The sequence below is a fragment of the Glycomyces tritici genome, from assembly GCF_030403505.1.
The window spans coordinates 171,399-219,832 of sequence record NZ_JAUEMJ010000010.1 but is presented as its reverse complement, the minus strand read 5'-3'; the positions used below and the strand labels follow the sequence as shown (position 1 = coordinate 219,832).

General features: G+C 68.9%; 38 protein-coding genes and 1 rRNA gene (1 of these 39 only partly in view). 19 read left to right on the top strand and 20 right to left on the bottom strand.

Translation table 11 applies throughout. The features are described from left to right. The 4 genes from QWI33_RS25020 to QWI33_RS25005 form a co-directional block, all read right to left on the bottom strand. Positions 1–903, bottom strand: a 16S ribosomal RNA gene (locus QWI33_RS25020); the annotation flags it as partial. Between the two features lie 817 nt (positions 904–1,720). Then, a complete protein-coding gene (gene rpmA / locus QWI33_RS25015) occupies positions 1,721–1,990 on the bottom strand; it encodes a 50S ribosomal protein L27 (RefSeq protein WP_205324360.1) in 270 nt (89 codons plus the stop codon). Between the two features lie 12 nt (positions 1,991–2,002). Continuing rightward, a complete protein-coding gene (rplU, locus tag QWI33_RS25010) occupies positions 2,003–2,302 on the bottom strand; it encodes a 50S ribosomal protein L21 (RefSeq protein WP_205324359.1) in 300 nt (99 codons plus the stop codon). A gap of 284 nt (positions 2,303–2,586) precedes the next feature. Continuing rightward, entirely contained in the window at positions 2,587–5,136 is a 2,550-nt protein-coding gene (locus QWI33_RS25005; RefSeq protein WP_289959570.1) for an Rne/Rng family ribonuclease, read from the bottom strand. A 617-nt stretch (positions 5,137–5,753) separates the two neighbouring features. On the opposite strand from QWI33_RS25005, the gene QWI33_RS25000 reads away from it, so the two are divergent. Both QWI33_RS25000 and QWI33_RS24995 read left to right on the top strand, forming a co-directional pair. Further along, positions 5,754–6,458, top strand: a complete 705-nt coding sequence (locus tag QWI33_RS25000; RefSeq protein ID WP_289959569.1) for a hypothetical protein — start codon at positions 5,754–5,756, stop codon at positions 6,456–6,458. A gap of 366 nt (positions 6,459–6,824) precedes the next feature. Beyond that, positions 6,825–7,925 carry a hypothetical protein gene (locus QWI33_RS24995; RefSeq protein ID WP_289959568.1) on the top strand — a complete coding sequence of 367 codons (1,101 nt, stop codon included), beginning with the start codon at positions 6,825–6,827 and terminating at the stop codon, positions 7,923–7,925. A gap of 56 nt (positions 7,926–7,981) precedes the next feature. Here the strand turns inward: QWI33_RS24995 and QWI33_RS24990 are convergent, their stop codons facing one another. After that, on the bottom strand, positions 7,982–9,676 hold the full coding sequence (locus QWI33_RS24990) for a hypothetical protein (RefSeq protein ID WP_289959567.1): 1,695 nt from the start codon (positions 9,674–9,676) through the stop codon (positions 7,982–7,984). Further along, positions 9,673–10,929, bottom strand: coding sequence for a type VII secretion protein EccE (eccE, locus tag QWI33_RS24985; protein ID WP_289959566.1), 1,257 nt, complete (start codon positions 10,927–10,929; stop codon positions 9,673–9,675). Before eccE ends, QWI33_RS24990 begins: the two co-directional genes overlap by 4 nt. 185 nt (positions 10,930–11,114) lie before the next feature. Between eccE and QWI33_RS24980 the strand changes: the two genes are divergently transcribed. Next, positions 11,115–12,443, top strand: coding sequence for a S8 family peptidase (locus QWI33_RS24980; protein WP_289959565.1), 1,329 nt, complete (start codon positions 11,115–11,117; stop codon positions 12,441–12,443). A 195-nt stretch (positions 12,444–12,638) separates the two neighbouring features. On the opposite strand, the gene QWI33_RS24975 is transcribed toward QWI33_RS24980, so the two are convergent. Continuing rightward, positions 12,639–12,905, bottom strand: a complete 267-nt coding sequence (locus tag QWI33_RS24975) for a WXG100 family type VII secretion target (RefSeq protein ID WP_289959564.1) — start codon at positions 12,903–12,905, stop codon at positions 12,639–12,641. A gap of 52 nt (positions 12,906–12,957) precedes the next feature. Then, positions 12,958–13,248, bottom strand: a complete 291-nt coding sequence (locus QWI33_RS24970; protein ID WP_289959563.1) for a WXG100 family type VII secretion target — start codon at positions 13,246–13,248, stop codon at positions 12,958–12,960. A 326-nt stretch (positions 13,249–13,574) separates the two neighbouring features. On the opposite strand from QWI33_RS24970, the gene QWI33_RS24965 reads away from it, so the two are divergent. Both QWI33_RS24965 and QWI33_RS24960 read left to right on the top strand, forming a co-directional pair. Next, positions 13,575–14,369 carry a hypothetical protein gene (locus tag QWI33_RS24965; protein ID WP_289959562.1) on the top strand — a complete coding sequence of 265 codons (795 nt, stop codon included), beginning with the start codon at positions 13,575–13,577 and terminating at the stop codon, positions 14,367–14,369. A gap of 46 nt (positions 14,370–14,415) precedes the next feature. Continuing rightward, positions 14,416–15,675, top strand: coding sequence for a hypothetical protein (locus QWI33_RS24960; RefSeq protein ID WP_289959561.1), 1,260 nt, complete (start codon positions 14,416–14,418; stop codon positions 15,673–15,675). A 114-nt stretch (positions 15,676–15,789) separates the two neighbouring features. Here QWI33_RS24960 and QWI33_RS24955 read toward each other — a convergent pair whose 3' ends face one another. Both QWI33_RS24955 and QWI33_RS24950 read right to left on the bottom strand, forming a co-directional pair. Continuing rightward, a complete protein-coding gene (locus tag QWI33_RS24955; RefSeq protein WP_289959560.1) occupies positions 15,790–17,304 on the bottom strand; it encodes a S8 family serine peptidase in 1,515 nt (504 codons plus the stop codon). Positions 17,305–17,578: 274 nt separating this feature from the next. After that, complete coding sequence (locus QWI33_RS24950) at positions 17,579–18,736, bottom strand: hypothetical protein (protein ID WP_289959559.1); 1,158 nt, start codon at positions 18,734–18,736, stop codon at positions 17,579–17,581. Between the two features lie 94 nt (positions 18,737–18,830). Between QWI33_RS24950 and QWI33_RS24945 the strand changes: the two genes are divergently transcribed. Further along, positions 18,831–19,670 (top strand): hypothetical protein, encoded by an 840-nt coding sequence (locus tag QWI33_RS24945; protein WP_289959558.1) that lies wholly within the window; start codon positions 18,831–18,833, stop codon positions 19,668–19,670. A gap of 3 nt (positions 19,671–19,673) precedes the next feature. Here the strand turns inward: QWI33_RS24945 and QWI33_RS24940 are convergent, their stop codons facing one another. Both QWI33_RS24940 and eccCa read right to left on the bottom strand, forming a co-directional pair. Further along, positions 19,674–20,846, bottom strand: a complete 1,173-nt coding sequence (locus tag QWI33_RS24940; RefSeq protein WP_289959557.1) for a hypothetical protein — start codon at positions 20,844–20,846, stop codon at positions 19,674–19,676. 273 nt (positions 20,847–21,119) lie between these two features. Then, positions 21,120–25,157: a type VII secretion protein EccCa gene (gene eccCa / locus QWI33_RS24935; protein ID WP_289959556.1), complete on the bottom strand. Its 4,038-nt coding sequence runs from the start codon at positions 25,155–25,157 to the stop codon at positions 21,120–21,122. A 232-nt stretch (positions 25,158–25,389) separates the two neighbouring features. Between eccCa and eccD the strand changes: the two genes are divergently transcribed. The 3 genes from eccD (at position 25,390) to QWI33_RS24920 (ending at position 29,369) form a co-directional block, all read left to right on the top strand. Next, positions 25,390–26,793: a type VII secretion integral membrane protein EccD gene (gene eccD, locus QWI33_RS24930; RefSeq protein ID WP_289959554.1), complete on the top strand. Its 1,404-nt coding sequence runs from the start codon at positions 25,390–25,392 to the stop codon at positions 26,791–26,793. A gap of 39 nt (positions 26,794–26,832) precedes the next feature. Further along, positions 26,833–28,434, top strand: a complete 1,602-nt coding sequence (gene eccB, locus QWI33_RS24925) for a type VII secretion protein EccB (protein WP_289959552.1) — start codon at positions 26,833–26,835, stop codon at positions 28,432–28,434. A 137-nt stretch (positions 28,435–28,571) separates the two neighbouring features. Then, on the top strand, positions 28,572–29,369 hold the full coding sequence (locus QWI33_RS24920; RefSeq protein WP_289959551.1) for an Rv0361 family membrane protein: 798 nt from the start codon (positions 28,572–28,574) through the stop codon (positions 29,367–29,369). A gap of 61 nt (positions 29,370–29,430) precedes the next feature. On the opposite strand, the gene QWI33_RS24915 is transcribed toward QWI33_RS24920, so the two are convergent. After that, positions 29,431–30,198 (bottom strand): SGNH/GDSL hydrolase family protein, encoded by a 768-nt coding sequence (locus QWI33_RS24915; RefSeq protein WP_289959550.1) that lies wholly within the window; start codon positions 30,196–30,198, stop codon positions 29,431–29,433. A 182-nt stretch (positions 30,199–30,380) separates the two neighbouring features. After that, entirely contained in the window at positions 30,381–31,184 is an 804-nt protein-coding gene (locus QWI33_RS24910; protein WP_289959549.1) for a GntR family transcriptional regulator, read from the bottom strand. 200 nt (positions 31,185–31,384) lie between these two features. On the opposite strand from QWI33_RS24910, the gene QWI33_RS24905 reads away from it, so the two are divergent. The 10 genes from QWI33_RS24905 (at position 31,385) to QWI33_RS24860 (ending at position 42,306) form a co-directional block, all read left to right on the top strand. Beyond that, on the top strand, positions 31,385–32,293 hold the full coding sequence (locus QWI33_RS24905; RefSeq protein ID WP_289959548.1) for a transporter substrate-binding domain-containing protein: 909 nt from the start codon (positions 31,385–31,387) through the stop codon (positions 32,291–32,293). Between the two features lie 8 nt (positions 32,294–32,301). Then, entirely contained in the window at positions 32,302–33,027 is a 726-nt protein-coding gene (ehuC, locus tag QWI33_RS24900) for an ectoine/hydroxyectoine ABC transporter permease subunit EhuC (protein WP_289959547.1), read from the top strand. Next, positions 33,027–33,695, top strand: a complete 669-nt coding sequence (locus QWI33_RS24895) for an amino acid ABC transporter permease (protein ID WP_289959546.1) — start codon at positions 33,027–33,029, stop codon at positions 33,693–33,695. The genes ehuC and QWI33_RS24895 overlap by 1 nt, the downstream gene beginning before the upstream one ends. After that, positions 33,676–34,503 (top strand): ectoine/hydroxyectoine ABC transporter ATP-binding protein EhuA, encoded by an 828-nt coding sequence (ehuA, locus tag QWI33_RS24890; RefSeq protein ID WP_289959545.1) that lies wholly within the window; start codon positions 33,676–33,678, stop codon positions 34,501–34,503. The genes QWI33_RS24895 and ehuA overlap by 20 nt, the downstream gene beginning before the upstream one ends. A gap of 220 nt (positions 34,504–34,723) precedes the next feature. Then, the gene (locus tag QWI33_RS24885) at positions 34,724–35,404 is read left to right on the top strand and encodes a potassium channel family protein (RefSeq protein ID WP_289959544.1); all 681 of its coding nucleotides are present in this window, start codon (positions 34,724–34,726) and stop codon (positions 35,402–35,404) included. Between the two features lies 1 nt (position 35,405). Beyond that, positions 35,406–36,749, top strand: coding sequence for a TrkH family potassium uptake protein (locus QWI33_RS24880; RefSeq protein ID WP_289959543.1), 1,344 nt, complete (start codon positions 35,406–35,408; stop codon positions 36,747–36,749). A gap of 108 nt (positions 36,750–36,857) precedes the next feature. Then, on the top strand, positions 36,858–39,311 hold the full coding sequence (locus QWI33_RS24875; protein ID WP_289959542.1) for an ATP-binding protein: 2,454 nt from the start codon (positions 36,858–36,860) through the stop codon (positions 39,309–39,311). A gap of 11 nt (positions 39,312–39,322) precedes the next feature. Next, positions 39,323–39,727: a roadblock/LC7 domain-containing protein gene (locus QWI33_RS24870; RefSeq protein WP_205324330.1), complete on the top strand. Its 405-nt coding sequence runs from the start codon at positions 39,323–39,325 to the stop codon at positions 39,725–39,727. 225 nt (positions 39,728–39,952) lie between these two features. Next, positions 39,953–41,629 (top strand): aa3-type cytochrome oxidase subunit I, encoded by a 1,677-nt coding sequence (gene ctaD, locus QWI33_RS24865; protein ID WP_289959541.1) that lies wholly within the window; start codon positions 39,953–39,955, stop codon positions 41,627–41,629. Positions 41,630–41,751: 122 nt separating this feature from the next. Next, entirely contained in the window at positions 41,752–42,306 is a 555-nt protein-coding gene (locus QWI33_RS24860; protein ID WP_289959540.1) for an isochorismatase family protein, read from the top strand. Positions 42,307–42,364: 58 nt separating this feature from the next. On the opposite strand, the gene QWI33_RS24855 is transcribed toward QWI33_RS24860, so the two are convergent. The 6 genes from QWI33_RS24855 to QWI33_RS24830 all read right to left on the bottom strand — a co-directional run. Further along, positions 42,365–43,138, bottom strand: a complete 774-nt coding sequence (locus tag QWI33_RS24855; protein ID WP_289959539.1) for a hypothetical protein — start codon at positions 43,136–43,138, stop codon at positions 42,365–42,367. Continuing rightward, on the bottom strand, positions 43,135–43,686 hold the full coding sequence (locus QWI33_RS24850; protein ID WP_289959538.1) for an RNA polymerase sigma factor: 552 nt from the start codon (positions 43,684–43,686) through the stop codon (positions 43,135–43,137). Before QWI33_RS24850 ends, QWI33_RS24855 begins: the two co-directional genes overlap by 4 nt. A gap of 116 nt (positions 43,687–43,802) precedes the next feature. Beyond that, entirely contained in the window at positions 43,803–44,570 is a 768-nt protein-coding gene (locus tag QWI33_RS24845; protein ID WP_289959537.1) for an isoprenyl transferase, read from the bottom strand. 248 nt (positions 44,571–44,818) lie between these two features. Beyond that, positions 44,819–46,621: a phosphoenolpyruvate carboxykinase (GTP) gene (locus tag QWI33_RS24840; RefSeq protein WP_353895553.1), complete on the bottom strand. Its 1,803-nt coding sequence runs from the start codon at positions 46,619–46,621 to the stop codon at positions 44,819–44,821. Positions 46,622–47,324: 703 nt separating this feature from the next. Continuing rightward, positions 47,325–47,879, bottom strand: coding sequence for an ATP-binding transcription factor AbmR (abmR, locus tag QWI33_RS24835; protein ID WP_205324320.1), 555 nt, complete (start codon positions 47,877–47,879; stop codon positions 47,325–47,327). A gap of 103 nt (positions 47,880–47,982) precedes the next feature. After that, positions 47,983–48,434: the 3' portion of a hypothetical protein gene (locus QWI33_RS24830; RefSeq protein ID WP_289959535.1), read on the bottom strand. 217 nt of this gene lie beyond the right edge of the window; only the last 452 of its 669 coding nucleotides appear in the window; its start codon lies beyond the right edge, outside the window; the stop codon is at positions 47,983–47,985.

The window sequence follows — 48,434 nt, the reverse complement described above, 5'->3', positions numbered from 1 at the left end:
TTTGAGTTTTAGCCTTGCGGCCGTACTCCCCAGGCGGGGCGCTTAATGCGTTAGCTACGGCACAGAATCAACCAACGTGACCCCACACCTAGCGCCCACCGTTTACAGCATGGACTACCAGGGTATCTAATCCTGTTCGCTCCCCACGCTTTCGCTCCTCAGCGTCAGAACAATCCCAGAGATCCGCCTTCGCCACCGGTGTTCCTCCACATATCTGCGCATTTCACCGCTACACGTAGAATTCCGATCTCCCCTAATTGCCTCAAGTCGACCCGTATCCACCGCAAAACCCCGGTTAAGCCGAGGCCTTTCACGGCGGACGCAATCAACCGCCTACGAGCCCTTTACGCCCAATAAATCCGGACAACGCTCGCGCCCTACGTCTTACCGCGGCTGCTGGCACGTAGTTAGCCGGCGCTTATTCAACCACTACCGTCAACCCCGCGAATACGGAGCCTTCGTGGTGGATAAAAGAGGTTTACAACCCGAAAGCCGTCATCCCTCACGCGGCGTCGCTGCATCAGGCTTTCGCCCATTGTGCAAAATTCCCCACTGCTGCCTCCCGTAGGAGTCTGGGCCGTATCTCAGTCCCAATGTGACCGACCGCCCTCTCAGGCCGGCTACCCGTCAAAGCCTTGGTGCGCCACTACCGCACCAACAAGCTGATAGGCCGCGGGCCCCTCCCCAACCGCAAAAACTTTCCACCTCGAACCATGCGGATCAAGGTCGTATCCGGTATTAGCCGCCGTTTCCAACGGTTATCCCAGAGATGGGGGCAGGTTACCCACGTGTTACTCACCCGTTCGCCACTCGAGTACCCGCAAGCGGGCCTTTCCGTTCGACTTGCATGTGTGAAGCACGCCGCCAGCGTTCGTCCTGAGCCAGGATCAAACTCTCCAACAAAAACCTGTTGCGCACTGACACCTCACGGCACCAGCGACTTTGGTATGTGTCGAAGCATGTCCTGACCGATTTTCTACGGGGCACCAAGCAAGTGCCCCAAGGAAAAGACAGTCAAAAACAGTACCAACCAGAAACCACCAGCACCTAGGCCAACAATTCCCGATCAGCCCGCACGCTGACCATCCAAACACCCTGTTGAGTTCTCAAACAACACGCCAACCCAGAACGATCCTCATAAGGATTCGGCCTCAGCCGGAGCAACCTCTCAACTCTAACAGTCTCGATTCGTTCTGCAACCTTCAGGCTTGTTAACCTGAGTCACACTCGATCGAGCCTCTATTGAGTCTCAAAGATTCCCGAGATTCAGCTTCCGGACCGCGCCTAAACTCTGTGAGCTTGTCGCTGGTCTCCGGCGGCTTCCGGACCAGTCCGTTTCGGCTGTTCCGTTCCCCCTCGGGCTAGGACAACATTACACGCCTTTTCGAGGGCACGAAACAGGGGGTCCCCTTTTCGATCGCGACGGCGCTGAGCTGCGGCGATACCGCTGCGACGCAATCGGATCGGCCGAAGGCGGTCGATGCGGGCGCAAGCGGGGGCCGGCTCTTCTCGCTTCATCGCGGGGTCCCTGGTTCGAACTTAGGGGAAGGGTCCGACATTCCGGGGTCGTCGCGGTGAACAGACCGTTGCCATCGGTGCGCGTGACCGGGCCGGCGCGGAGGCGGTGGCGCCGTACGGGTCCCGGGTACGCGAAAGGGCCGGGCCCGTCTTTCGACGGGCCCGGCCCTTGTTCATGCTTTCGAGCGTTGCCGCTCCGGTCTTACGCCGCAACCTCGGTGGAGGCGGGGACGATGTTGACCAGCTTGCGGCCGCGCTTGGAGGAGAAGAGGACCTCTCCCTCGGCCAGAGCGAACAGCGTGTCGTCGCCGCCGCGGCCGACCAGGTCGCCCGGGTGGTACTTGGTGCCGCGCTGACGGATGAGGATCTCGCCCGCGCTCACGTGCTGACCGCCGAAGCGCTTGACGCCAAGTCGCTTGGAGTTGGAGTCGCGCCCGTTGCGGGAGCTGGATGCGCCCTTCTTGTGTGCCATCTGTCCAACCCCTTACTTGGTGATGCCGGTGACCCGGACGAGGGTCAGCGGCTGGCGGTGACCCTGTCGCTTGTGGTAGCCGGTCTTGTTCTTGTACTTGTGGATCTTGATCTTCGGGCCCTTGGTGTGCTCGAGAAGTTCACCGCTCACCGTGACGCCAGAGGCGTCGGTGACCACAGTGCCTTCGTCGACGAGCAACACCGCAGGCAGCGTAAGCGTGTCGCCGGGCGCGCCCTGAAGCTTCTCGACTTCGAGGACGTCTCCTTCGGCGACCTTGTACTGCTTTCCGCCAGTCTTGACGATTGCGTACATGTCGACGCGGTCTCCTTGGGTCCTCCCCGGTGCGGGGAAATGAGTTCCCCGCAGGGGAACGGTGTTTGTCAATTTCGCGGTGCCAGGCACCTGCCGGTCTTCGGTTTCGCGAACGTCACCTGGGCCGGCCCGCCGATCGAGCTCCGCGTTCATCCCCGTGAGTGCGGGGAGGAAAAGCTGAGGGCTCTATAGGCCGCTCACTAGGGTACGTCATGTACCCGCTGGTTCGGGCATCGGGATCAGCTCAGCGCCGCGGACGTCACAGTCCGCGGCGCCGGGCCGTCCTAGTGCTCGGGTGCCGTCGAACCGGCTTCGTCGCCGGATTCGGTGTCGGCTTCCGCTGCCTCGGTGGACGAGTCGGCGGAGCTCTGCTCCTCGGCCAGGACCGCGTCGGCGTCCGCGGGGACGGCCTCCTCGGTCGCGGCGGCGAGGTCCACGGGCTCGGTCTCGACGACCGTGGCCGCGTCAACCGGCTCGTCGGTCGTCTCGTCGACGATCGCGACGTCTTCGTAGTCGTCGTGGTCGTCGTGCTCGTGGTCGTGCTCGGGCAGCGCTGCCGCGATCTTCGCGGTCTCGGCCGCAGCCGACTTCACGTGCGGCTCGGCCTGCTCCTGCTCCTGCTGGCCCTGCTGGCGGCCGGACTTGTTCCGGTCCCGCTTCTTCTTGCCGCCGCCCTGGGCCTGCTGCTGCTGTTGGGGCTGGTTCGCGTTGGCGTTGCCGCCCCCGCCGCCGTTGCCCTTCTTGCGGGTGTTGCCGAGGATCTCGTCCGTGTTGACGATGACCCCGCGGCCCTTGCAGTGCTCGCAGGGCTCGGAGAAGGCCTCGATGAGGCCCTGGCCGACGCGCTTGCGGGTCATCTGGACCAGGCCGAGCGAGGTGACCTCGGTGACCTGGTGCTTGGTCCGGTCACGGCCCAGGCATTCGGTCAGGCGGCGCAGCACCAGGTCGCGGTTCGACTCGAGCACCATGTCGATGAAGTCGATCACGATGATGCCGCCGATGTCGCGCAGGCGCAGCTGCCTGACGATCTCCTCGGCCGCCTCCAGGTTGTTCCTGGTGACGGTCTCCTCAAGGTTGCCGCCCTCACCGGTGAAGCGGCCGGTGTTGACGTCGATCACGGTCATGGCCTCGGTGCGGTCGATGACGAGCGAGCCGCCGGAAGGCAGGTAGACCTTGCGGTCCAGGGCCTTGAGGAGCTGCTCGTCGACGCGCATCTCGGCGAAGACGTCCTTGGAGCCGGTGTGGCGCTTGAGCCGCGGGAGCAGCTCGGGCGAGACCGACTCGAGGTACTTGTGGATCTCGTCGTACGCCTCTTCGCCTTCGACCACGATCTCCTTGAAGTCCTCGTTGAAGACGTCGCGGACCACCCGGATCAAGACGTCGGGCTCGGAGTGCAGCACGCTGGGCGCGTTGCCCTTCTTCGACTTGGCCTGGATCTCCTCCCACTCCATCTGGAGGCGGGAGATGTCGCGGGCCAGCTCCTCGGGACCGGCGCCTTCGGCGGCGGTGCGGACGATCACGCCGGCGCCCTCGGGCACCAGCTTCTTGAGCGCCGCGCGCAGGCGGGTGCGCTCGCGGTCCGGGAGCTTGCGGGAGATCCCGGAGGCGTTGCCGCCCGGGACGTAGACCAGGTGGCGGCCCGACAGGGCGACGTGGCTGGTCAGGCGGGCGCCCTTGTGGCCGACCGGGTCCTTGGTGACCTGGACGAGCACGGCGTCGCCGGGGCGCAGGGCCTGCTCGATCGAGCGGGCCTTGCCGGCGAGGCCGGTGGCGTCCCAGTTCACTTCACCGGCGTAGAGCACGGCGTTGCGGCCGCGGCCGATGTCGACGAAGGCGGCCTCCATGCTGGGGAGCACGTTCTGGACCTTGCCGAGGTAGACGTTCCCGACCAGGCCCTGGGTGCCGGACTTCGACACGTAGTGCTCGGCGAGGATGCCGTCCTCGAGGACTGCTGCCTGGGACTTGCCCGCGCGGACGCGGACGATCATCTGGCGCTCGACGGCTTCGCGGCGGGCGAGGAACTCGGCCTCGCTCACGACGTTGACCCGGCCGCGGCCGGACTTGCGGCCGTCGCGGCGGCGCTGGCGCTTGGCCTCGAGGCGGGTGGAGCCGGAGACGCCGCGCACCTCCTCGTTGGAGGAGAGGGCCCGGCGCTGCGGGGTGCGGACCTTGACGACCACTTCGGCGTCGTCGTCGGTGTCGTCCGGACGCGAGCGGTCGGAGTCCTCCGAGCCGGCGCGGCGACGGCGGCGACGGCGGCGACGGGTGACCTCGGGGCCGTCGGCCTCGGAGTCCTCGTCCTCTTCGTCGTCGGACTCGCGGTCCTCGTCATCGTTCTCGTCGTCATCGTCCATGGCGCCGTCGACGCCCTTGCCGCGGCCGCGGCCGCGGCGGCCCCGGCGACCGCGGCGGCGACGCCCGGCCTCGGAGTCGTCATCGTCGTCGAAGTCGTCGTCGTCGAACTCGTCGACGGCGGGCGCCTCGCCCTTCGGCTCGGGCTTGTCGGAGGACCGCTCGGTCCTCTCGGGGCCCTTGTCGGCGGTCTTCTCTGCAGCCCGGTTCTCGGAGCGGTTGCGGGTGCGCTTGCGCGTCGCCTGCTGCTCCTGGGGCTGGGCCTTCTTGGCCTGCGTCTTCTTCGCCTGGCCGCGGCGCGGCTCGGGCTCTTCCTCACGCGGTTCGCGCTTGGCGGGTTCGGCCTTGGGTTCGGCAGCCTTGGGCTGGACCTTCGGCGGGGGGGCGAACATCGGCGCGACGGTCGCTGCGGCGGCGCGGGGGCGCTCGGTCCGCGGCGGATCCGCCGGAGGCTCGTCGTTCTTGGGTTTCTGAGGAGCCATGAAGGTCACCGCGACAACGGGAACCTGTTCGCGCGGCTCATTCTCGCGCATATGAATAAATCTCCATTCCAGCCGCCGCCCGGGCGCGTGATGCGATCTGCATCCGCTGCCGCACGGGCGCGGCATCAGCAGTGCGGTCCTCCCGGCGTGGCGAGGCCGGCATCCGGCTCGCTTCGCCCAAGAGGCTGGCGAGCCATGCTCCGGCGCTCAAATCATGCCGTTCGGGCCGCACTGTAAGCCTCAACTCGCGCTGGGATTTCAACCTCTGCCCCAGCCGAGTGGTCAAGTCCGTCGCCGTCGTGAGGGACGCGGACAGGACATCTCCAGGTCGCACCATACGTAGCTGTGTGCGGTACGACAAGGTCGAGTATCGCACACTCTGCGCCATTCACCGAGCCGGACGACGGACCGGTGCCGCCGCTCTCAGTCCCCGACCACGTCACAGGCCCGAAAGTAATGAGCGCCGTCACGAATGGGTGAGAAAACACGACTCCTCGTGGTTGGCACGGTTCGAGCGTGGCCCGTGTCCCATGTACTCGATAAGCTGTGGGCTGGCGCGTCGGCACCGAGCCTCTCGACCGAGCCCGGGCGCGCCCCGCAAGCTTCGGCACTGAAGGATGACGACCATCGCACTCCAGGTGATCGACTCGGACGAGTCCGAGGAACCCCGGGCGGACGGCAAACCCTCCACCTACCAGGGGCGGCATCGCGGTGCCGACCTCTTCCGCCAGCTCACGAGCGTCGGCTGGGTGCTCGCCGTCGTCGCGCTGCTGCTCGCGGGCGGGGCCACCGTCCTGTACTGGTCCTCCGGGAGCGGCGACGAGGAGCCCTTGATCGACGCCGGGCAGATCGATGACCTGTGCGCGCTCTCGGTGGACGCCGAGCTGCTGGCCCCGTGGGCCGACACCGAGCAGGCCCGCAACCCCGAGGAGTCCTCGAAGGAAGCGGTGCAGACGTTCAAGTGCACCTACTCGGCCGAGTACACCGGGGACGACGCGTACCGGCTGGTGACGCTCTTCTCAACGGTCCAGGTGTACGAGGACGCGTCGAAGGCGCGGGCAGCGCACGCCGGGGTGCTCGAGTTCGAGTCCTCCGAGGGCTTCACGACCGAGGACGTGGGCGGCATCGGCGAGCAGGCGGCGGCAGTGACCGTGGCCGAGGGCGAGGAGACACAGGTCAGGCTCCACATCCAGACCGCGAACGTGACGTTGACCATCAACCTGTTCTTCACGGGCGTGCCGCCCGAGGGCGGCGACGTGCGCCGGCTGACCGAGGATCTCGGCACGAGCCTCGTCGACGCGCTCCCCCGAGTGGCGAATTAGGCGGCTCCCCTTAAGCTGGCGGTGACTACCGCGGCGTCAAGTCGACACGCCGGGAATCATTCGCGGAGGATCATCGTGAGCGCCACACCACCCTTTGGCCCGGCATATGACGAGCAGCCCGAAGACGGGCAGCGGCCGGGCTCGGGCCAGTGGCGCCCCCGGGCGGGCAGACCGCGCGGAGCGCAGGGCGAGCCGGGCCGCAACCCCAGCGGGCAGATGCCGCAGGCAGGCGGACCGCAGGGCGGGCCGCAGTCAGGCGGCGTGCAGCCCGGTGGACCCCAGGCCGGCGGCCCTCAAGGCGGACCCCAGGGCGGACAACGCCCGATGCCGCAGGCCGGGCGGCCTTCCCAGGACCCTCGCGGCGGCGTGCCGCGCGCAGGCGGTCCCTCGGCGGGCCGCGGCCCCCAGCCCGGCCAGGGCCGACCCGGCACTTCAGGGCAGGGCCAGTCGCCGCAGCACTTCTCCCCCCAGTCCGGCGGCTACGAGTCGCGCCGTCCGCAGGGCGGGCCGGTGACCGGTTCGACGCCGCGCACCGCGCCCGGGTCGGAGCCGCGTCCGGACCAGTGGGGTGCGGGTTCGCCACCCAGGCGCGAGGCCGGGTCGCCGCCGCGCCGTGACGCGGGCGCCGCACCCGGTCGCCCGGGTGAGCCGCAGCAGCAGTTCCAGAACCAGAGCCCGCAGGGCGAGCCGATTCCGCGACGGGACCAGCCGTTCGAGGAGACCGCGTTCGCCGACGAGGCCCGCGGCGAGTGGAGCGGCGGGAACGAGACGACGACGATCGGCCGGCTCGGGTACATGCCCAAGGAGCCGCGGCGCCGTTCGGACTTCCAGAAGGTGCGCAGCCGCGCCCGCAAATCGAGCCCGATCCCGAAGATCATCATCGGTGTCGTGGCGCTGGCCCTGGTGGGTGGCGGCGTGTACTGGTTCATGAACCGGGACGGCGGTACCGAGAGCACCGGCGGCACGGCGACGAACCTGACCTACGAGGGCAGCGACGAGCCGTGCTCGCTGGTCGACACCGCACCGCTCGATCCCATCGTGGACGGGGCGGAGCCGCAGCCGGTCGCGAACGCCGAGCAGAAGAGCCGCGGGTGGGTGCAGTCCTGCTCGTTGACGTACGGCGAGGCGCAAGGGGCGACGGCGCTCCTCGAGGTCGAGAGCACGGTCTTCGACACGGACGCGAAGGCGAGCGTCAACTTCGAGCTGGGCACGAGCGACATCGGCGAGCTGGGCGAGGCCTGGACCCTGGTGGAGCCGGCGCCGTCGATCGGCGACCAGTCGGCGGCGATCGCGCGCGTCCCCGAGGGCGAGACCTCGAACTTCCACCTCCATGTGCAGGACGACAACACGTACATGGTGGTGCGGCTCTCGGTGTCGAAAGACGCCGCACTGGACCAGCAGGGCCTGACCGACATCGCACTGGCGGTCGCGAACGGGTACCTGGAGAACTGGCGCGAGGCGAGTTAGGGACATGCGAAGGAGGGGCGGGGCCTAACGGCCCCGCCCCTCCTTCTATGCCTTGATCAGTACGTTCGCATCGGCGCGCCGAACATCTGCGCTTCGATCGAGGTCGGGGAGCACCACAGGTACCGCTCCTTCTGGCCCTTGCGCAGCATGGCGATCATGTCGTCGTGCAGCATCTGGAGCCATTGCAGCACTTCCTGGTTGACGCGGATCGCCGAGCGGGCGATCTGGGCCTCTTCGGCGGTGAGCCGCTGCAGGACCGTCATGTGGGCCTCGCCGGTGAGCTCGTCCGCGTAGTTGGTGAGACGCGGGAGCACGGTGAGCTGGGTGCGCCAGGGGCCGAGGACCGGTTTGGTCTGGGAGCCGCGCTCGCCGACGTCGTAGACGTACAGCGCCGGGGAGTGCTGGCTGGCCTCGACGGTGACGGGCTGGTCGCCGTGCAGGACCGCGAGGCGGTCGTTGCGGCCGGTCGCGGTCTCGCCCAGGCCGTTCCACTCCTGCGGGCGGGTGGTGCAGACCGCGACGCGGGTGCCGATCGCCAGGGCGCGGAAGACGAGCAGGCGGGCGAGGTACACGCCGCCGATGAGGTTGATGCGCGTCTCCTCCGGGCGGAAGAACGGGGCGACGACGGGCACCTGCTCGGCGTCGCGGCCGATCACGAGGCCCGAGGGCGGGCTGGCGGAGGTCATGAGCTCCAGCGCACGCGCGGTCGGGATCTGCGGGGCGGGCTTGACGGCCTCGACGGGGCGGCCCGCGTCGCTGGCGGTCTCGACGGCGCGGTCGGTGACCGGGAGGCCGTATACGGTGCCCTCGGTGGGCCCGGCGGAGACCGACCCGACGCCGAACAGGCCGGCCGAGGTCGGCAGCGAGCTGATCGGGCCGCCGGTGATCGGCGCCGCGCCGGAATACGGCATGCCCGAGTACGGCTGGGCCGAGGCGGGCTGCGCGGAGAACGGATGGCCCGAGACGGGCTGGCCGGACACCGGCTGCGCCGAGACCGGGGAGATCGAGGGCGCGCTGACGGGCGCGGCGGAGACCGGCGCGACCGACTGCTGCGAGTACTGCGGCGGCTGCGGCTGCGACTGCTGCGGCCGGGGCGGTTGCACCACCGGCGGTTGCGGCGTCTGCTGCTGCGGAGGCGGGGTGGCCCGGGCTGGCGTCGGCGGCTGGGCCGGAGGACGCTGCGGCTGCTGGTACTGCGGCGGCGACGACGGTTGCGGCGCTTGGTGCTGCGGCACCGGCGGACGCATCTCGGGCGGCCGGGGCGTCTGCTGCTGCGGCGACATGGGCTGGGCCGGGCGCGGCGGCTGGGCCGGCTGGCTCCCGGTCTGACCGGGCTGCGGGGGCTGCGCGCCGCCGCGGGCGGTGGGCGGCTGCGGCGGCGAGGTCGGGCGGCCCTGCGGTGCGACGGGCGGCTGGCCTTGGCGCGCACCGTACACGGCGCCGGACGCGGGCGGCTGCGCCGGCTGGCTCCCGGTCTGACCGGGCTGCGGCTGGCCGCCGTAGACGGCCGGCTGCGGGGGCTGCGCGCCGCCGCGGGCGCTCGGCGGCGGGGTGGCCGCACCCGCGGTGCCGGCGCGGCCGATCTTCGCGGTGCCCGAGGACTCGTCGTCGACAGCGCGGCGCTGGCCGCCCTGCTGCTCTTCGTCCTCTTCGGAGTGGCGGCTGGTGCGGTGGGCGCCGCTCTGGTACGTGCCCCCCTGGTAGGTGCCGCCGCCGTAGACGTTGCCGTTGCCGTTGTTGCGGTCGCTCATCGGGGGCCTCCTCCGGTGGGGGCGGATGCGTAGGCGGCGGGGCCGTGCTCGCCGTCGAGGCGCTGCAGGCGGACGCCGAGCTGGTCGGCGACGTTCAGCAGCTGGTTCTGGGCCGACTCCCAGGAGGCCTGGTCGAGGGCGAGGCGCACGATGCCGTCGACGGCGAGCTGGCGTCCGGTCACGCGGCCGTCGGGGTTGACCTTGCCGTTCGTGCCCGCGGTGACCACGGTCGAGACGGTGACGAACGCGGCGGGCACGCCCGAGAGCGCGTCGCCGGTGCGGTGCAGGGACGCGGCGTCGGTGGGCCACTTGGTGATCCGGTACGCGACGTGGCGCAGGCCGTCCGCGTACCAGTGGCTCCACTCCTCGGCGGTGCGCTCGCCCGGAACCGGCGCGAACGCGACGCCGAGCGATTGCGAGACCGCTTCGCGGACGCCCTCGGCGTCCAGGATGCGGTTGGGGACGCCGACATTGCCGAGCAGCTTGCTGACGCGCTGCGAAGTGCTGGCCAGCGCCTTGTACACGCCGTCGACCTCGCCGCCGCGTTCGGCGGTGGCCTCGCGGGCGTCGCGGGCGCCGAGGCGCACGGCGAGCCAGGCCTTGTGGTGGACCACGGCGGGGTAGTCGCCGAGGAGCTCGCGGTAGGAGCGGGAGGCGGGGCTGTTGTCGTAGGCGCTCAGGCCGACCGGGGTGGTGTGGCCGATGAGCTGGACGGCGGTGACGGGGACGGAGGTCTCGTCGAAGAGGCGCTCGAGGCGTTCGAGCGGGACGGCCTTGGTGCCCTCGTCGGTGGTGCCGATCTCGATGACGGAGAACCAGCCGCCGTTGTCGTGGCCGATGCCGACGTTCTCGTCGCGGTCCTCGATGCCGGTGATGCCCAGGTCGGGGGCGATGCGGTGGAGGACCTCGGTGAGCTGCTCGGGGTCGAGGGCGCGGATGCGCCGCTTCATGCGGGACTTGAGCGGCCAGGTCTGGTACCACCAGTAGTCGCCCTTGCGCCAGAAGACGATGACGAGCACGATCAGGGCGACGCCGCCGCCGGCGGCGCCGGGGATCATGCCGAAAGCCAGGCACGCCAGCGCGAGCACGAGTGCCAGCTCGATGGTGATGAGCTGCGCGACCGTGAGCGGGCCGAGCCTGCCGGTCGAACGCGTCGTGAACACGACCGACTCGCCGGGGGCCGGGCCGTTGCCTTGCTGGGCTTGCACGGACGCGGTGCCGCGAGCTTGCTGTTGGGCCTGCAGCATCGTCATGGGCGACGTCTCCAAGATGAAGGTGAGTGGTCGTATCCATCGTATGCGGACGAGTCCACCTCTTGGTCCCCCGCCCTTCCGGTGTTTCGCGCCGATACGGGTGCACCTGGCCCCTGGTATTGCGGCGTTAGACTGACCGGGTGCGATTCCTCCCGCGTGTACCTCTCTATTCCGCTGCTGTCGCGATGGCGACGGCGGGGATGGTCCTGCTGACCACCGCCCCCGCTCAGGCGCAGGCGTGGGGATTGCCCCCGGCGCCCGAGAACGAGCGGGGCGAGTGCGTCCCCATCGCCGAGGGCGGTAAGCCGCTCAACAAGGAGCAGTGGGCGAAGAACTTCATCGGCCTGGAGCAGGCGCAGCAGTACAACCGCGGGACCTTCGAGACCGGTGCCAAGAAGGGCCAGCCGGTGACGATCGCGGTCATCGACTCGGGCGTCGCCGCGGAGCGCGAGGAGGACGTGTTCACCGGCCGCCTGCTGGACGGTTACGACTGGTTCGACGGGAATGCCAAGGGGCAGTGCGATTCGAGCGGCCACGGCACGGCGGTGGCGGCGATCGCGGCGGGAAACCCGATGGGCAATCCCGGCGATCCGGATTTCATCGGGGTCGCGCCTGAGGCGAACATCCTGCCGATCCGAGTGTTCACCGGCGGCAAGGACGAGGGCGGGGACGCCAATAAGAGCAAGGCGGTCGGCCTCGCGATCATCGACGCTGTGGACCATGGCGCCGACGTCATCAACATTTCCTCGGTGATGCTCGAGTCCGATTGGCTCGCGGACGGCGTCACTTACGCCATGGAGCACGACGTCGTCATCGTCGCTGCATCGGGGAACGCCACGTCGCACATGGACGACGACAGCATCGATGCCGACAAGAAGACGTTCTATCCGGCCAACTACCCCGAGGTCATTGCGGTGGGGGCGCACAACCCGTACGGGAACTGGTACGAGGGGACCAACTTCGGGAACAATCTCGACCTGCTCGCGCCCGGAGTCGATGTGCCCTTCCCGCATGCTTCGGGCGAATGGTTCGTGGACCAGGGCACGAGCTACGCCGCGCCGTTCGTGGCCGGGGCGGCCGCGCTGCTGAAGGGCCAGTACGGGGCCGAGGCGACGCCGGCGTGGATTCAGCAGCGTCTGCAGGAGACTGCGATCCACCCGCCGAACGAGTTCAACATCTACCAGGGCCACGGCATCCTGAACGTGGGCGCGGCGTTGACCGCGCCGGTCGATGAGGCGGCGATCGCCTCGGACACGGTTTCGGAGGCGCCGACCGAGGAGCCGAGCGAGATCCCGATCGCCGACGAGGACCGCGACTCGATCGCCGGCCTCGACCCGGACTACGACCCGCTTCGCACGGAGAAGGCGATCGCGTGGGCGAGTGTCGGCGGTTCGATCGTGCTCGTCACGCTGGTGCTCGTGCTGCGGAAGATCGTGCCGAAGGGCCGCAAGCGCGGTTGGCGGCCTGGTAGCCGCAAGGCCGATCTGGTGCCGGTGAAGACCGTGAGCGATTGACGCATTCTGCAGGGAAGGGCGGGACCGGGTGGTCCCGCCCTTCTTCGTCTGGTGGAGCCGTGGCTTCCCGCCCGGGATATGCCGGTGCCGTGCGTGGTGTCCTCGCGGGCACGCCTGCATCGCGGGGTATGAAGAAACCCGGGCTGTCCTGTGGACTACCCGGGTTTCTTGTCGTCTTCGAGCTCGGGGAAACTGCTACGCGAAACGGCTGGCGTTTGCGGCTTCCGTCTCCTGGTAGCGGTTCTTCGCGTTGTCGACCGCGCGGCCGACGGCTTCGAGGATGTCGTTGATCTTCTCGAAGGACGAGTCCCACTGGGCCTTGGCCTCTTCGTAGGCGGCCTGGTCGCCACCGGTCCAGTCGAGGGCTTCGAGCTGGGTGCGGAGGTCGGCGAGCGTGCTGGTCATTTCACCAGACTGCGACGCGATCTCAGCAGTTGCCGCTTCGAGCTCCTCGTAGCTCATAGCAATACGAGAACCCATGGTTCACCTCTTTCCTTGGTTTTTGGGGGAAGGTCTACAGTTCGCCGTCGAAGGCGCCGAACTCGGAGTTGGACTCGGCGTCCATTTCCGCCTGCGCAGCGGACGAGGCGTCAAGGCTGTCGGCGATGTCCTGGAGCGCGTCGAGGAGCTTCGCAGCCTCGATGTCCCACGCCTGCATGACGTTGGCGAACGCTGCCGCACCCTGGCCGGACCAGGAAGAGGCGAGCTCGTCGCACAGTGCCTTCAGTCGAGCGAGGTTGCCGTCGACCGAGAGCTTCGCGTTGACGGTGTCAGTCGCGGCTTGGGCGACTGTTTCTGTGTCCATTGCGACATTGCCCATATTTCACCTCCAGGTGAATAACCGGGGCTGAGGCGCTAGAAACCTAGGCCTGCAGGGGTATCCCAGTGAGTATTGATCGATTCCGCAGTCACCATAACCCGTCCGTGCAAACTCACCGGGTTGGCGGTGCGCCTCTGAGTTTACAAGCATCGGAGGCGGCCGTGTATCCCCACTTTGTGCCAGCTCCGCAGGCGGTCCTCCCCCGATCGGGTGAGTGCAGGACCCTGTCGTTCGACTGCGAGGCAAGACGGTACGCAAACCGGTCTTACCAGGGCGAACGGGCGCCGGCGCGATGTCGACGATGGCGGCGGATGCGGCTGCTGACGACTTGTGTCCCGAACTCCCGCTTTCGTGCCATGCGGGACGACCTGTTCGGCCCAGGTGGTCGCCGCTCGGTATGCTGGAACTCAGCACAATCGAGCGACCGTGCCCGCAGCGCCACGCCGAACGGCTCGGGTCGATATCCCCCTGTAAACCCGATTCATTGCACCGAGGTGATGACGTTGTTGGACGCCGACTCCGGCTACACAGCTAGCTACGACGCGAGCGAGAACCTGTACTCGGTCACGAACTCCTCGACCGGTGTGACAACCCAGATGACCGAAGAGTCCTTCGACGAGTTCATCTCGAAGATGGATACCACAATCCAGGACCTCGGCCTCTTCCGAGACCGGGTCCTCGGTGGCACCGTCGTCACCATCAAAGAGAGCTGGAACCAGGACTACCTCAGCATGGGCGCCATGCAGGAGGTCGACGCGCAGAACCTCAAGCTCGGCGGCTTCGACGACGCGCTCGAGCTGCAGGAGGCGTACCGGACCGTCTTCTATCCTTCTCGCGCCGAGCAACTCGACCGGGTCGTGCACGGTCTCGACACTGGTCGCGTGGTCAGCCAGGACATCAAAGAAAGCTATCTCGAGAACGACGGCAACGTCTCGGCAGACGTGGTCAACATCCAGAGCGAGTTCGACTCCAGCAGCGGTCACATCACGGCCGGCGACGTGGACGAGGCCCGTTCGGAGAACCAGCGCGGCGGCGACGCGCCCGCAGGCGACGAGTCCGGCACCGGTGCGGACCCCGGCACCGAAGAGCAGCCTCGAGTGCTCTAGTCCTCGTTCATCGCTGAAGACCTGACCCCCTAGGAAGGAGTCGAAGATGGCCGCCAAAGGCAAAGGTGTCGACTACTACAAGAGCACCTATACCCACCAGCAGCTCTGGGACATGCTCCACGAAGGCGACGACTACACCGTCGAACAGGCGGGCTACATCTGGGTCTCCGCCGCGAGCGGCATGAAGGCCGCGCGCGAGGAGATGGACACGCACGTCGCTTCGCTCCGCACGCAGTGGACCGGCCCTGCCTCGGACGAGTTCCATGGCCGGATGAACCTGGTCAAGCAGTACAGCGTCGAGTCCGAGATGGGAATGCAAGACGCTGGAGAAATCGCTATCCCTCGGCTGGCTCAGTACCTCAAAGAAGCTCAGACTCAGTCCGAGACCCTCAACCCCGCGTACATCGACGAGTACGAAGACTGGGTTGAGAGCACGAAGCATGTCGATCCCGCTAGCGCTGAGGCTCAGTCCAAGAAGACTCAGTGGCAGCAGGAGTACCAGAACGACCTCAACACAAAACACGGCGAACTTGCCAAGATCGTTGCTGATCTTGGCGACCATTACGCCAAGGCAAACGAAGAGACCTTCGGCGAACTTCCGCCACCCCCGCCGAGCGACATGCCCGGTAACAGCACCTACACGAAGCCGACCGGCGGCGTGTTCTCCGAGACCGCGCTGAACTCTTCGAATTCGCTCGGCAGTGTCCCGGCAGACCAGTCCACCGACCTCGACGGCGACGGCTTCGCCGATACTCCGGGCGGTTTCGACCCGGTGGATCAGTCCGACGACCTCGACCCGGTTGCAGACGACTGGGGCTTCGGTTCCTACGACGATGTCGACTCGGATGTCGGTGGTCTTGCCAGCGCCACCCTTCAGGGTGGAGGCGGCGGGGGCGGCTTCCCGACCGGTGGCGGGACCGGCGGCACGGGCGGCGCCACCATTCCCGGTGGCACCGGACTTTTCGGCCCTTCCCAGGGTGGTTCGTCGGGTGGCAATCGCGGTGCCGGCACCAGCCCTGCGCGCTCTGGCGCGAACGGCGGCAAGCCGGGGTCGAGCCCTGCTCGTTCCGGCGCCAACAGCAGCCGCGGAGGCAACACCGGAAACCGCCTCTCTTCGACCAGCCGCAACACGATCGGTCGTGGCGGCAGCGGCGGCAACAACCCTCGTGGCGGTACCCGCTCCGGGTACAACGACGATGACGACGAAGAGACGTACACCCGCGAGACCTGGCTGCGGGAGGACGATGTCGACTGGAGCCAGAACAACGTTCGTCGTGAAGAACTCGACGACGATGACGACGACTGACGGACGCTGAGACGCCAGAGGAGTGGTTGCCAAAGATCAACCGCCCCTCTGGCGTTTTCGAGCGGCACGTTGAAGGGGCCCGAACGCATCGCGCTTGGGCCCCTTCTTGATGCTCTACTGCCGGTTCGGATCACTCGGTCGCCAGGGCGTGCCCTGATCCCCGCCGTTCGGAGGAAGAGTGAAGCCTTGTTGAGCGCGAGGTGGGCTGCTGTAGCCCTGTGGGCCAGGAGGAGGCGGAGCGCCGTATCCCTGGCTGCCGCCCATTGGCGGGCCACCGTACTGCTGCTGCATTGCAGGTGGCTGCTGGTACCCGCCTTGCACTGGACTACTGGCCGGGTTGTACGGTCCGGGCTCTCCGGCAGCGGCGTTCTTTCGGCCACGCCCCCGAAGAACGAGCCAGACGGCAATCGCTGCGCCGATAAGTACGACCGCCGCAGCGACCACTATGGTGGTCGAGAGGTTCGATTCCTTGCTAGCCTCTGCTCCACCGGCGGCCGGACCTGCAGACTCGTCGACGGCCTCAGATTCGGTAGGCTCGTCGGTGCCCTCATCATCAGGAGACGCCCCACTCGCGCCCGCCTCACCCATCGGGTAACCGAGCGGGTTCTCGGCGACTTCTTCGATGCCCTCCGCATGAACGGCTTGGTCAGCGTTCACCAATCCATATCCCGTGTCTTCGGCCTTATTGCCGCTGCCGTCACCTGCTGTCTGGATCATGCGCTGGATGACATTGCTCGCGTCGAGATCCGGATGCGAGGCCCAAGTCAATGCAGCGACACCGCCTGCAACGCCCGAGCCCATTGAGGTGCCGCCGACAACGTCGGCGTAGAGATCCGTGTTTCCAAGTGAACTGTCCTGTGGCAACGGCGCGGTCATCGAGTCAGCTGGTGCCGCAAGTTCTACTTCCGGCCCAGTGGTGGTGTTCTCGAACCAGATGTCACCATTGCGATCGGTACCTGTCACAGTCACTACGCCAGGCACAAATCCTGGATAGGGAACCTCTTCGTCCGGATCATTGCCTGCTGATGCAATGATCATCGCGCCTTTATCGATTGCGTACTGGAGGACCTCGAGGTAATCCCCTTCAAATCCTCGGCCATAGATTGCCCAAGGAACCACCAGGACATCTGCCCCATTGTCGACCGCCCATCGAACAGCGTCAAACTGTATGTCGCCCATGCCACCTGACAGAACCGACGCACCTGTACCAATGCGGACGGGCATGATGGTGGCCTCAGGCGCTGTCAGTAGGACAGCGGCAGCAATAGCGGATCCATGTCCGTCCGTATCATTCCAGCCGGTTCCATCCTCGGTTCCGAGCGCGGAATAGCCGGGCAGGATGTCCTTGTCAGCGAAAAACGGGTGGTCGTTGATTCCGGTGTCCAGCACCGCGACGGTGACGCCTTTGCCCTTGGTGGTCTCCCAAGCGGCAGGGGCCTGCACCTGCTCGGGGACCCAGGCGTTGTCGGCTTCATAAGTCGGGTCCTGCGCCAGGGCCGTGCCTGGAGTCGCGGCGATGACCGCTGCCGTGGCGAGGGCTGCGAGCCCTGCTCCGAATACAGCAAGTGGTCCTGGATTGCGTTGCGCTGGTTGGGGTTTCGGAGGGATTGGCGTGAGAGGTGTGGCCATAGGGTGAGACCCCTTCCGTGTGCCGGTCGTTACAGCGCGGTCCGCTCTGTCCCACAAGATACCGGACCAAGCGCAGGAGGCCTTATTCGGTGAAGGCGGTGGAGGGGAGCGACTGGGGTCGCCTCCCTGTAGAGGCCTTCGCCGATTTCGGGGATGCGGGAGCTGGCGACGAATGCAGTGCTGCCGTCGATCTCGACCACGAAGGGCGGCGACTGCTGCGAGCGTCAGGAGCCGGCAGCGGGGGAACAGAAACGTGCGGGTGCGGCGGTTGTCATCAGGCCGGCTCGCACCAGGACTCGTAGCCGTCCTGCCAGGCGGCCGGGTCGGGGTCGGTGGCGGGGTTCGGGTCCTGGTTCGGGCCGATGGCGTAGTCGCCGGTCTCGTCGTAGACCAGGTAGAGGCCGTCCGTGGAGATCGTGCACTCGAACACGCGCTCCTCGCCCGTCGCCGAATCGACAGCCGTGACGCGGGAGCGGCCTTCATTGCGGGTCAGCAGTCCGAATCCGAGCCCTTCGGCATAGACGGGGCCGCCGAAGCCGGCGGCGGTCACCTGGGGGTATTCGATGATCTCCCAGCGGTTGTCGTCGCCCGCGCTGAAGGAGGCGTCGCCGAGGTCCCGCTGCTGCAGGTCGAACGGGCAGCCGTAGACCTCGGGCCCCTCAGGGTCCGCCATGCACGCGTCCAGGTAGGCGGCGAGCCGGGCGTTGAGCTCCGGTTCGTCGCCCTCGACCGCAGTGAACCCCTCGAAGGTCCCGCGCAGGACCGGCGTCTCCGACCCGTCCGCGTTCACGAGGCGACTCCCCAGGGCGAGCAGCGGTTCAGCGTCGTAGGCGAAGAACTCGGGAGGGTCCTCGTAGAGCTGGTACGAGCCCGGGAGCAGCGAGAAGTCGTAACTCGTGAACGGCTCGGTAGACATCGGCAGCGTGAATCCGTTGACGTCCACATAGGGCACAGGGGGCGCATCGATGGTCAATGTCGCGAACGGGTCCGCCACCTTCCAGTGGTCGCCGTCGGGCTCGAGGTCGAACACCGTCGTGAGTTCGGTGTCGTTGGGCCCCTTGATGGTCGCCCACACCGTGGCGTAGTCGGTGTACGGCGACCAGGACTGGAGGCCGAGACCCTGGACCTCCCAGTCGGTGCTCATCGCCTCGGGGACGAGCAGGTCCCTCGCACCGTTCGGGTCCCCGGTCGTCATGGCCAGTGCCGCTTCCACATCCCCGGAGCGGGAGGCTTCGAGGAAGGCCCGCACGGTCTCGACCGGTTCGTCCGCCTCGCGGCCCGTGTCGATCCAGCGCGCGGTGTAGATGCCCGCGCCGAGGGCGAGGATCAGGGGGACGGCCACGGCGATCCGGCGGCGGGTGCGGGCCTGCATGGGTACGTCGGGCCAGCGCTTCGGCGGACGAGCATCGGGGTTGCCAGGGCGGACGGCCATCGGGGTTCCTTGGGCGGTTCGGGGGCTCACGGGATCGCGACCCACCGTACTGCGGGAGTTCCACACGGTTGCGGCCGATTTCTATGATGGCGGCGTGACCCCCTCTCCCGAACCCGCAGCTCCCCGCCCACCTCGCATCCCTGACTGGGTGTTCGCGCTGGGGCTGGCCGTCTCGCTGCTGGTCCTGGTCTTCTCGCCCCTCTTGACCGTCGCGCCCGCGAGTTTCCTCGATCCTCGAACGGTGGCGGATGCCGAGTCGGTGCCGCCGGACGAGGGCGGGACCGGCGACTACGCGGCGCTGGCGGAGGTGCTGCCGGAGGAGGAGCCGCCGGCGGCCTCGACTGTCGCGGTTGCGGATTTCGGGTACGACGTGTCGGTGGACGGCACGGCGTTCACCTGGGGCGCTTCGATTCGCAATACGCACGGCGAGTACGCGGCGCGGTTCGGGGTGCAGGTGTCCGTCGACGGAGTGCCGCTGTACGAGGAGGGCGGGTACACGTCCACGTACGGCACGATGACGCCCCCGGGCGGCGAGGTGCGGGTCGGGAACTCGCGGTATTTCGAGGACCTGCCGTCCGACCCGGTCGTCGCGATCGAGGTCGTGCGATTGGAGTGGTTCGCCTTCGACGACGGGACGCCTCCGGAGCCGCAGGCGCCGCCGCTGGGCGTCCGGGTCGACGGGATCGACGAGGGGGACGAGCCGCGCGGCCAGATGCGGTTCTCAGTGACGGTCGCGAACAGTGCCGACCATGCGATCGACCCCTGGTTGATGGCGGTCTTCCACCGCGCCGACGGCACCCCGGTGGGCGGTGCCCGGTTGTTCACCGACCTGCCGGTGCCGCCTGGGGAGTCAGTGCGCGAGTTCCGGGTCTGGAAGCAGGACGTTCCGGCCGGGGCGGACCTTTCGCTGACCGAATTCGTGCCGAGCTGGTAGCCGCTATTCGCGGCAGGTGATGCCGTTGACGGTGTCCGTGTCCGGGTCGCCTTGGGGCAGTATGCATTCGGTGGATTCGGTGGCGCGTTCGACGCAGGGGCTCTCGAGGTGGAGGGTCGGCGCCGGGGCCTCGGTGTAGGCCAGGGTGATGGCATGGACGCCGGTCGCGGTGGGGTACGTGCCGCGGCCCTCCTCGGTTGGGAAGGTGCGTTCGGCGGTGATGAGGCGGGTGCCGTCGATGGTGGCGCCGTCGTAGGTGAGGGTGAACTCGCCTTCACTCCAGCGGGCCGCGATGGGGGCGGCGGCACTGGGTTCGGGGGCGCCGGGTTCGGTGGCGCTGTCGCGCAGTTCGTAGGTGAGCAGGTAGCGGTAGGTGGGCAGGCCTGCTGGGGTGTGGTATTCGCAGGACTGGACCTCGAGGGTGCGGGTGGTGAAGCCGGTGAAGCCGGGGATCGCGTCGGTGGTCTCGGTGACGGCCTGTTCGAGGCCGGCCCAGGTGCCGGGTTCGGCGTACTCGCCGGCGGGGGCCCCGGTGGCGGAGGCCGTGTGGGTCCATTGGCGCACTTCGGTTCCCATGGCGACGATGCAGGCGAGGGCGAGGCACCACACGATCGCTTCGAGGCCGGGGAGGCGGCGCGTCCTGGGGGCGGCGCCGAGCCAGGTGCGGGCTCGGGTCGTGGTGGCGAGCCAGAGGCCGGCGAAGACGAGGGGCCCGGTGGTGAGGAGGTGGCGGATGCCGACGTCGTTGGAGCCGTCGCTCATGGTGTCGGCCAGGGGCATGGCGCTCGGGGTCAGGAGCAGCACGGTCTGGACGGCGGCGAGGGCCGCGGCGGCGGCGAGGTAGCGCGCCGCCCGCCGACCGCCTCGGGCGAGGCGGATCGCGGCGATGAGGTTCACGGGGACGGCGGGGGCGAGGATGAGCAGGTAGGCGAGGCCGCGTTCGGTGATGTCGTTGTCGACGCCGGGCCAGGCGTAGGCCTGCACGCCTTGCCAGGCCCAGAGCCAGGTCGCGATGACGGAGGCGGTGGCGGCGATGAGGAGGAGCCGGAGGATCTGCACGCTCAGGGGGGCGCGGGTGCGGGCGTGCGGGACCGCGGTCTCGGCCGCGCCGCCTGCGACTGTCGCGCTGGCGACAGTGGGGGCGTCGGGGCCGGGGGGTGTGAGCAGCGGTTTCATGCGGGGCCTTGGTCTCCAGTGGCGCGAGCGGGATTCGCGACCGTTCTGCAACCTATACGCCGCAGGGCCGCCCACCGGTTGCGGTGGGCGGCCGTGCGATGTGCGTCAAACGCAGTGATCTGCGCCAGGCTGTCCTGCGGGTCAGGGTGCGGCGTATCCGAGTTTGTTCGTTCGCTCGCAAGGCGAAGGGGCCTTTGCATACACACCGGTATGCAAAGGCCCCTGCAACGCAACGAGCGGGCGAACGGGCCGGCCTGACTCGCCGGACAGGCCCTAGGCGGTGCCGTTCGGGGGCAGCAGCGTCGTCTGGATGAGCTGCTCGCCGTCCTTGCGGCGCACCAGGGTGCCGCGGCCCGGGGGCTGCGGGCTGGGGCGGAGCTTCCCGAAGATCGCGCCTTCCTCCTTGCGGCCGCTCATGAGCAGGCCTGGGGATTCGAGCTGCTTGATCTGGCCGACGATCGGGTCCATCATCGCGCGGGACGCGCCGGAGGCGCGGCGGGCGATGATGACGTGGAAGCCGATGTCGCGTCCCTGCGGGATGAGTTCGGCGATGGCGGTCATCGGGTTCACCCGCTGGGCCACCATCTCGTAGTCGTCCACGATCAGGTACAGGTCCGGGCCGGTCCACCAGGACCGGTCACGCAGCTGCGCCGGGGAGACGTCGTCTCCGGGGAGCCGCCGCTCGATCGGGCCCTTGAGGTTCTTGATCGAGGTCTCGAACTGCTTGCCCGACATGGCGTAGTCCAGCAGGGTCGGCTTCGAGATCTCCTCGAGCATGCCGCGCCGGTAGTCCGCCATGATGACCTTGGCCTCCTTGGGCGAGTACGTCGCCTGGATCTGCCGGGCGATGTGGCGCAGGAGGTTGGTCTTGCCGGACTCGGAGTCGCCGAACACGAGCAGGTGCGGCTCGGTCTGGAAGTCGAGGTACACCGGCTTGAGGCCGGCCTCGTTGAGGCCGATCGGGATGCCCGGCTTCGTGCGGTCGACCGCCTGGAGGAAGTCGGCCACGTGGAGCTGGCGCGGCAGGAGTCGCACCGGCGGGCAGGGCGCGAAGCGCCAGGCCTGCTTGACCTTCTTGACGAAGTCCTCGACGCCGGGCTGCAGGTCGTCGCCGTCGCGGATCCCGTCGATGCGGGGCACGCCGGAGAGGAAGTGCAGCTTCTGGAGCGAGAGGCCGCGGCCGGGGCGGTTCTTCGGCACGTTCGCCGCCGCCTTGCGGTCGATCTCGGACTCCATGTTGTCCGAGAGCTTCAGCTCCAGTTTCAGGCCGAACATGTCGCGCATGTTCATGCGGATGTCGCCCCAGCGGGTGCAGGTGACCATGACGTGGACGCCGTAGGCCAGGCCGCGGTTGCCGATGGCGCGGACCTGGTCGACGAACGGCTCGAAATCCTCGCGCAGCGTCATCCAGTTGTCGATGACGAGGAAGATGTCCCCGTAGGGGTCCTCCTGGAACCGCCCGTCGGCCTTCATGCGCCGGTAGGAGTTCATGCCGTCGATCTTGTTGTCGGTGAAGAACTTCTCGCGCTCGTCCAGGATGGTCGAGACCTCCTGGATGGTGCGGCGCACGCCCTCTTCCTCCTGGCGGCCGAAGACGCCCGCGACGTGCGGGAGGTCCTCGATGCCGCGCAGGGTGCCGCCGCCGAAGTCCAGGCAGTAGAACTGCACTTCGCGCGGCGTGTGGAGGAGCGCGAGCGAGCCGATGAGCCCGCGGAGCATCGTCGACTTGCCCGACTGGGCGCCGCCGGCGATGGCCACGGTGCCCTGGGCGCCGGAGAGGTCGACCACGAACGGGCTGCGGCGCTGCTCGAACGGCCGGTCCTCTTCACCGAGGACGGCGTGGAGCTTCCCGTTGAGCGAGAAGCCCTTCGGGTGCAGGCCGCGCACGGGGTCGGCTTCGAGCGGGGGCAGCAGCTGGTCGAGCGTCGGCGGCTCCAGGAGCGGCGGGAGCCACACCTCGTGGGCCGGGCGGCCCATGCCGAGGCAGTTGTTGACCATGACCTCGAGTTCGGAGAGCTTCTCGTTCTCGTCGTCGGCCTCGGTCGCCTCCAGCACTTCCTCGGGCTCCTCCTCGACCTCGGGCTCCGGGGGGAGCTCGACGAATCCGGGGAGGAACCGCTGCACCTTGTGCTGCACGGCCGCGATGCGCTCGGCGCGCGAGGCGACGCGTTTCGGCGGCTTGTAGGGGCCGCCGACGTAGGCGGCGCGGAAGCGCACGAGGTCCTGCGTGCCGACCTGGAGGTACCCGTGGCCGGGCGCCTGCGGCAGCTCGTAGGCCGCGCCGGAGCCGATCACGGTGCGCGACTCCTGCGCCGAGAAGGTGCGGAGCGCGACGCGGTACGACAGGAACGTGTCCAGGCCCTTGAGCTTGCCCTCTTCGAGGCGCTGCGAGGCGAGGAGCATGTGCACGCCGATGGAGCGGCCGATGCGGCCGATCTGGAGGAACAGGTTGATGAACTCGGGCTTGGCGACGAGCATCTCGGAGAACTCGTCCGCGATGATGAGCAGCGTCGGCATGGGGTCCATCGGCTGCCCGGCCTTGCGGGCCTTCTCGTACTCCCACCGGTTCGTGTAGTTGCCGGCGGCGCGCAGCACCTCCTGGCGGCGCACGAGCTCGCCTTCGAGCGCGTCGGCCATGCGGTCGACCAGCTCGATCTCGTCGGCGAGGTTGGTGATGACCGCGCTGACGTGCGGCAGGTCGTCGAGCGCCGCGAAGGTCGCGCCGCCCTTGAAGTCGACGAGGATGAAGTTGAGCTCCTCGGAGGAGTGCGTGGCGATCAGTGAGCCGATGATGGTGCGCAGCACCTCGGACTTACCGGAACCGGTCGCGCCGATGAGCAGGCCGTGCGGGCCCATGCCGCCGACCGCGGACTCCTTGAAGTCGATGTCGACGATGCCGCCGTCGGGACCGGGCCCGATGGGGACCTTCAGGTAGTCCTTGACGGGCTTCTCGCGCCAGTGGACGGCCGGGTCGAGCGCCGCGGCGTCGTTGAAGCCGAGCATCTCGGGCAGCGACGACGGGTTCGCCAGCGGCGACTGGTCCTCGTCCCCCGACTCGGTCTTGCCGCTCGAGCCCTTGAGCGTCAGCCGCCAGGGCGCGAGCGAGCGGGCCACGCCCTCGGCCTGGTTGTACGACATGCGGTCGGGCTTGCCGAGCACGCGGCGCCGGCCGGCCTGGTCGGTGTAGATCTCCTCGGCCGTGACGTCGTAGAGCTTGATCTGCGGCCCGGGCTTGCGCGGCAGGTAGCCGGAGAAGTCGAAGACGGTGACCCCGCCCATGCCGTCGGCGGCGATGATGCCGGTGGGGTCGACCTCGCCGCCGTCGAGGATGACGACCAGGTGCGGCTGCCCCTCCCCCGCGGTGGCGCCGGGCGACCACGCGCCGCGGCCGGAGAGCTGCTCGCGCAGCGAGTTCTCCAGCTGCGTGGTGGTGTTGTAGAACATGCGGACCGGTCCGGCCCCGTCCTCTGCGGACGGGTGCTGGAGGTGCGGCAGCCACTTCATCCAGTGCCACTCGGGCATGCGCTCGTTGTCCGCGACCACCGCGACGATGATGTCGTCGGGCGAGTGCAGGACCGCGGCCTGGACGAGCTGGGCGCGGATGTTGTCGACGACGAGCGCCCGGTCGCCGCGCAGGACCACGCGGGCGGCTTCGGTGTACTTCATCGAGCGGGGGATGTCGATGACGTTGGAGTGCGCGGCCACGAAGCGGCGCAACGCCATCGAGGTCATCGGCTCCAGGTCCTCGACGGGCTTGGTCTCGGGCGGGACCAGCTTCATCGTCATGCGCTGCTTGCCGACGCCCACGCGGATGTCCAGCGCGTCGTCGTCCTTCGCGCGCCGCTCCCACATGCGGCGGGAGCCGACGAGCGACCACAGGGCCTTGGGGTCGGGGTGGCGCCACCGGGCCGCGCGCCACTGCCGCTCGGCGCCCTTGCGGGCGCGGCGGCGGACCTGGTTGAGGTAGCGCATGTAGTCGCGGCGGTCGGCGTTGAACTCGGCCTTCTTCTGGGCGCGGTTGCCGCCCATGGAAGTGGCCATCATGCCGACCATCGAGATGCCCATCATGGCGCCCATGGCGATGCGCATGGTGTTGCTGCCCGAGCTCGGGTTCGAACCGGTGCCGACGCGGGACATCATCATCATCGCCATCGCCGCGGCACCCGCGAGCATCGGCAGGATCATCAGATACTGCGAGATGTTCTTGGGCTGCGGGTCGGGCATGTCCGGCGGCGACTCCAGGAGGATGTCACCGCGCGGGGCCTGCGGTCCGCGTTTGCGCGGAGGCCGGCGGAAGAGTTTGGTCGTCACAGAGGGTCCTTGTGCTCACCGGGGGATGCGCCTACCACGGGGACGCTTGCTGGCCGTAACTTAGCGCTGTCGTATAAAAGATGTAAGTGCGCTCTGTCGAGTATCGCACTACTAGGGTAATGCCGGGTCGCCACTCTTGCCGGTACACCCACGCCGGTCCCCCCGCCGTTGCATGCGGCATTTATCCTTGAACGGTCCCCACGATCACCGACCCGACCCGGAGGTTCGCACGGTGAGCACCAAGTCGGCCACTCTCTCAAGGGTGACGATCGTCAGTCCTCGCACGAGGATCGACCTCGCACTGCCCTCAGACGTCCCCCTGTCCGACCTGCTGCCGACGATCCTGCACCAAGCCGGCGAGTACTACATCGACGAGGCCGGCGACAACGGCGGCTGGATCCTCACCCGCCTGGGCGAGGAGGCGATCGACACCGGTCACTCCTGCTCCCAGCTGGGGATCAACGACGGCGAGATGCTGTACCTCAACCCCGCCGACGCCGCCAAGCCCGAGGTGGTCTTCGACGACATCATCGACGCGATCGCCACCGCCACCGATCAGCGCGGCAACCGCTGGGACCACCTGGCGACCAAGCGCTTCAGCGTCGGCGTCGGCACCGCGGCCCTGGCCGTGGGCGCCATCGCGATCCTCCTGACCGGCCACCTCGCCTCGGCGATCGTCGGCCTGTCGGTCGCGGCGATCCTGGTCGGCGCCTCGGCGCTGCTCTCGCGCGCGGTCGGCGACTCGCGGGCGGCCACGTACTTCGGCGTCACCGCCGTGCTCTACGCCGGCGTCGGCGGCCTGCTCATCGCCGACACCGAGAACACGGGGCTGTTCGACCTCGAAGGCCCGCACGTGCTCATCGCGGCCTCGGCGATCCTGCTGTTCAGCGTCCTGGCCATGGTCGCCGTGGGCGACATGGCGTCGGCGCCGGTGTTCATCGTGACGATCCTCGGCGCGGTGGTACTGGGCATCGCGACGGCGCTGATGATGGCGCTGAAAGGCTCGGCCGCCACGGCCGCCGGCATCGCCGCGCCGCTGGCGCTGGTGATCCTGCCGTTCGCGCCGAGCCTGTCGCTGTCCATGGCGATGGTGCCCACCCCGCAGCTGCCGACGACCACGGAGGAGCTGAAGGAGGGCGACGCCGAGGCCATCGACGGCAAGCGGATCCTCAAGCTCTCCGAGCACGCCGGCAACTACCTCGAGGCCCTGTACTCGTTCGCGGCCGTGGTCAGCCTGGTCTCCTCGATCGCGCTCGCGTTCTCGGGCGAGATCCCCGGCCTCATCCTCTCCACGATCCTGTCGCTCGTGCTGCTCAGCCGGTCGCGCTCGGTCGAGGACCGCGCCGCCCGCATCGTGATGCTCACCGGCGGCATGGGCGGCCTCGCCGCGACCCTCGCGGCGATCTTCGTCGCCAGCGAGGACAACATCCTGGTGCGACTCACGGTCATCCTCGGTGCGCTGACGCTCCTGACGCTCATCGCGATGGTCTACGGCCTCGCCGTGGCGGGCAAGAAGATCGCCCCCACCTGGGGCCGCGCCCTCGACATCATCGAGGCGCTGCTCATCGTGTCGATCCTGCCGCTGGTCGGCTGGGTCTGCGACCTGTACTCGATCGCCTTGTCGCTGCGCGGCTGACCCCACCCCTGACCTCGACTCCGAGAGAGGCGAATCCGAATGGCCCAGATGCGCTCCCGCCGCGAACAGGTGGAGGCCCACAAGTTCATCACCTCGCGCATGAACCAGGCGCTGGTGCTGGCCAACCCCGACTCGATCGAGCGTCCGCTGCGGCGCATCGGCGTCTCGATCTTCGCTTCGGTGATGGTGCTGGCGCTGGTGTTCGGCGGGTTCGCCATCGCGACCCTGTTCAACAAGGGGAACGCGCTGCCGGTCGAGGGCAACATCATCACCATCAAGGGCTCCAACGCCGTCTATGTGTACATCACGAAGGACGGCAAGGAGGGCACCCCGGAGGACCCGGCCCGGCTCTGGCAGGTCACGAACTACACGTCGGCGCTGCTGCTGGCCAAGCCCGGTTCGACCGGGATGCCGGAGGTCCAGGACCTCAAGCCGTCTTCGCTGGCGGGCATTCCCCGCGGCTCCTTCACCATCGGCATCCAGGGGATTCCCTCGCAGCCGCCGGACAAGAAGGAGCTGCTGCAGAAGATCAACTGGAACGTCTGCTCCATGCCTCGCGAGGACGGCGGCACGGACGACTACCAGCTGACGCAGCTCGTGGTCGGGGACATGGACCAGCCGACCGAGTGGCTCGGCGACGGCAAGTGGATTCTGGCGAAGACCACGGTCAAGCCCAACAGCGAGGAAGTGCCCGACTACTACCTGCTGTGGAACGGCGCCCGGTACGAGATCGGCAACGACGAGGAGTACCCGGCCGAGACCCTCATCGACGACTTGGGCTTGCTCACCAGCGACGCGATGGCCTTGAACGAGAGCATGATCAACACGATCCCGGCCGCCTCTCCGATGGCGCCGCCGGTCAGGGACGAGTTCGGGGAGCCGTCCGAGGTGCCGGCCTCCGGCGGCGGGACCCTCACCTACGGGGTGCCCGTGGAGGCCGCCGGCGACAAGTACGTGCTCATCCACGAGAACGGCGTCGACACGTTCGCGCGGATCTCGGACACGATGGCGAAGCTGCTGCAGAAGCACGTCGGCAGCACGCAGCAGGCGGAGCCGACGACGGTGTCGCAGTTCGGCAGCCAAGCGGCGTACGAGCCCAGGAACTACCCGAAGGAAGACCTGAGCGAAAGCCTGTGGAGCTCCCAGGGCAAGCGCCCGGCGGTGTGCGCGGTCTACGATCCGCGCGAGCAGAACGTGGAGTCGACCGTGATCCAGGTGGCGATGTACGAGACCGCCCCCGAGACGCTCACCGACAACGCGAAGTCCGTCGAGGTCCTCGAGGACGGCAGCATCTTCTCCGATGTCGAAGGGCTGGAAGCGCAGACGGTGCTCCCGCAGGGCACCGCGGCGCTGATCGACAGCCGCACCGACCAGGGCGCGACGATCTCGGGCATCACCTACATGGTGAGCGACCAGGGCGTCCGCCACGGCATCTCCGACGACGGCAAGACCGACACGACCCAGACGATGCTCGGCTACGGCGGAGTCAAACCGGTCTCGGTGCCGGACACGATGATCCACCTGATCCCCCGGGGCCCGGACCTCGATCCGTTCGAGGCGCGGAAGCAGATGTCCTCGAACGCGGAGGACATCCAGGTCTACGAGACCGCCCCCGCGGAAGAAGAGGGCGGCGGCGGCTGACGCCGCATCACGTGAGGGCGACGCCGGGACCTGGTGGGTTCCGGCGTCGTCCGTTCTCCGGCCGGATCGGAGGGCGGTGATGTTGGCGTCTGCGTGTTAACCTGGCGCAACCCACTCCCGACAAACGAGGACACGTCATGGCCTACCCGCCCCAGCAGCCGGGGTTCGACCCGAACCAGCAACCGCCCTACGGCCAGCAGCCGGGGTACGGTCAGTCGCAGCCCCAGCAGCCGGGGTACGGCCAGCAGCCCGGATACGGGCAGTCGCAGCCGGGATACGGGCAGCAGCCCGGGTACGGCCAGCAGCCGCAGCAGCCCGGGTACGGCCAGACCCCGCCGCCCGGGTACGGCCAGCAGCCCGGTTACGGTGCCCCGCAGCAGCCCGGCTTCGGGGGCCAGCCCCCGCTGCCCCCGGCCCCGAAGAAGTCGAAGACCGGCCTCATCGTCGGCGTCGGCGCCGGCGCGGTGGTCCTCATCGTCGCGATCGTCCTGCTCGTCATGAACCCGTTCGGCGGCAGCGGCCCGGGGGCCGGCGACTCGCCCACCGAGGTCGTCGAGGCCTACATGGACGTCTCGGTCTCCTCCTTCGAGTCCAACGGCATGTCGGACCTGGAAGCGCTTGTCGAGGACGTGCGTCCGTTCCTGTGCTCGGAGTCCCAGGGCGAGATCGACGCCGCCATCGAGGGCGCTACCGGCGAGGACATGGCCGGCACCGAGGACCTGATGGAGGGCGTCGAGGTCTCCATGGACTACGAGGTCAGCAACGAGGCGATCGACGGCGACGACGCCACCGTCGACGTGGCCATGACCGGTGAGATCACCATCCCCGACTACGGCAGCACGCCGGTCGACGAGACCATGACCATCGACCTGGTGAAGGAAGACGGCAAGTGGCTCATCTGCGACAGCGACGCCGCCGGGGTCATCCCCTCCTAAAGGCGACAGCGTGAAAGGGGCCCCACCGGATTCCGGTGGGGCCCTTCGTTTTTGCCGCAACTCAGACGAGGTCGTCGACGGCGTCGAGGTAGCCGGCCTGGCCGGCCTTGTTGGGGTGGTAGGACTCGATGATCGGGTAGGAGAGGCCGTTGATCCATTCGGCGTCGTCGCAGACGGCGTGGCCGTCGAAGGCGGCGCGGACGTCGGCGTACCGGAAGCCGTGGCTGCGTGCGGCCGTGCCGATCACGTCGCCGAGGAGGTCGGTGGCGTCGTTGAGCGCGGCCTGCTCGGCGGGGCTGATGCGGGTGACGACGTTGCACTGCTCCCCGTTGAACAGGAGCGGGTAGCCGACCACGATGACCTCGGCGTTCGGGGCAGCGGCCTCGATCGCGGCGTAGACCTCGTGGAGCCTGCCGGGCAGCACGTCCCGGACGAAGGCCTCGGCCGCGTCGATCTCCTTGGTGCAGGTCCACGGGTACGGGTAGGCGCACCGTTGGACCACGCCGGCCCAGCCGGTGTCGTTGCCGCCGATGGTGACCGTGACGAGGTCGGTGCTCGCGGAGAGCCCGCCGAGCTGTCCGGCGAGGACGTCGCCGGTCTTCGCGCCCGAGCAGGCGGCGAATTCGAGGTCCGCGCCGATCGCCTCGGCGAGGAGCGAGGGGTAGGCCGCCTCGGAGCGGCGGCAGTCGGAGTCGTCGATGTAGTCGCGGGTGCCGACCCCGGAGGCGTAGGAGTCGCCGAGGGCGACGTACTCGAGGGTCTGCGCTTGGGCGGCACCGCTGGTGAGGGCCGTGACGGACACGAAGGCGGCGAGGAGTGCCGCCGCCATTGTGGAGATTCGTCGGGGGTATGACATTTTGGGCTCCGTCTCGAATTTTGTCCGGGGTCGGGGCCCTATTTATATAGGTTTCGTAACGGACGGTCCACCAACGGACCGTGAACTGTCAGGATATTGACAGTCGTCGTTCCAACTTGCGCGGCAACGGGTCGCGGAACGGACTGCGCGCCAGGTCAGATGCCCTCGGGGAGGTCGAGGCGGTCGAGCGGCTGCGGCTCGTCCGGGGTCTCGGCCAGGAGCCGGTCGGCGTCGTCCTCTGTGGCCGCTTCGGGCTCGGAGAGGAGGCGCCGGACCTCGGCGTCGAGGTGCGCGCACATGAGGTCGCTGAACCGCTCGGCGTCCTCGGCGGCCAGCGCCTCGACGAAGGCGGCGTGCTCGGGCACGAGGTCGACGGCGACCTCGAAGTGCTCGTACATGGAGAACGTGCACAGGCGCGTCTCGATGAGGAGCGTGGACATCATGCGCGCGAGGCGGATCGAGCCGCCCCAGGCGGCGAGGCCGCGGTGGAAGTCGAGGTAGGCGTCGCCGAGGGCGCGGGCGTCGTTCTTCTTGAGGGCGCGCTGCATGCGCTTGACCTCGGTGCCGAGTTCGGCGAGGACGGTCTTGCGTTCGGCGAGCGGGCGGGCGAGGATGCGGCGGCCGAGTTCGGGTTCGATGCGGGCGCGCAGCCAGTGGATGTCGCGCACGTCTTCGGGGGTCATGGTGCGCACGGCGAGGCCGCGGCGGCGCGGGATGACGAGGAGGCCTTCGGCGGTGAGCCGCTGCATGGCCTCGCGGAGCGGGCCGCGGCTGACGCCGAGTTGGAAGGCGAGTTCGGCTTCGCCGAGGGCGGCCCCGGGTGGGAGCGACCCGTCCACGACCGCGTCGCGGAGCCGGTCGGCGATGAGATCCACCGTCGAGGTGCGTCGCACCGGGGCCAGGCGCCCCACCTGGCGGGCGCTGGTGAGCCCGCTCAATCCGCTGCTGCGCGTCGACACTCTGGCTGTTCCCCCTCTGTCTCTTCTGGGCAGCATCTTAGCGCTGCCGGTACATCACGTTCCGGTGCAAGCTCTGGTTGCGTCCCCCGTCGACATGCTTGCTTTTTTGTTATCTAACGTCGATCATCGTATTGTCGACAAACTTACAATAGAACGTTAGTGTCGGCAACGTACCCGACCCCGAACCAGGAGGCGACCACGTGTCGAACCGAATGCACCTCAACCGCCGCCATCTGCTCGGCGGGGCCGCCGCCGGGGCGGCGGCCTTCGCGCTGGCGGCCTGTTCACGCACTGACCAGGGCGGCGGCGATGGGAACGGGCTGCTGGAGAAGGCCCAGGACGGCGGCAAGCTCCGCATCGCCTACGCCAACGAGGCCCCGTACGCGTACACCGCCGACGACGAGTCGGTCACCGGCCAGTCGGTGGCGGTCCAGCTGTACCTGCTGGACAAGCTCGGCATCAAGGCCGATCAGATCGAATGGAAGCTCACCGAGTGGGATGCGCTCATCCCGGGCCTGGGCACCAACCACGACATGGTCGTCGCCGGCATGTACGTGACCCCCGAACGCTGCGACGCGGTGGCCTTCGCGAACCCGGACTACATCATGCCGGACGCGCTCATGGTCCGGGCCGGGAATCCGGGCGGCTGGACCACGCTCAACGCCATGGCCGAGACCGACGGCGTCATCGGCGTCATGAACGGCACGAGCGAGCAGGAGGTCGCGGACGCGATCTTCGACGCCGAGCGCATCAACGTCCAGGCCGACCTGTCCGGGCTCATCCTCGAACTCAAGTCCGGGCGCTGCGACGCGATCGGGCTGACCAGCGCGAACCTCCGGCTCGCGGCCGAGGCCGACCCCGAGGTCGAGGTCACCGAGGGCTTCTGGCTCGTGGACCCCGACTCCGGGGAGGACATGATCGGCGCGGGCGCGGCGGTCTTCCAGCCCGCCGACACCGGCTTCCGGGACGCGGTGAACAAGGAGCTCGAGAAGCTCCTCGCCGACAAGGCCGCCTGGGAGGGCCTGGTGTCCGAGTACGGGTTCACCGTCGAGGAGAACCACCCGGAGGGGCTCACCGCCGAGGACCTCTGCCCGGACACCTACCAGTAGGAGTCGCCATGGACTTGCAAGCAGTCGTCGACTCATTGCCCCGGTACGCGGAGCCGCTGCTGGTCACCGTCCAGGTCACCCTGGCCTCGGCGGCCCTGGCCCTGGTGGTGGCGTTCGCGCTGGGGCTCATGACGAGCTCGAAGCACCTCGCGGTGCGCACTCCCGCGCGGGCGTTCGTGGAGTTCTTCCGCGGCTCCTCAGTGGTGGTGCAGCTGTTCTGGTTCGCCTTCGCCATGCCGGTGGTCCTGGGCATCCAGTTCGACTACGCGATCGTCGCCGGCATCATCGCCCTCGGCCTCAACTACGGCGCCTACTGCTCCGAGGTCGTGCGCGGCGCGATCGCCGCCGTCCCCCCGGGCCAGCTCGAAGCGAGCCTGGCCGTGAACTTCACCCCGTTCCAGCGCCTCCGGCTCGTGGTCCTCCCCCAGGCCTGGCCCGAGATGATCCCCTCCCTGTGCGCCTTCGCGATCATGCTGCTCAAGGCCAGCGCGCTCGTGTCGCTCATCAGCGTCACCGACCTCACGGCGATGGCCGGTCTGATCGGCGGGCAGAACGGCGGCGCGAACCTGCTGCCGCACTACGGCCTCATCCTCGTCGTCTACTTCGTGCTCGCCTGGCTCATCTGGACCGGGATGCGCGCGCTCGAACGCCGGGCCAAGCGCGGCATGGGCATCGACGCGAAGCCCGTCAAGGGCCGCTTGACCACGGCCGTCGCCGAGAAGGGCATGGCCTGATGAACGAGTGGAACAGCGAGATCGTCGTCGAGATCTTCCCGGCGATGTGGCAGGGCTTCCTCGTCGTCCTGCAGGTCACCCTGGTCGCCGGGATCATCGCGGTGCTCCTGGGGCTGCTGGTGGCCGTCGGCATCCGCACCGGCCCGCCGTGGCTGCGGCGGGTCCTCTCGGGGGTCTTCCAGTTCATCCGGAACACGCCCCTGCTGGTGCAGGTGCTGTTCGTGTGGACCGCGACGAGCTACTACGTCAACCCCGAGTGGAGCGCGTTCGCCGTCGGCTCGGCGGTGCTGGGCGTGCACTACGCGTCCTACACCATGGAGTCGTTCCGGGCCGGGATCGAGGCGATCCCGGTGGGGCAGTGGGAGGCCGCGACGGCGCTGAGCCTGCCGACCCACCGCGTGTGGGGCGCGATCGTGCTCCCGCAGATGCTGCGGCGCTCGGCCGCGGCCGTCGCCAACTGGATCATCGCCATGTTCAAGGAGGTGCCGACCCTGTTCGTGATCGGCGTCCTGGAGATGATCGCGCAAGCGCAGAAGTACCAAGGGCAGCACTACGACGGCGCCGTCGAGGGCTACACCATCGCAGGCATCCTGTTCCTGGCCGCCTCCTACCCGGTGGCGGTCGCGGCGCGGAGATTGGAGAACCGTCTTGCCAAGTCCAACTTCTAGTGACCAGCGTGGAGCGCCGTACAGTGTTCGCTTCGACCGCGTCGACAAGTCCTTCGGGGACCTCAAGGTCCTGGACGGGTTGAGCTTCGACGTCGCCCCGGGCGAGCGCGTGACGCTCATCGGGCCCTCCGGATCGGGCAAGACCACGATCCTGCGGCTGCTCATGACGTTGGAGCACGTGACCGCGCCCAAGGATCCGGCCGCCGACGGCGGCGTCATCTGGGTCGATGGGAAGCCCTTGTCCCACATGGAGAAGGGCGGGAGGCTCGTGGTGGCGAACGAGCGCCACATGCGGCAGGCGCGCAAGAAGATCGGCATGGTCTTCCAGTCGTTCAACCTGTTCCCGAACATGCGGGTGCTGCGCAACGTCACCGAGGCGCAGGTCCACACGCTCGGCCGCTCCAAGGACGAGGCCGAGGCCAAGGCCCGCGACCTGCTGGAGCTGGTCGGGCTCTCGGCCAAGGTGGACAACTACCCGTCGCAGCTCTCGGGCGGCCAGCAGCAGCGGGTGGCGATCGCCCGGGCGCTGGCGATGGACCCGGACATCCTGCTGCTGGACGAGGTGACCAGCGCGCTCGACCCCGAGCTGGTGGCCGACGTGCTGGGCGTGCTGCGCGACGTCGCGGACACGACCAGCATCACGATGCTCATCGTCACGCACGAGATGGGCTTCGCGCGGGACGTCTCGAACCGGGTGATGATGTTCGACCGCGGCCGGATCGTGGAGGAGGGCGCCCCGGATGAAATCTTCTCCGATCCGCGAGAAGCGCGCACGCAGGACTTCCTCCGGGCCGTGCTCGCGGAGTAGACTCGGGGTTCTCCTCCATCCTTGGAGAGTGTTAGGGGTGTTCGAGGGGGGCGGCCATGAGGGGTTATCGGCCGCCCCCCTCTTCTTTTTCGCCCTCGAATCCGAAGTGGACCGCCGATGTGGACGCGTCGTCGCGGCCCGCCGCGGGTACGGACCGCCGCCGCTCGGGGCGGGTGGCAGAATCAGACAGCGTGTCAGCACCTACTGAGGAAGCGATCCGATGAACCTGTTCGGCAAGGGCGAAAGCACCGTAGAGGAGACCGTGGCCGTGATCGGCCTGGGCCGCTTCGGGTCCGCGGTCGCCGAGTCCCTCACACGGCTCGGCCACGAAGTCCTCGCGATCGACGAGCGCCCCGAGATCGTGCAGCGCGCCTCGGAGACCCTCACCCACGTGGTGCAGGCCGACTCCACCGAGTCGACGGTGCTCAACCAGCTCGGCATCGGCGAGTTCGACCACGTCGTGGTCGCGATCGGCACCGACATCGAGGCGAGCGTCCTCACCGTGCTGGCCTGCGAGGAGGTCGGGGTCCGCGAGATCTGGGCCAAGGCCATCAACGCCAAGCACGGCCAGATCCTCCACCGCACCGGCGCCCACCACGTGGTCTACCCCGAGGCGGCGATGGGCGAGCGGGTCGCGCACCTGGTGAGCGGCAAGATGCTCGACTTCATCGAGTTCGACGACGGCTTCGCGATCGTCAAGACCAAGGCCCCCACCGAGGCCGTCGGGAAGACCCTCGGCGAGTCGAAGCTCCGCAGCAAGTACGGGGTCACCGTCGTCGGCGTCAAGCAGCCCGGCGAGGACTTCACCTACGCCACACCCGACACCGTGATCGCCGAAGGGGACACCCTCATCGTCTCCGGTGCCACCACGAGGGTCGAGCACTTCGCCTCCACGACCTGACATGACCCGCGTCCAGGCCTTCTTCCGCCACCCCGCCCGGCTCATCCCGCTGATCTTCCTGGCCACGATCATGGCCGGGACGCTGCTCCTCATGCTGCCGCTCGCGCATCTGGAGAACGACGTCACGCACTTCACCGACGCGTTCTTCACCGCCACCTCCGCGGTGTCGGTGACCGGCCTCGCCGTGGTCGACACGCCCTTCCACTGGAGCTGGTTCGGGCAGTTCGTCATCATGCTGCTCTTCCAGGTCGGCGGCCTGGGCATCATGACCAGCGCCGTCCTCGTCGGGCTGCTCGTGTCGAACAAGCTGGGCCTGCGCACGAAGCTGATGACGCAGACCGAGATCAGCCGGGCGCTGAGCCTCGGGGACGTCAAGGCCGTGCTCCTGCGGACCGTGGCGCTCTCGCTCGTCGTCGAGGCCGCCACCGCGCTGGTCCTCGCGATCCGCTTCTCCACCTACGGGTTCGGGCTCGGCGACGCGGTCTGGTACGGGATCTTCCACGCCGTCAGCGCGTTCAACAGCGCCGGGTTCGCGCTGTTCTCGGACTCGTTCATGAGCTACGCGACCGACTGGTGGATCTGCCTGCCCCTGTGCCTGTCGACCATCATCGGCGGCCTCGGCATGCCCGTGATCTTCGAGGTCACGCGCCGCAAGTGGGGCCGCAAGCAGTGGTCGGTGCACACCAAGATCACCCTGGTCGGCTCGGCGTTCCTGCTCGTCGGCGGCTGGATCGCGTTCCTCGTGTTCGAGTGGTCGAACCCGGCCACGTTCGGGCAGTGGCCCTGGTACGACCGGATCCTGCCGGCCTTCTTCCAGACCTCGATGGTGCGCGCGGCGGGCCTGAACTCGGTCGACATCGGCGCGATGAACCAGGACTCGCAGCTCGCCTCGATCATCCTCATGTTCATCGGCGGCGGCTCCGCCTCGACCGCCGGCGGCATCAAGGTGGGCACGTTCTTCGTGCTGCTCCTGGTCATCTGGGCGGAGGTGCGCGGCGAGCCCGACGTCACGGCCTTCCGGCACCGCATCAACCCCTCGGTGATCCGCGAGGCGCTCACGGTGGCGCTGGTGTACGTGGCCTGCAACGCCTTCGGCGTGTTCCTCATGCAGCGGTTCGAGCCGAACCTGGACCTGATGTCGATCATGTTCGAGGTGACGAGCGCGCTCGCGACCCTCGGCCAGTCCACCGGCGTCACGTACGACCTGTCCGAGCCGTCCAAGTGGCTCTTGGCGATCGCCATGTACACCGGGCGCATCGGGCCGGTACTGTTCGCCGCGTCCCTCGCCCTCCGCTCCCGCCACCGCCTGTACCGATACCCGGAAGGACGGCCGCTCGTGGGCTGAACGGCCGACCTGCGGAGTGACCCCTGCCTCATACAGCCCTGAAAGCACAAGCAAAGATGGTCAGCAGCACGCCGCAGCGCTTTCGCCCCTCAGAAAGGACGCCCCTCGATGGCTCGTAAAAGCCGGCAGCGCACCAGTCGCCTCCCGATTCGGATGCAGTTGATGCTGCCGATCGCGGCGGCGCTCATGGGGATGCTGGTGCTCGGGCTGTTCCAGACGGTGACGGTGTGGGACTCCTACCAGAACGCCACCGACGCCGAGGTCCTCGCCGAGCTCTCGGAGAGCCTGAACAAGACCCTGGACCAGCATCAGGCCGAGATCGGCCCGGTCGTGATGGCCGTGGTCAACGGCGGCGGCGGCCAGTTCGACTCCGCGGTGGCCCGCCGCGAGACCGACGAGGCCTTCGACGCGCTGCGGGGCGCCTCGGACGCGGCGGTGACCCGCTTCCCCGAGCTCGCCAACGACATGGACAACCTGTTCGCGAAGGTCGACGAGCTCGGCACCGCCAGGCTCGCGTTCGACGAGATGTACACCGGCGACGCCGTCTACACCGATGACGAAGTGGCGGAAGGCATCCAGGTCTACCGCGACCTCGCCGACCACATCGTGGGGATCGCGTCGATCCTGCCCCGCCTCGTCGACGACTCCGAGATCTCCGCGCACCTGGACTCCCTCGCCGCGGTCATGCAGGCCGGGCGCATCGCCGCCGAGATCCAGTTCACCGTCGCCGCCGACCTCGCGCTCCTGGAGTCCGAGGGCACGGGCCTGGTCGACCGCGAGGCGCTCGGGCAGGTCGCGAGCCTCTCAGGCAAGTTCGACCAGCAGATCACCGAGTTCCGGGCCAACGCCTCGAACGAGACCGCCTCGGTCTACAAGGCGGCCATGGAGTCCCAGGACGCCAAGGACGCCCGGACCGCGATGAGCGTCTACCTGCGCGGCAACATCCCCACGATCTCCCCCACCGACTTCATGGCGGCGCAGGGCGCGGTCGTCGCATCCCTGGACACGACCCAGGTCTCGGTGCTGGCCTTCCTGGGCGAGGACGTGAACCGCATGCGCGAGGCCGCCTCGCGCACCCTGCTCACCACGTTCGCGCTGGTGCTCGTGCTGGCGCTGACCTCGATCATCTCCGCGGCGATGCTGGCGCGCCGGATCAGCCTGCGCGTCGACGGCGTCCGCGAGGCGACCCTGACCGCCGCGTACGACACGCTGCCGAAGACGGTGGCCGCGGTGTCCCAGGCCGCCAACGCGAACGAGGTCGACCGGCTGCTGCAGGCCGCGAAGCAGCAGACGGTGCTGCAGACCGACTCGCGGTACGCCGACGAGCTCGACAGCCTGGCCGAGGCCTTCAGCGCCGCCCACCACCAGGCGCTGCGCCAGACCGCGAACCAGGCCCTGCTGCGCATCGACGTCGAGGCGATGATGAAGACCCTCGCCCGCCGCGGCCAGAGCCTCATCCGCCGCCAGCAGCAGGTCATGGAGGCCCTCGTCGAGGGCACCGCCGCGTCGTCGATCCCCGACGAGTGGCGCAGCGTCTACCACCTGCTCGCGCGCATGCGCCGCAACGAGGAGAACCTGCTCCTGCTCGCCGGCGGCGACCCGCAGCGCCGCTACAACCACCCGGCCGGGCTCGAGGCGATCATCCGCGACGCCGTGGCCGAGATCGAGGACGCCGGGCGCGTCGTGGTCGAGAACCAGGTCGCGGTCCGGCTGGAGACCAAGCCCGCCGGCGACCTCGTGCGCATCCTCGCGGAGCTGCTCGACAACGCCGCGTCGTACTCGCCGCCGACGCAGTCGGTGCGGGTCACCTCGCGCCGCTCGGGCTCGGAGATCGTCATCTCGATCGCCGACGACGGCATCGGCCTGGCCCCCGAGCCGATGGCCGCGATCAACCGCCGCCTCGCCGAGCCGACGCAGCTGAACTCCGAGCTCACCGCGACCATGGGCCTCCTGGTGGTGGGGCGGCTCGCCGCCGAGCACTCGATCAGCGTCCAGCTCCACTCCACGATGGGCAAGGGCACGCTGGCGCTGGTGCGCATCCCCTCGAGCGCGCACGCCGAGGACCCCGTGGGGCTCTCTCCGGCGGACCGGGGCACGGCCGCGCAGCTGGCGCTGTCGGCCCGCGCCGCGAACCTGCCGGTGACCGGGACGGGCGCCGAGACGGGCGCGCCGGGCGCCGTCGAGCCGATCGTGCCGCGTCCGCGCCGCGCCGGCTCCGCCCCCGAACCGCTGCCTGTGGCCGGGAACAACTACGGCGCGCAGGGTTCGCCGGGCCCGGCGGCGCGCAACGGCGGGAACGGATCCCACGCCCCTGCGGGGCCTGCGCCCGAGACGCTGGATGTTACCTTCAGGAAGGTGAACCGAGCACTCGAAACCTCCGGCAGGGTCAACGGCGCGGAACTGCCCCGCCGCGCTCCTGGTTCCCGGCTGCTCCCCGGTTCCGTCCCCAGCTCGCGTTCGGGCGGCGGCGGAACCGACCTCGACCCTGCCGAGATCAGGGACCGGCTCGCCGGTTTCGCCTCCGGCATCGCGGCGGCCGCCGCGCACGAACAACGCCAATAGAAAGCAGCGAGATGGACAACAAGGACAAGAACGTCGGTGAACTCGACTGGCTCCTGACCTCCTTCGTGGAGAAGGTCCCGGACGTGTCAGAGGCGCTCACGGTCTCCGTCGACGGACTCGCCATCGCCGCCTCGCGCGGCCTGTCGACCGACCGGGCCGACCAGCTCGCCGCCATCACCTCGGGGCTCGCGAGCCTGACGACGGGGGCGGCGAAGGTCCTCGACGCCGGCCGCATCCGCCAGTCCGTCATCGACATGGACGAGGGCGTGCTGCTGCTCATGGCCGTCGGCGACCGTGCCCAGCTCGCCGTGCTCGCCAACGCCGGCTGCGACCTCGGCCAGGTCGGCTACGAGACCGCCCTGCTGGTCAAGCGGGTCTACGCCGCGCTCGAGCCCGACGCCCGCGGCAGCTTGTGATCCTGTAGGAGATTGCTCACCCGCGGGCGCCGGCCCGATCCGGCGACCCGCGGGCGCCACTCCCCCCGACCTGCCGGTCGCTGACGCGACCTGCGGGAACCACGGTGCACACGGCATGCGGTCACGCTCCGCCACGCCGCTAGTGCAATCCCCCTCCGCATCGGCGGCCCTTCCCGGGGCTATGCTGCGTTTCGCTACCTGGAAATGAATCATGGAGGCCCACAGGTGACCACGGTTGAGCCGAAGCTTGAGCCAACGCCTATCGTCGCGCGCCCCTGGCCGGTACGCCGGGAGCCCAACGGTTCCTGGCTCGCCCGCACGCTCCGCACGACGGACGCGAAGCAGATCGGTCTGCTCTACTTCGTGACGTCCTTCGCGTTCTTCGCGATCGGCGGCGTCCTCGCCCTCCTGATCCGCGCCGAGCTGTTCCGGCCCGGCCTCCAGATCGTCTCGTCCGAGCAGTTCAACCAGCTGTTCACGATGCACGGCACCATCATGCTGCTCATGTTCGCGACGCCCATCGTGTTCGCGTTCGGCAACTACCTGGTGCCCTTGCAGATCGGCGCGCCCGACGTGGCGTTCCCGCGGCTCAACGCCTTCGCGTACTGGCTGTACCTGCTGGGCTCGATCCTCGCGGTCTCCGGGTTCATCACCCCCGGCGGCGCGGCCTCCTTCGGCTGGTTCGCCTACCAGCCGCTGTCGAACGCGGTCAACTCGCCGGGCATCGGCGCGGACATGTGGTTCGTGGGCCTGTCCATCTCGGGTATCGGCACCATCCTCGGCGCGGTCAACATGATCACCACGATCATCACGATGCGCGCCCCGGGCATGCTCATGTTCCGCATGCCGATCTTCACCTGGAACATCCTCATCACGAGCCTCCTGGTGATCCTGGTCTTCCCGATCCTGTTCGCCGCGCTCCTCGCCGTCATGGCCGACCGCCAGCTCGGCGCGCACGTCTTCGACTCCGAGACCGGCGGCGCGATCCTGTGGCAGCACCTGTTCTGGTTCTTCGGGCACCCCGAGGTGTACATCGTGGCGCTGCCGTTCTTCGGCATCGTCTCCGAGATCTTCCCGGTGTTCAGCCGCAAGCCGATCTTCGGCTACAAGACGCTGGTCGCCGCGACCCTGGCGATCGCGGGCCTGTCGATGGCCGTGTGGGCCCACCACATGTACGCCACCGGTTCGGTGATGCTGCCGTTCTTCTCGCTGATGACCTTCCTGATCGCGGTCCCGACCGGCGTGAAGTTCTTCAACTGGATCGGCACCATGTGGAAGGGCCAGCTGACCTTCGAGACCCCGATGCTGTTCAGCATCGGATTCCTGGTCACGTTCCTCCTCGGCGGCCTCTCGGGCGTCCTGCTCGCCAGCCCGCCGGTGGACTTCCACGTCTCCGACTCGTACTTCGTGGTGGCGCACTTCCACTACGTCCTGTTCGGCACCATCGTGTTCGCCGTCTACGCCGGCGTCTACTTCTGGTTCCCGAAGGTCGCCGGCCGCATGTACGACGAGCGGCTCGGCAAGGTCCACTTCTGGCTGACCTTCATCGGCTTCCACACCACGTTCCTGGTGCAGCACTGGCTCGGCGCCGAGGGCATGCCCCGCCGGTACGCCGACTACCTGGAGTCCGACGGCTTCACGACGCTGAACATGATCTCCACCGTGGGCGCGTTCATCCTGGGCCTGTCGACCCTGCCGTTCATCTGGAACCTGTTCAAGTCCTGGAAGACCGGCCGCGTGGTCGAGACCAACGACCCGTGGGGCTACGGCGGCTCGCTCGAGTGGGCGACCAGCTGCCCGCCGCCGCTGCGCAACTTCGACCGCCTCCCGCGCATCCGCTCGGAGCGCCCCGTCTTCGACGAGAAGTGGGGCCACCTGGTGAAGGAAGTCAAGGGGCACTAAAGCACGCATGAGAGGAAACCCGGAGCCGGTCGGCTCCGGGTTTCCCCGTTTCCAGGGCGAAATTCGGCTCCAGGCGCCCACCGGGACTTCCACTGCCGCGACCGCGTCACTAGGATCGAAGTATGAGCCGGGCACTGATCGTGGTAGACGTCCAGAACGACTTCTGTGAGGGCGGGTCGCTCGCTGTCGCGGGCGGTGCCGCCGTCGCATCGGCCGTCACCGAACTCATCGGCTCCGCCCCGGGCCGCTGGGACCACATCGTCGCGACCCGCGACTGGCACATCGACCCCGGCCTGCACTTCTCGGCCGAACCGGACTTCCGCGACTCCTGGCCCCCGCACTGCGTCGTGGGCACCGCCGGCGCGGGCTTCCACCCCGACTTCGACCACTCCGTCGCCGAGGCCGTGTTCGACAAGGGCGCCTACGAGGCCGCGTACTCGGGCTTCGAGGGCTCGGCGGGCGAGACGGGCCTGGCCGAATGGCTGCGCGAACGCGGCGTCGACGCGGTCGACGTCGTCGGCATCGCCACCGACCACTGCGTCCGCGCCACCGCACTGGACGCCGTCACCGAGGGCTTCGACACCACGGTGCTCCTGGAGTACACCGCCGCCGTGGCTGAGGAGACGAAGGCCAAGGCCCTCAAGGACCTCGAAGCGGCGGGCGTGACCCTCGCCTGACCCCGCATGCGCCAAAGCCCCCGCGGGCGATGCCGGCGGGGGCCTCGTCAGGTGGCGCCTAGGAAGTGGGCTCCTCGGACGCGGACCACTCTTCGGACGGTGACACCGACTCCTCGTCGAAGCCGGTGGTGGGCTCCTCTTCAGACGGGGTCGCCTCACCCGTTTCCGTGGGCTCCTCCTCGGACCAGGAGGGCTCCTCGGCGGGCTCCGACCCTGCTTCGGACGGCTCGTCGCCGGGCTCGGACTCCTCGGCCCCGGTGGGCTCCTCGCCAGGGGTGCCTTCGGACGGTTCCCCGCACGGCGTGGACTCCTCGGAGGGCGCCTCGGTGGCCTCCCCGGGGGACTCCTCGGAGGGCTCCTCCTCCGTGCCGTAGTCGGTCTGCTCCTCGCTCGCGGAGACGTCGTCCTCGGTGGGCGACTCGCCGCTTCCGGTCGGCTCCTCGCTGGGCGACTCCTCAGTGCCGGTCGGCTCCTCGCTGGGCGACTCCTCAGTGCCGGTCGGCTCCTCCGAGGGATCCTCGTCGGTGGGCCAGTCCTCGCTCGGCGGGTCCGTCGGCTCGAATCCGCAGCCGGCCTCCTCGCTGACCTCCGAGGTCGGGCCGCCGTCGGCCGGGCCGGGGCCCTGGTCGCTCGCCCCGGCCTGCTGGAGCGCCCAGCCTCCCGGCACGGCCAGCACTGCGGCGGCCACACCGGCCGCGGCGACGCGGGCGGTGCGGTGGCGGCGCAGCCGGCGCCGCAGCTGCCCGGTGGAGGGCGGGGAGGACTCGGCGGCGGTGATGGCGGCGTACTGGTCGAACATGGCGCTCAAAGGGTCGCGTTGAGGGGCGTTCATCGGTTCTCCTCGAATTCGGCGGGGTTGTCGGCGATGCGCAGGCGCGCTGCGAGCGCCGCCTTGCCTCGTGTCAGCCAGGAGCGGACGGTCGTCTCGGCGACGCCCTCCTGCTCGGCGATCTCCGCGGTGGTCATGCCCGCCATGTAGCGCAGGATGACCGCCTTGCGGTGGCGCTCGTTCAGCTCCGAGAGCGCCTGCTCCAGGTCGAGCCGGTCGGGCCCGGGCCCTTCGGCGGTCGCGGGCCGCTGCCACCGCAGGAACCGCCGCAGCACGGCGGCGCGGCGCAGCCGCGAGGTCGCCAGGTTCCACGCGACCCGCCGCACCCAGGTCGCCGGGTTGTCGTAGGCGCTGATCGCCCCCCAGCGGGCCAGCGCCCGGCAGAACGCCTCCGCGACCAGGTCCTCGGCCTCGGCGAGGTCACCGACGTAGGCGCGGATCTGCGCGGTGATCTGGGCGGCGTTCGCGGCGTAGAAGCCGTCGAAGTCCGCGCGGTCCGCGGACGTTACATGGGACACAGTGGACTGTTGCACCATGGGGCTCGCAGTCATCCGGTTCCTCGATTCCAGGGAGGTTGACGTGCAGTCGGTTTGATCGCACTCCCCACACGAAGGAACCGGCCGGAATGACGCAGCGCCTCGAGAAGTTTTTTCGGGTGAAACCGGGACTACTTGCCGTAGCGGCGGTCGCGGATCGCGAAGGAGCGCACCGCGCGCAGGAAGTCGACCCGCCGGAAGTCGGGCCAGTTCGAGTCGCAGAAGTAGAACTCCGAGTAGGCCGACTGCCACAGCAGGAACCCGGAGATCCGTTGCTCGCCGCTGGTGCGGATCACCAGGTCCGGGTCGGGCTGGCCGGTCATGTACAGGTGGCGGGCGATCGAGTCGGCGTCGATGGACTCGGCGACCTCCTCGAGGCTGGCGCCGTGGGCGGCCTGTTCGAGGATGAAGGAGCGCACGGCGTCGGCGATCTCGCGCTGGCCGCCGTAGCAGACGGCGAGGTTGACCTGCATGCCGCGCTTGTCGGCGGTGCGCTGCTGGGCGCGTTTGAGGGCGGCCTGGTGCTCCTCGGGGAGGAGGTCGAGGGCGCCGACCATGCGCAGCTGCCAGGGCTGGTCGTCCTCGGCGAGCTCGCCGGCGAGTTCGTCGATGATGTCGAGGAGGGGGTCGAGCTGCTCCTTGGGGCGCGAGAGGTTCTCGGTGGAGAGGAGCCAGATCGTGACGTGCTCGACGCCCAGCTCTTCGCACCAGCCGAGGAAGCGCTCGATGTGCTTGGCGCCGGCCCGGTGGCCGTCGTTGGGGTCGGTCAGGCCCATGTCGCGGGCCCAGCGACGGTTGCCGTCGACCATGACACCGATGTGCCGGGGCAGCGGCTGGCCGGTCAGCTCGCGCGCGAGCCGACGCTCGTAGATCCGGTAAAGCAGGTTCGAGATCGCCACAACCGGCAATTGTAGGCTCTGCCAAATTCACGGCTCGCGAGCTTCGCCATGGAGGCCGGTTTCGCGGCTCGCCGGCCTCGTTGCGGCGGCCGGTTTCGCGGCCTGCGGGCCTCCTTGCGGAGGCCGTCGGCTGCCCGCAGGACGGCGCTCCGGGCTCGGCGGCATCGCCGCGGAGACCGCGCGGGGTGCTGGGGTGCGGGCGCGCCATCGCCCGCGTGCTGGGAGCACGCGGGCGATGGAAGTCGGGCCTACTGCAGGTCGAGGCGTTGCTTGAGCGCGTCGAGCTCGCTCCAGAGCACGGTCGGGAGCCGGTCGCCGAAGCGCGCGAACCAGCTTTCGACCAGCGGGATCTCGGCGGCCCACTCTTCCGGGTCGACCTCGAGGGCGGCCTTGAGGTCGTCCTCGCTCATGTCGAGACCGGTCACGTCGACGGCCTCCGGGGTCGGGCAGTACCCGATCGGGGTCTCGACGGCCGCGCCGCGGCCTTCGAGGCGCTCGACGACCCACTTGAGGACGCGGGCGTTCTCGCCGAAGCCGGGCCACAGGAAGCGGCCGTCCTCGCTGCGGCGGAACCAGTTCACGTAGAAGACCTCGGGCAGGAGGTCCTCGCTGACGGCGGACTTGCCCATGTCGATCCAGTGGCCGAAGTAGTCGGCGGCGTTGTACCCGATGAACGGCAGCATCGCCATGGGGTCGCGGCGTACGACGCCGACCTGGCCGACCGCGGCGGCGGTGGTCTCCGAGGAGAGGGTCGCGCCCATGTACACGCCGTGGGCCCAGTCGCGGGCCTGCGTGACGAGCGGGATGGTGGTGGCGCGGCGGCCGCCGAAGAGGATCGCGTCGATCGGGACGCCGCGGGGGTCGTCGTACTGCGGTGCGAGCACCGGGCACTGCTTGATGGGCGTGCAGAACCGGCTGTTGGGGTGGCTGGAGGGCTCCTCGGAGTTCGGGGTCCAGTCCTCGCCCTTCCAGTCGATGAGGTGCTCGGGCGCCTCGCCCATGCCCTCCCACCACACGTCGCCGTCGTCGGTGAGCGCGACGTTCGTGAAGAGCGTGTGGCCCTTCTCGATGGTGCGCATGGCGTTCGGGTTGGTCCTGTAGTCGGTGCCGGGTGCGACGCCGAAGAAGCCGTACTCGGGGTTGGAGGCCCACAGGCGCCCGTCCTCGCCGAAGCGCAGCCAGGCGATGTCGTCGCCGAGGGTCTCGACCTTCCAGCCCGGGATGGTCGGCTCGAGCATCGCGAGGTTGGTCTTGCCGCACGCGGAGGGGAACGCGCCGGTCACGTGGTAGACCTTCCCCTCCGGGCTGGTCAGGCGCAGGATGAGCATGTGCTCGGCGAGCCAGCCCTCGTCGCGGCCCATCGCGGAGCCGATGCGCAGGGCGTAGCACTTCTTGCCCAGCAGCGAGTTGCCGCCGTAGCCGGAGCCGTAGGACCAGATCTCGCGGTCCTCGGGGAAGTGCGAGATGTACTTCGTGGAGTTGCAGGGCCAGGCGACGTCGGTCTGGCCGGGCGCGAGCGGCGCCCCGACGGAGTGGAGGCACTTGACGAAGTCGGCGTCCCGGCCCATCGCCTCGAGCACCTTGGTGCCCATGCGGGTCATGATGTGCATCGAGACCGCGACGTAGGCGGAGTCGGTGAGTTCCACGCCGAACATCGGCTTCTCGGCGTCGAGCGAGCCCATGCAGAACGGGACGACGTACATGGTGCGCCCGCGCATCGAGCCGCGGTAGAGGCCGGTCATGGTCTCGCGCATGTAGTCGGGCGCGGTCCAGTTGTTGGTGGGCCCGGCGTCCTCGGGGTCGGTGGAGCAGATGAAGGTGCGCTCTTCGACGCGCGCGACGTCGTTCGGGTCGGTGCGGGCCAGGAACGAGTCGGGCTTCGCGGGGACCGGTTCGAGCGTCCCGAAGGCGACGAGTTCGGCGGTCAGGCGCTCCCATTCGGCGGGGCTGCCGTCGCACCACACGATCTGGTCGGGGTCGGTCAGCTCGGCCACCTCGCCGACCCAGGCGAGCAGCCTGTGGTGGCGCGTGGGCGGATCGGTGAGTCCGATCGAGGCGGTGCTGTCGACGACGCTGGCGGTGGAGACTTCGATGCTCACGGTGGCTCCTTCAATGCTGTGCTCATGCACGGTGCGCGCTGCCGCTCGTGGCGGCCGGCGACGGGCCGTGCCTCAGGGCCGGAGCTGGTCGCTCCGGTCGGGGCCGGTCATTCGGACGCTACGGGAATACCCGGGCGCGCGCAGGCACTCGTGCGCGTTCAGTCTGCGCCTGAACAGGGGCTCTGTTCCCATATTTTGATCATGTGCTTATTCAAGCTCGAAACGAGCACAACTACTCGCACTTTCTGCGTGACCGAGCAGTAACGCGCACTGCGAACTGAATTCGGCCACTCCTCACAACTAATGCGATCGGTTTCGATCATGGAACGAGCGCGTTAGCGCGCGGTCGCGATCGCGTTTCGCGCACGAGTCGCCACCGTTTTGGCCCGAATCGCCGCACACCGCCCCTCCCTGGGTGAAGATGCAGGTCCGCACATCCGCACCCGAGTGTCGAAGCGTTGGAGACGCCCATGGCGCACCGAGAACCGGAACCGCAGTCGAACCGCGCGAAGAGCGCCACCCTCGGCTTCGTCGTCGCGATCGCCATCGTCATGGCGATCCTGCTCGCCTACCTGCTCCTGCGCTGAGCGCACGGCCGGGCACACGAAAAAAGGGGCCCGAACGCGCACGTCCGGGCCCCGATCTCGTCTCGCGGCTACACCGAGGGCCCCCGGCGGCGCAGCTCGTCCACGCTCACCATCGCCTCCCGCAGCTCCTTCAGCCAGTCTTCGGCGTGCTGCTCGACCAGGCGCACGCACCACGCGAGCGCATCCGAGCGGGACGCGGCCACACCCGATCCCACGAGCGTGTCCAGCACCAGCCGCTCGGGCTGGCGCAGACGCGTGGTGACCGGCAGCGACTGGTGCGTGAACACCATCGTGGTGGACCCGCACCGCGCACCCCACGAGGACTGCCGGTGGTACCGGTACTGCAGCTGCTGCGCGATCTGCACCCGCATGTCCCGCGTGGCCTCCCGGAACCGCGAGATCCGGCCCTCCTCGGTCGCGGCCCGGTCGGACTCGGTCGCGTCCGCCGGGTGGTCCGGGGTCGGCAGCGGGCAGATGATGATCATCTCGTCGCGGTCCACGGTCACATCGGGCATGCCGGCGATCCAGCCGTCCGGGACGATCCCGTAGATCCAGGCGGGGGCGTCGTCAGTGGACGGCAGTGGGCCGTAATGCCACGAGCCGGTGTCGTCGATGGCGGCCATTGACGGGACTCCTCACGTTTCGTTGACGCATCAGGTGTACCCCATCGCGTCAACGCCCTGCCGACTGAGGGCCCGCGAGCCGCGGATACGGCACGCCCGGACCTTACAGGCCCCGCATGAACAGAGCCGCCAGCGCGCACACCGCGATGATCGCCGCCCCCACGCACACCAGCGTCTGCCCCGGGCGCGGGCGCACCCGGTACTGCCATGACAGCCACGCGCCCAGCACGATCGGGCCCGTGCCGACCCCGGCGAACAACGTCAGCGCCGCCAGGGCCTCGGCGAACGGCACGCGCGCGGACTCCAGCAGCCCCAGCGCCGCCCAGACCGCGAGCGCCCCCAGGCCGAGCCCGATCGCGGCGGCGGTGACCTCGGTGTGCCGGGGCGCCTCGATCGGCAGTTCACCCTGACGGGCGAGGGAGAGGAGCCGTTCGGAGCGTTCGAGCCGGGTCCGCACGCGTTCGGCGTCCGGCTCCGGGTCGGGCTCGCCCGCGGAGGGCGTGGGGCCGATGCGGCGGTGGCCCACGAAGTCCCCGAGGGCCCGCCACATGACGG

Coding starts and splice junctions, on each gene's coding strand:
- QWI33_RS24895 (WP_289959546.1), top strand. CDS start 33,027: ATGAACGAGTGGAACAGCGAGATCGTCGTCGAGATCTTCCCGGCGATG.
- QWI33_RS24980 (WP_289959565.1), top strand. CDS start 11,115: ATGGCGACGGCGGGGATGGTCCTGCTGACCACCGCCCCCGCTCAGGCG.
- QWI33_RS24940 (WP_289959557.1), bottom strand. CDS start 20,846: ATGAAACCGCTGCTCACACCCCCCGGCCCCGACGCCCCCACTGTCGCC.
- QWI33_RS24850 (WP_289959538.1), bottom strand. CDS start 43,686: ATGACTGCGAGCCCCATGGTGCAACAGTCCACTGTGTCCCATGTAACG.
- QWI33_RS24885 (WP_289959544.1), top strand. CDS start 34,724: ATGAACCTGTTCGGCAAGGGCGAAAGCACCGTAGAGGAGACCGTGGCC.
- QWI33_RS25005 (WP_289959570.1), bottom strand. CDS start 5,136: ATGGCTCCTCAGAAACCCAAGAACGACGAGCCTCCGGCGGATCCGCCG.
- rplU (WP_205324359.1), bottom strand. CDS start 2,302: ATGTACGCAATCGTCAAGACTGGCGGAAAGCAGTACAAGGTCGCCGAA.
- QWI33_RS24960 (WP_289959561.1), top strand. CDS start 14,416: ATGGCCGCCAAAGGCAAAGGTGTCGACTACTACAAGAGCACCTATACC.
- QWI33_RS24955 (WP_289959560.1), bottom strand. CDS start 17,304: ATGGCCACACCTCTCACGCCAATCCCTCCGAAACCCCAACCAGCGCAA.
- rpmA (WP_205324360.1), bottom strand. CDS start 1,990: ATGGCACACAAGAAGGGCGCATCCAGCTCCCGCAACGGGCGCGACTCC.
- QWI33_RS24950 (WP_289959559.1), bottom strand. CDS start 18,736: ATGGCCGTCCGCCCTGGCAACCCCGATGCTCGTCCGCCGAAGCGCTGG.
- ehuC (WP_289959547.1), top strand. CDS start 32,302: ATGGACTTGCAAGCAGTCGTCGACTCATTGCCCCGGTACGCGGAGCCG.
- eccB (WP_289959552.1), top strand. CDS start 26,833: ATGGCCCAGATGCGCTCCCGCCGCGAACAGGTGGAGGCCCACAAGTTC.
- QWI33_RS24915 (WP_289959550.1), bottom strand. CDS start 30,198: ATGGCGGCGGCACTCCTCGCCGCCTTCGTGTCCGTCACGGCCCTCACC.
- abmR (WP_205324320.1), bottom strand. CDS start 47,879: ATGGCCGCCATCGACGACACCGGCTCGTGGCATTACGGCCCACTGCCG.
- QWI33_RS24870 (WP_205324330.1), top strand. CDS start 39,323: ATGGACAACAAGGACAAGAACGTCGGTGAACTCGACTGGCTCCTGACC.
- QWI33_RS24990 (WP_289959567.1), bottom strand. CDS start 9,676: ATGAGCGACCGCAACAACGGCAACGGCAACGTCTACGGCGGCGGCACC.
- QWI33_RS25000 (WP_289959569.1), top strand. CDS start 5,754: ATGACGACCATCGCACTCCAGGTGATCGACTCGGACGAGTCCGAGGAA.
- QWI33_RS24920 (WP_289959551.1), top strand. CDS start 28,572: ATGGCCTACCCGCCCCAGCAGCCGGGGTTCGACCCGAACCAGCAACCG.
- QWI33_RS24970 (WP_289959563.1), bottom strand. CDS start 13,248: ATGGACACAGAAACAGTCGCCCAAGCCGCGACTGACACCGTCAACGCG.
- QWI33_RS24965 (WP_289959562.1), top strand. CDS start 13,575: ATGCGGCTGCTGACGACTTGTGTCCCGAACTCCCGCTTTCGTGCCATG.
- QWI33_RS24975 (WP_289959564.1), bottom strand. CDS start 12,905: ATGAGCTACGAGGAGCTCGAAGCGGCAACTGCTGAGATCGCGTCGCAG.
- QWI33_RS24875 (WP_289959542.1), top strand. CDS start 36,858: ATGGCTCGTAAAAGCCGGCAGCGCACCAGTCGCCTCCCGATTCGGATG.
- QWI33_RS24855 (WP_289959539.1), bottom strand. CDS start 43,138: ATGAACGCCCCTCAACGCGACCCTTTGAGCGCCATGTTCGACCAGTAC.
- QWI33_RS24860 (WP_289959540.1), top strand. CDS start 41,752: ATGAGCCGGGCACTGATCGTGGTAGACGTCCAGAACGACTTCTGTGAG.
- QWI33_RS24880 (WP_289959543.1), top strand. CDS start 35,406: ATGACCCGCGTCCAGGCCTTCTTCCGCCACCCCGCCCGGCTCATCCCG.
- eccE (WP_289959566.1), bottom strand. CDS start 10,929: ATGACGATGCTGCAGGCCCAACAGCAAGCTCGCGGCACCGCGTCCGTG.